53 protein-coding genes (2 of these 53 cut by a window edge) are annotated in these 55,620 nt (G+C 66.1%); 30 read left to right on the forward strand and 23 right to left on the reverse strand.

Going from position 1 to position 55,620, the window contains the following annotated elements:
* On the forward strand, positions 1-265 hold the 3' end of the coding sequence (locus LO55_RS08735) for a CatA-like O-acetyltransferase (protein WP_071361168.1). It extends 410 nt beyond the left edge of the window; only the last 265 of its 675 coding nucleotides appear in the window; its start codon lies beyond the left edge, outside the window; its stop codon occupies positions 263-265.
* Here LO55_RS08735 and LO55_RS08740 read toward each other — a convergent pair.
* From LO55_RS08740 to LO55_RS08755, 4 genes are all read right to left on the reverse strand, one after another.
* Positions 228-1,322, reverse strand: coding sequence for an alpha/beta fold hydrolase (locus LO55_RS08740; RefSeq protein ID WP_071361169.1), 1,095 nt, complete (start codon positions 1,320-1,322; stop codon positions 228-230). The genes LO55_RS08735 and LO55_RS08740 overlap by 38 nt on opposite strands.
* 161 nt (positions 1,323-1,483) lie before the next feature.
* Entirely contained in the window at positions 1,484-3,643 is a 2,160-nt protein-coding gene (locus LO55_RS08745; RefSeq protein WP_071361170.1) for a S46 family peptidase, read from the reverse strand.
* 294 nt (positions 3,644-3,937) lie between these two features.
* Entirely contained in the window at positions 3,938-5,203 is a 1,266-nt protein-coding gene (gene cls / locus LO55_RS08750; protein ID WP_083415260.1) for a cardiolipin synthase, read from the reverse strand.
* An 82-nt stretch (positions 5,204-5,285) separates the two neighbouring features.
* Positions 5,286-5,555 carry a GlsB/YeaQ/YmgE family stress response membrane protein gene (locus LO55_RS08755; protein ID WP_005664749.1) on the reverse strand — a complete coding sequence of 90 codons (270 nt, stop codon included), beginning with the start codon at positions 5,553-5,555 and terminating at the stop codon, positions 5,286-5,288.
* 301 nt (positions 5,556-5,856) lie between these two features.
* Here LO55_RS08755 and LO55_RS08760 point away from each other — a divergent pair, with 301 nt between their 5' ends.
* Positions 5,857-7,179: a hypothetical protein gene (locus LO55_RS08760; protein WP_071361171.1), complete on the forward strand. Its 1,323-nt coding sequence runs from the start codon at positions 5,857-5,859 to the stop codon at positions 7,177-7,179.
* A gap of 87 nt (positions 7,180-7,266) precedes the next feature.
* Here the strand turns inward: LO55_RS08760 and LO55_RS08765 are convergent, their stop codons facing one another.
* From LO55_RS08765 to LO55_RS08775, 3 genes are read right to left on the reverse strand one after another with little or no spacing between them, the layout of a single operon-like run.
* Entirely contained in the window at positions 7,267-7,836 is a 570-nt protein-coding gene (locus LO55_RS08765; protein WP_005664752.1) for a YceI family protein, read from the reverse strand.
* Between the two features lie 36 nt (positions 7,837-7,872).
* Positions 7,873-8,427: a YceI family protein gene (locus tag LO55_RS08770; RefSeq protein WP_071361172.1), complete on the reverse strand. Its 555-nt coding sequence runs from the start codon at positions 8,425-8,427 to the stop codon at positions 7,873-7,875.
* Positions 8,424-8,972 carry a cytochrome b gene (locus tag LO55_RS08775; protein ID WP_071361173.1) on the reverse strand — a complete coding sequence of 183 codons (549 nt, stop codon included), beginning with the start codon at positions 8,970-8,972 and terminating at the stop codon, positions 8,424-8,426. Before LO55_RS08775 ends, LO55_RS08770 begins: the two co-directional genes overlap by 4 nt.
* A gap of 188 nt (positions 8,973-9,160) precedes the next feature.
* On the opposite strand from LO55_RS08775, the gene LO55_RS08780 reads away from it, so the two are divergent.
* A complete protein-coding gene (locus tag LO55_RS08780) occupies positions 9,161-11,080 on the forward strand; it encodes a TOL_0244 family TonB-dependent receptor (RefSeq protein WP_370659603.1) in 1,920 nt (639 codons plus the stop codon).
* A gap of 38 nt (positions 11,081-11,118) precedes the next feature.
* On the opposite strand, the gene purB is transcribed toward LO55_RS08780, so the two are convergent.
* The gene (purB, locus tag LO55_RS08785) at positions 11,119-12,498 is read right to left on the reverse strand and encodes an adenylosuccinate lyase (RefSeq protein ID WP_071361175.1); all 1,380 of its coding nucleotides are present in this window, start codon (positions 12,496-12,498) and stop codon (positions 11,119-11,121) included.
* A gap of 157 nt (positions 12,499-12,655) precedes the next feature.
* On the opposite strand from purB, the gene LO55_RS08790 reads away from it, so the two are divergent.
* Together LO55_RS08790 and LO55_RS08795 are read left to right on the forward strand one after the other, a co-directional pair.
* Complete coding sequence (locus LO55_RS08790) at positions 12,656-13,270, forward strand: glutathione S-transferase C-terminal domain-containing protein (RefSeq protein WP_005664763.1); 615 nt, start codon at positions 12,656-12,658, stop codon at positions 13,268-13,270.
* Between the two features lie 14 nt (positions 13,271-13,284).
* Positions 13,285-14,211 carry a PfkB family carbohydrate kinase gene (locus tag LO55_RS08795; protein WP_229410112.1) on the forward strand — a complete coding sequence of 309 codons (927 nt, stop codon included), beginning with the start codon at positions 13,285-13,287 and terminating at the stop codon, positions 14,209-14,211.
* A 69-nt stretch (positions 14,212-14,280) separates the two neighbouring features.
* Here the strand turns inward: LO55_RS08795 and bfr are convergent, their stop codons facing one another.
* Entirely contained in the window at positions 14,281-14,751 is a 471-nt protein-coding gene (gene bfr / locus LO55_RS08800) for a bacterioferritin (protein ID WP_071361177.1), read from the reverse strand.
* A gap of 349 nt (positions 14,752-15,100) precedes the next feature.
* On the opposite strand from bfr, the gene LO55_RS08805 reads away from it, so the two are divergent.
* From LO55_RS08805 to LO55_RS08815, 3 genes are read left to right on the forward strand one after another with little or no spacing between them, the layout of a single operon-like run.
* A complete protein-coding gene (locus LO55_RS08805) occupies positions 15,101-16,252 on the forward strand; it encodes an efflux RND transporter periplasmic adaptor subunit (RefSeq protein ID WP_071363727.1) in 1,152 nt (383 codons plus the stop codon).
* Positions 16,249-19,311 (forward strand): efflux RND transporter permease subunit, encoded by a 3,063-nt coding sequence (locus tag LO55_RS08810; protein ID WP_071361178.1) that lies wholly within the window; start codon positions 16,249-16,251, stop codon positions 19,309-19,311. Before LO55_RS08805 ends, LO55_RS08810 begins: the two co-directional genes overlap by 4 nt.
* Before the next feature lie 33 nt (positions 19,312-19,344).
* On the forward strand, positions 19,345-20,133 hold the full coding sequence (locus tag LO55_RS08815) for a MipA/OmpV family protein (RefSeq protein ID WP_071361179.1): 789 nt from the start codon (positions 19,345-19,347) through the stop codon (positions 20,131-20,133).
* Here the strand turns inward: LO55_RS08815 and LO55_RS08820 are convergent.
* The 3 genes from LO55_RS08820 to LO55_RS08830 form a co-directional block, all read right to left on the reverse strand.
* Complete coding sequence (locus tag LO55_RS08820) at positions 20,105-21,475, reverse strand: ATP-binding protein (protein WP_071361180.1); 1,371 nt, start codon at positions 21,473-21,475, stop codon at positions 20,105-20,107. The two genes, LO55_RS08815 and LO55_RS08820, sit on opposite strands and share 29 nt — an antisense overlap.
* Positions 21,472-22,137 (reverse strand): response regulator, encoded by a 666-nt coding sequence (locus LO55_RS08825; RefSeq protein WP_071361181.1) that lies wholly within the window; start codon positions 22,135-22,137, stop codon positions 21,472-21,474. Before LO55_RS08825 ends, LO55_RS08820 begins: the two co-directional genes overlap by 4 nt.
* Before the next feature lie 131 nt (positions 22,138-22,268).
* The gene (locus LO55_RS08830) at positions 22,269-22,478 is read right to left on the reverse strand and encodes a (2Fe-2S)-binding protein (RefSeq protein WP_005664770.1); all 210 of its coding nucleotides are present in this window, start codon (positions 22,476-22,478) and stop codon (positions 22,269-22,271) included.
* Between the two features lie 235 nt (positions 22,479-22,713).
* On the opposite strand from LO55_RS08830, the gene LO55_RS08835 reads away from it, so the two are divergent.
* From LO55_RS08835 to LO55_RS08845, 3 genes are read left to right on the forward strand one after another with little or no spacing between them, the layout of a single operon-like run.
* Positions 22,714-22,977, forward strand: coding sequence for a FeoA family protein (locus tag LO55_RS08835; protein ID WP_083415582.1), 264 nt, complete (start codon positions 22,714-22,716; stop codon positions 22,975-22,977).
* A gap of 4 nt (positions 22,978-22,981) precedes the next feature.
* The gene (gene feoB / locus LO55_RS08840; RefSeq protein ID WP_071361182.1) at positions 22,982-24,862 is read left to right on the forward strand and encodes a ferrous iron transporter B; all 1,881 of its coding nucleotides are present in this window, start codon (positions 22,982-22,984) and stop codon (positions 24,860-24,862) included.
* A 1-nt stretch (position 24,863) separates the two neighbouring features.
* Entirely contained in the window at positions 24,864-25,118 is a 255-nt protein-coding gene (locus LO55_RS08845; RefSeq protein ID WP_005664775.1) for a DUF6587 family protein, read from the forward strand.
* 9 nt (positions 25,119-25,127) lie between these two features.
* On the opposite strand, the gene LO55_RS08850 is transcribed toward LO55_RS08845, so the two are convergent.
* Complete coding sequence (locus LO55_RS08850) at positions 25,128-26,000, reverse strand: DUF72 domain-containing protein (protein ID WP_040775090.1); 873 nt, start codon at positions 25,998-26,000, stop codon at positions 25,128-25,130.
* A gap of 142 nt (positions 26,001-26,142) precedes the next feature.
* On the opposite strand from LO55_RS08850, the gene LO55_RS08855 reads away from it, so the two are divergent.
* The 3 genes from LO55_RS08855 to LO55_RS08865 are packed head-to-tail and all read left to right on the forward strand — an operon-like array spanning position 26,143 to position 28,023.
* Entirely contained in the window at positions 26,143-26,817 is a 675-nt protein-coding gene (locus tag LO55_RS08855; protein ID WP_071361184.1) for a glutathione S-transferase, read from the forward strand.
* Positions 26,818-26,832: 15 nt separating this feature from the next.
* Entirely contained in the window at positions 26,833-27,609 is a 777-nt protein-coding gene (locus LO55_RS08860; RefSeq protein ID WP_071361185.1) for a 5'-3' exonuclease, read from the forward strand.
* Between the two features lie 15 nt (positions 27,610-27,624).
* Positions 27,625-28,023 (forward strand): response regulator, encoded by a 399-nt coding sequence (locus LO55_RS08865; RefSeq protein ID WP_005664781.1) that lies wholly within the window; start codon positions 27,625-27,627, stop codon positions 28,021-28,023.
* Between the two features lie 6 nt (positions 28,024-28,029).
* Here the strand turns inward: LO55_RS08865 and LO55_RS08870 are convergent, their stop codons facing one another.
* Positions 28,030-28,761 (reverse strand): GAF domain-containing protein, encoded by a 732-nt coding sequence (locus tag LO55_RS08870; RefSeq protein WP_071361186.1) that lies wholly within the window; start codon positions 28,759-28,761, stop codon positions 28,030-28,032.
* 171 nt (positions 28,762-28,932) lie between these two features.
* On the opposite strand from LO55_RS08870, the gene LO55_RS08875 reads away from it, so the two are divergent.
* Positions 28,933-30,711, forward strand: a complete 1,779-nt coding sequence (locus LO55_RS08875; RefSeq protein WP_071361187.1) for a putative bifunctional diguanylate cyclase/phosphodiesterase — start codon at positions 28,933-28,935, stop codon at positions 30,709-30,711.
* 3 nt (positions 30,712-30,714) lie between these two features.
* On the opposite strand, the gene mnmA is transcribed toward LO55_RS08875, so the two are convergent.
* On the reverse strand, positions 30,715-31,827 hold the full coding sequence (gene mnmA / locus LO55_RS08880) for a tRNA 2-thiouridine(34) synthase MnmA (protein ID WP_071361188.1): 1,113 nt from the start codon (positions 31,825-31,827) through the stop codon (positions 30,715-30,717).
* Between the two features lie 18 nt (positions 31,828-31,845).
* Positions 31,846-32,328 (reverse strand): NUDIX hydrolase, encoded by a 483-nt coding sequence (locus LO55_RS08885; RefSeq protein WP_005664785.1) that lies wholly within the window; start codon positions 32,326-32,328, stop codon positions 31,846-31,848.
* A 246-nt stretch (positions 32,329-32,574) separates the two neighbouring features.
* On the opposite strand from LO55_RS08885, the gene LO55_RS08890 reads away from it, so the two are divergent.
* From LO55_RS08890 to LO55_RS08910, 5 genes are all read left to right on the forward strand, one after another.
* Positions 32,575-33,687, forward strand: a complete 1,113-nt coding sequence (locus tag LO55_RS08890; protein WP_005664786.1) for a Re/Si-specific NAD(P)(+) transhydrogenase subunit alpha — start codon at positions 32,575-32,577, stop codon at positions 33,685-33,687.
* 40 nt (positions 33,688-33,727) lie between these two features.
* Positions 33,728-34,078, forward strand: a complete 351-nt coding sequence (locus tag LO55_RS08895; protein ID WP_005664787.1) for an NAD(P) transhydrogenase subunit alpha part 2 — start codon at positions 33,728-33,730, stop codon at positions 34,076-34,078.
* Positions 34,075-35,532, forward strand: a complete 1,458-nt coding sequence (locus LO55_RS08900) for an NAD(P)(+) transhydrogenase (Re/Si-specific) subunit beta (RefSeq protein ID WP_071361189.1) — start codon at positions 34,075-34,077, stop codon at positions 35,530-35,532. Before LO55_RS08895 ends, LO55_RS08900 begins: the two co-directional genes overlap by 4 nt.
* A gap of 213 nt (positions 35,533-35,745) precedes the next feature.
* Positions 35,746-36,351, forward strand: coding sequence for a TetR/AcrR family transcriptional regulator (locus LO55_RS08905; protein ID WP_071361190.1), 606 nt, complete (start codon positions 35,746-35,748; stop codon positions 36,349-36,351).
* Between the two features lie 90 nt (positions 36,352-36,441).
* Positions 36,442-37,119: a type 1 glutamine amidotransferase domain-containing protein gene (locus LO55_RS08910; RefSeq protein ID WP_071361191.1), complete on the forward strand. Its 678-nt coding sequence runs from the start codon at positions 36,442-36,444 to the stop codon at positions 37,117-37,119.
* A 154-nt stretch (positions 37,120-37,273) separates the two neighbouring features.
* Here the strand turns inward: LO55_RS08910 and LO55_RS08915 are convergent, their stop codons facing one another.
* From LO55_RS08915 to LO55_RS08930, 4 genes are read right to left on the reverse strand one after another with little or no spacing between them, the layout of a single operon-like run.
* Positions 37,274-38,422 carry an FAD-dependent monooxygenase gene (locus LO55_RS08915; protein WP_071361192.1) on the reverse strand — a complete coding sequence of 383 codons (1,149 nt, stop codon included), beginning with the start codon at positions 38,420-38,422 and terminating at the stop codon, positions 37,274-37,276.
* A gap of 13 nt (positions 38,423-38,435) precedes the next feature.
* Complete coding sequence (locus LO55_RS08920) at positions 38,436-39,779, reverse strand: aminopeptidase P N-terminal domain-containing protein (protein WP_071361193.1); 1,344 nt, start codon at positions 39,777-39,779, stop codon at positions 38,436-38,438.
* Positions 39,776-40,498 carry an N-acetylmuramate alpha-1-phosphate uridylyltransferase MurU gene (murU, locus tag LO55_RS08925; RefSeq protein ID WP_005664802.1) on the reverse strand — a complete coding sequence of 241 codons (723 nt, stop codon included), beginning with the start codon at positions 40,496-40,498 and terminating at the stop codon, positions 39,776-39,778. Before murU ends, LO55_RS08920 begins: the two co-directional genes overlap by 4 nt.
* An 8-nt stretch (positions 40,499-40,506) precedes the next feature.
* A complete protein-coding gene (locus tag LO55_RS08930) occupies positions 40,507-41,577 on the reverse strand; it encodes an aminoglycoside phosphotransferase family protein (protein ID WP_071361194.1) in 1,071 nt (356 codons plus the stop codon).
* A 114-nt stretch (positions 41,578-41,691) separates the two neighbouring features.
* Between LO55_RS08930 and LO55_RS08935 the strand changes: the two genes are divergently transcribed.
* The 5 genes from LO55_RS08935 to LO55_RS26645 all read left to right on the forward strand — a co-directional run bounded on the left by LO55_RS08935 (position 41,692) and on the right by LO55_RS26645 (position 47,715).
* The gene (locus LO55_RS08935; protein WP_071361195.1) at positions 41,692-43,944 is read left to right on the forward strand and encodes an LPS-assembly protein LptD; all 2,253 of its coding nucleotides are present in this window, start codon (positions 41,692-41,694) and stop codon (positions 43,942-43,944) included.
* A 69-nt stretch (positions 43,945-44,013) separates the two neighbouring features.
* Positions 44,014-45,408, forward strand: coding sequence for a peptidylprolyl isomerase (locus LO55_RS08940; RefSeq protein WP_005664809.1), 1,395 nt, complete (start codon positions 44,014-44,016; stop codon positions 45,406-45,408).
* A 4-nt stretch (positions 45,409-45,412) separates the two neighbouring features.
* Positions 45,413-46,510: a 4-hydroxythreonine-4-phosphate dehydrogenase PdxA gene (gene pdxA, locus LO55_RS08945; protein WP_071361196.1), complete on the forward strand. Its 1,098-nt coding sequence runs from the start codon at positions 45,413-45,415 to the stop codon at positions 46,508-46,510.
* Between the two features lie 14 nt (positions 46,511-46,524).
* On the forward strand, positions 46,525-47,298 hold the full coding sequence (gene rsmA / locus LO55_RS08950) for a 16S rRNA (adenine(1518)-N(6)/adenine(1519)-N(6))-dimethyltransferase RsmA (RefSeq protein ID WP_005664813.1): 774 nt from the start codon (positions 46,525-46,527) through the stop codon (positions 47,296-47,298).
* Positions 47,299-47,547: 249 nt separating this feature from the next.
* Positions 47,548-47,715, forward strand: coding sequence for a hypothetical protein (locus LO55_RS26645; protein WP_005664814.1), 168 nt, complete (start codon positions 47,548-47,550; stop codon positions 47,713-47,715).
* Positions 47,716-47,898: 183 nt separating this feature from the next.
* Here the strand turns inward: LO55_RS26645 and LO55_RS08955 are convergent, their stop codons facing one another.
* Positions 47,899-48,534, reverse strand: a complete 636-nt coding sequence (locus LO55_RS08955) for a hypothetical protein (protein WP_005664819.1) — start codon at positions 48,532-48,534, stop codon at positions 47,899-47,901.
* A gap of 20 nt (positions 48,535-48,554) precedes the next feature.
* Entirely contained in the window at positions 48,555-49,139 is a 585-nt protein-coding gene (locus LO55_RS08960; protein WP_071361197.1) for a hypothetical protein, read from the reverse strand.
* 240 nt (positions 49,140-49,379) lie between these two features.
* Between LO55_RS08960 and LO55_RS08965 the strand changes: the two genes are divergently transcribed.
* From LO55_RS08965 to LO55_RS08975, 3 genes are all read left to right on the forward strand, one after another.
* The gene (locus LO55_RS08965) at positions 49,380-50,081 is read left to right on the forward strand and encodes an HAD family hydrolase (RefSeq protein ID WP_071361198.1); all 702 of its coding nucleotides are present in this window, start codon (positions 49,380-49,382) and stop codon (positions 50,079-50,081) included.
* Between the two features lie 119 nt (positions 50,082-50,200).
* Positions 50,201-51,229, forward strand: a complete 1,029-nt coding sequence (hrcA, locus tag LO55_RS08970; protein ID WP_005664825.1) for a heat-inducible transcriptional repressor HrcA — start codon at positions 50,201-50,203, stop codon at positions 51,227-51,229.
* Positions 51,230-51,379: 150 nt separating this feature from the next.
* Positions 51,380-53,581 (forward strand): FepA family TonB-dependent siderophore receptor, encoded by a 2,202-nt coding sequence (locus LO55_RS08975; RefSeq protein ID WP_071361199.1) that lies wholly within the window; start codon positions 51,380-51,382, stop codon positions 53,579-53,581.
* A 98-nt stretch (positions 53,582-53,679) separates the two neighbouring features.
* On the opposite strand, the gene fur is transcribed toward LO55_RS08975, so the two are convergent.
* Entirely contained in the window at positions 53,680-54,111 is a 432-nt protein-coding gene (fur, locus tag LO55_RS08980) for a ferric iron uptake transcriptional regulator (RefSeq protein WP_005664829.1), read from the reverse strand.
* Between the two features lie 79 nt (positions 54,112-54,190).
* Between fur and LO55_RS08985 the strand changes: the two genes are divergently transcribed.
* Both LO55_RS08985 and dapB read left to right on the forward strand, forming a co-directional pair.
* The gene (locus LO55_RS08985) at positions 54,191-54,817 is read left to right on the forward strand and encodes an outer membrane protein assembly factor BamE (protein ID WP_005664831.1); all 627 of its coding nucleotides are present in this window, start codon (positions 54,191-54,193) and stop codon (positions 54,815-54,817) included.
* Positions 54,817-55,620: the 5' portion of a 4-hydroxy-tetrahydrodipicolinate reductase gene (gene dapB / locus LO55_RS08990; protein ID WP_071361200.1), read on the forward strand. Its footprint extends 9 nt past the window's final position; only the first 804 of its 813 coding nucleotides appear in the window; the start codon lies at positions 54,817-54,819; its stop codon lies off the right edge, out of view. The genes LO55_RS08985 and dapB overlap by 1 nt, the downstream gene beginning before the upstream one ends.

Raw genomic sequence — 55,620 nt, forward strand, 5'->3', positions numbered from 1 at the left:
GTTCGTCACCTGCATTCCATGGCTCGAGTTCACGGCGATCCAGCATCCGACCACGCGCGTCGGCCGCTCGGATATCCCTTCGCTGGCCTGGGGGCGCTTCCGCGATGGCGCCGACGGCAAGCTCGTGCTGCCGTTCTCGGTGCAGGCCCACCACGGCTTCGTCGACGGCTTCCATATCTACCAGCTGGGCCAGCAGGTAGCAAGCGAACTGGCCGCGATGATGCGTCCTACTTCACCAGTGGCCGCACGTACTCCAGCAGGCTGACCAGGGTCTTGCCCGGTTCTTCCCACGGCGCCATGTGGGCCGAACGCTCGAACCAGACCGCCCGCTTCGACGGCGCCTTGACTTGCGCCAGCCAGGCCTCCGTGGGCGCGGTCGGCGTCGTGTAGTCGTGGCGGCCCAGGAACATCACGACCGGCACCGGGAATTCCCTCACCTTCGAATAGTCGACCTCGACGAATTCCGGCAGCAGCCGGCCCAGCGTGAGCAGGCTGCCGGCGTCGATGGCCTTGACCTGCTCCATCGTGTAGTCGGGCGAGAGCAGCGGTCCCTTGAAGAAATAGGTCGATTCGCTGCGCCAGGCCGACAGGCCGCCGTAGTGCTGCGGCCACTTGCGCGCGGCGACGATGCGCTCGCGGGTGATCGGCTGCTTGCCGGGGTAGGGGGCGATCGCCTGCAGCTCCTTCAACGCCTGCTTGTCGTCGTGGATGCGCGCCTGCTCCAGCGCATATTCGAAGCTGATGCGTTCATTCTCGCGCACGCTGATCACCTGGCCGATGCCGACGTAGGCGTGGAACAGGTCGGGGCGCTTGAGCGCCGCCGCCATCGAGATCACGGTGCCCCAGCTGTGCGCCATCAGCACCAGCTTCTGCTGGCCGTAGCGCCCGCGCAGGTGTTCGGCCACCTCGATCAGGTCGTCGACGTAGCGCTCGATGCGGATCGTTTCGCCCACGATGGCGGGATCGGCCTCGCCATAGGTCTTGCCGGCGCCGCGCTGGTCGTAGTTGGCGACCGTGAAGAATTCCTCGATCGGGCGCTGGAACTGCCACATGGTCGGCGTGATGGGCGAAGCCGGGCCGCCGTGCACGAACAGGATCATCGGATTGGCACGGTCCTGCCCGCGCACATTGATCCATTGGTCGATGCCGCCGATGCGGGTTGTATAGGATTCCTGCACGCCGTGCGGCGCCACGATGCGCTGCAGGTCTTCGACCGCGGCGCGGGCCCCGGCCAGCCGCTTCGCGTCGCTACTGTCCTGTGCCGAGACGTTCGCGCACAGCATGCCCAGCGCGGCCAGGCAGCACACCAGGGTGTTCTTCATCTCGCTCTCCCGAAACTGTTTGAACCGAGTGTAGCGAGCGGCTTGCTGCGCGTCGCGGCGTGCGCGACAGGCGGGCGAAACGGCGGAATGGACTGCGCGAAACGCCATGAAAAAGGCCGCGCCCCTTGCGGTGACGCGGCCCTTGAAGGAAGAAAGAACGATTACAGCGCGTTCATCTCTTTCAGCAGATTATCCGCCTTGTCGACTTCCTTCATATTCCACAGCATGTAGCGGGTGTCGACCTGGATCGAGCGGGTCATGGCCTTGTTGAAGTCCCAGTCCGAGATGATCGAATCCAGGGTGCCGTCGAAGGCCAAACCGATCAGCTCGCCCTTGGCGTTCAGCGCGGCCGAACCCGAGTTGCCGCCGGTGATGTCCAGCGTCGCCAGGAAGTTGACCGGCAGGGTCTTGAGCTTCGGATCGGCATACTTGCCGAAGTTCTTCGCCTGGATCGCGGCCAGCTGGTTGTCCGGCGCATCGAACTCGCCTTCGCCGGTGTGCTTGGCGGTCACGCCGCTGACCGTGGTGAACGCGGTCCAGCCGGTGGTGCCGTCGGCGCCCACGTCGCGGCCGGCGATCTTGCCGAAGGTGACGCGCAGCGTGGAATTAGCGTCCGGGTAGACCGCCTGGCCGCGGCTGTTCATGTAGGCGATCTTGGCCTTCATGTAGTTGCCGTAGGCTTGCTGGATCTTGCCGGCGGCTTCCTCGCCTTTTTCCTCGTCCTTGATGTCGGCGTCGTACATCGCGACCGCGGCCTTGATGAAGCTGTCGTTCGAGGCCTTGAACTCGGCCGGCGATTTCTTGAGCCACGCGGTGCGCTCTTCCTTGCTGGCCAGCTTGGAACCGGCATAGATGCGGTCCAGTGCCGACTTCAGTTCGGCTTCGCTCATGCCCGGCTTGATGCCGAGCGCGGCGTCGAAGGCGGCGTCATGTTCGGCGGCCGGCTGCGCGTTGTACTGCTTCAGGAAGTTCAGCACCAGGGCCTTGTCGACTTTTTCGTCGTAGGTGCGGTCCTGGCCTTCGATGACCGAGGTCAGGCGCGGCAGGTCGCGGTCCTGGTAGCCGGTCTTGCGCTCGGTGTCCGGCTTGGCGCGCTCGTTGGCCAGGCGGTACAAGGTGCGCGCCGAGCTCAGGAACTTCGGCTGCGCGTAGGTCAGGAAGAAGCCCTTCTTGGTGCCGGCGTCGCGTTCGGCGATCAGCTTCTCGGCCGCTTCGATGTCGGCGCCGTATTGGGCCTTGCGCGACGCATCGGCGTTCACCCAGGCCTTGAGCGCATTGTGTTCGGCGGTCTTGCGCTGCAAGAAGTCGCTGTTCTGGTACGAGACCAGCATGCCCTTGCGGTTCTTGTAGTAGTTGTTCACGCCGGCGATCTGGCCGGCGTATTTCAGGCGCGCGGCCGGGTCGTTCTTGGTCTCGCGGTCGATGATGGCCAGGGTCTCGCTAGATGCTTGCACGAAGGCCGGATAGTTCCAGTCGAAGGTGAAGGCCACTTCGGACGGCAGGCGGTGGCGGTTGGTGCGGCCAGGGTAGCCCAGCACCATCACGAAGTCGCCTTCCTTGGCGTGGTCCTGCGCCAGCTTGATGACGTGCTTCGGCTTGTACGGCACGTTGTCCTTCGAGAACTCGGCCGATTTGCCGTCCTTGCTGACGTAGGCGCGGTAGAAGCCGTAGTCGCCGGTGTGGCGCGGCCACATCCAGTTGTCGGTGTCGCCGCCGAACTTGCCCACGCCATCGGCCGGCGCGTGCACCAGGCGCACGTCGCGGATCTCGAGCTGCTTCAGGCGGTAGAACTCCAGGCCGCCGTAGAAGCTGGCCACGGTGCAGCGGTAGCCGGCATCCTGTTCGCAGGCCGCCACCAGGGTCTTCTGGTTCTTCTCGATGGCGTCGATGCGGGCCTTGCCGGTCAGCTTGGCTACTTCCGGGGTGATGACCTGGTTGCTGACGTTGGTGACTTCGTCGGTGACGAAGATGCGGCTGCCTGGCGATGCCGGCAGTTCCTCGGCCATGGTCTTGGCCAGGAAGCCGTTCTTCAGCAGGTCGCGCTCCGGCGTCGAATTGACGGCGATGCTGTTGTAGACGCAGTGGTGGTTGGTGACCACCAGGCCTTGCGGCGACACGAAGGAAGCCGAGCAGCCGCCCAGGCTGACGATGGCGCCCATCGGGAACTCGGTCAGCTTGGTCAGGTTGGCTGGATCCAGCTTGAGGCCGGCGGCTTTCAGTTGCTTGGCCACTTGTGGCAGCTGTTGCGGCATCCACATGCCTTCGTCCGCGTGGGCGGCGAAGCTGCTCAGGATGGCGAGCGAGAGAAGAGTCTGTTTCATGCGCGTGTGATCTGGTTGGGAAGGGGAACTCATGAACTAAGAACCTGTCTCGGTAGGTAGGAGTCGCTGCTGGCGCGCCTGGCAAGCGTGGGCGGCGTTGCTCGTCGTTGCATGGCGCCGCCATGCGGCCTCCTCGCGCCTTGCCCACACTTGCCATGCATCGCCATCAGCTTCCCCCCACCTGCCGAAACAGGTTCTGGAGCGTCCATGAGTATGGTAATCCCATGCAGGATCGTCAACCGCTATTTCGGCCGCGCAAGCAAATTCCGTTTTAGCCTCGTTTCGCCGTGTTTACTACAGCTGCTTGTCGATCAGCGACACCGCCCAGGTGCTCATGCGCTGCCACCACGGGCGCTGCGCGAACTTGTGTTCGGTCACCGGCGTGGCGCGCGCCCAGTCCTGTTCGTAGATCTCGCTCATCTGCGCCGCGAAGCCTTCGTCCAGCACGTTCAGGTTGGCCTCGTCGTTGATGCTGAACGAGCGGTTGTCGAAGTTGGTCGACCCCACTGACACCAGCAGCTTGTCGACGATCAGCGTCTTGACGTGGTACATGGTCGGCTTGTATTCCGAGATCTGCACGCCGGCGTCGAGCAGCTCGGGCCAGCGGTCGCGCGAGGCGGCTTTCACCAGGTCGGAATCGATGATCGGGCCCGGCGTGATCAGGCGCACCCGCACGCCGCGCTTGGCGGCCGCGATCAGGGTGCGGATGGTCAGGTCGTCCGGCACGAAATAGGCCGCCGACAGGTCGATCGTCTCGCGCGCGGCGGTGATCGACATCAGGTACATCAGGTGCATGCTCTCGCTGCCGCCGGTCGGCGAGCTCGAGAACATCTGGGCCGGCATGGTGCCTTTCGGCTCCAGGGCCGGGAAGTAGTCGGGACCATCGAGCACCGTGCCGGTAGCCTTGGTCCAGTTGTCGTTGAACACCGCCTGGATCTGGCCGACCACCGGGCCTTCGATCCTGAAGTGGCTGTCGCGCCAGTGATTCTCGTCTTCGGCATTGCCGCGCCACTGGTCGGCGATGCCGACCCCGCCGGTAAAACCGATCTTGCCGTCGATGACCAGCAGCTTGCGGTGGGTGCGGTTGTTCATGCGCGCCAGCTTCCACCAGACCGGCTTGTGATAGCGCTGCACGCGCACGCCGGCCTTCTTCATGTCGTCCACCAGCGCATTGTCCATCTTCATGCTGCCCATGAAGTCGAGCATGACATGGACCTTCACGCCGGCGCGGGCGCGCTCGGACAGCGCCTCGGAAAATTCCTTGCCGATCGATTCCGACCAGTAGATATAGGTTTCCAGGTTGATCGACTTTTCCGCCTGGCGGATCGCGGCCAGCATGGCGGGGAAGATCTGGTCGCCATTGATCAAGGCCTCGACCTTGTTTCCTTCAAGTATAGGGGGACCGAGCAGCACACCCATCGAGCGGCGAAATTGCGGGTCGTGGGTGTCGTACTGCCGTGTCAGTTGCCGCTCGATTTGCTTTTCGCTCGGCATGAAATTCAGCGCCAGCACACCGAGCACCAGCGTGGCGGCGATCGTGATCAACACTGTCCAGAACATTTTTGGGCTCATCAATAAAACCACGAAGGAAAAAAAACCAACGCGCGTGGCGTTGGTTTTTAGGAGCGGTGTTTCGCAATCATTAACGAACGCGACCGCGACGCAGCAGATTCACGATGGCCAGCAGGATGACCGCGCCCAGGAACGAGACCAGGAGCGAAGCGACACTGAAGTCGTCCGAGTTGATGGTGCCGGTGCCGAACAGCGGCGACAGCAGCCAGCCGCCCAGGAAGGCGCCAACGATACCTACGACGACGTTAAGAATGATGCCTTGCTCTGCGTCGGTTTTCATGACCATGCTGGCAAGCCAGCCCAGGATGCCGCCGACGACGATCCAGATGATGAATAACATGGTTGCTTCCTCCTCAAGTAAAAAGACATACCCCCAGGCCCAACAATTGCCGTGACCATGGGAAAAAGTCTAGAGATGCTCCCCCATCAGGTCGGTGCGGCAACTCACGTTAGATAGCGTTTTTGCATCGCTGTTCATGCACCGGTCCGTTGCCGGCCGGGCTCCACCGGGGAATGCGGCGGGTCAGCGCCCAAGCGTGCGTGAACGAACAGAGCCATAAAGACGAGCGGCATAAGGTGGACGTCCCTGGCAGCGCCGCTTGACAGCGCCTGGCCACCCCAACTACCAGAAAGGATTCGTCATGAGCAGCTTCGACACCACTCGTCAGAACCAGAACCAGCGCATGGTCACCGGCCTGTTCCCGGATCGCGCCAGCGCCGAGCGCGCCTATGGCACCGTGTCCGATCGCGGCTATACCCGCGACGACGTCAACCTGATGATGTCCGACACCACCCGCCAGACCCACTTCGCCGATAAAGATACGGAACTGGGCAGCAAGGCGGCCGAAGGCGCCGGTATCGGCGCCGGCATCGGCGGCACCATCGGCGCCGTGCTGGCCGGTATCGCAGCGGTCGGCACCACCCTGGTGCTGCCGGGCCTGGGCGTGGTCGTCGCCGGCCCATTGGCGGCGGCCCTGGCCGGCGCCGGCGCGGGCGGCATCACGGGTGGCCTGATCGGCGCGCTGATCGGCGCCGGCATCCCCGAAGAACGCGCCAAGCACTATGAAGAAGGCATCAAGAACGGCGGCATCGTGATGGGCGTGCATACCCGCTCCGACGAAGACGCGGCCCACATCCAGGAATCGTGGACCAAGCAGGGCGGCTCGCACGTGATCGGCGCCGGCCTGGGCATCGCGGGCGGCGCGGCGCTGGGCGCCACGGTCGGCACCGTGGCCGGTCCGATCGGCACCGTGACCGGCGCCGTGGTCGGCGGCGTGGCGGGCGGCATCGCCGGCAAGGGCGTGGGCGAAGTGGTCAATCCGAAGGCCGGCGACGACCTGGCCGAACACCACCTGGCCAAGGGCGTGGGCGCCGGCACCGGTGCAGCCGCCGGTGCGGCGGTCGGCGCCGTGGGCGGCCCGATCGGGATGGCGGCGGGCGCCGTGGTCGGCGGCCTGGCTGGCGGCGCGGCCGGCCGTGGCGCCGGCGAGGTCGTCAATCCGAAGGCCACCGACGAACTGCATGACCACAACCTGGCGCAGGGCGTGGGCGCCGGTGGCGGCGCCACCGCGGGCGCGATCATCGGCGCCGCGGCCGGCCCGCTGGGCGTGGCGGCGGGCGCGGCGATCGGCGGCCTGGCGGGCGGCGCGGCCGGCAAGGGCGTCGGCCACATGGTCAATCCGCACGAGGAAAACGAGTACTGGCGCACCCAGTACCAGACCCAGCCTTATTACTCGCCGGGCTACACCTACGACGACTACGCGCCGGCCTATGCGCTGGGCTACAACAGCTATGGCAAGTACGATGGCGGCTATGACGCCAACGAAAGCCACCTGGCCGGCGAGTGGGAACGCTCGAAGGGCAACTCGCGCCTGAAGTGGGAGCAGGCCAAGTCGGCCACCCGCGCCGGCTGGCACCGCGTCGAGCGCGCGATTCCGGGCGATTTCGACCGCGACGGCCGCTGATCGCACGGCGTTGAAACGCACGTAAAAAAGCCCCGCCGGTTTGCGCCGGCGGGGCTTTTTACATGATTCGATCGATGGTGCGGTCGATCAGCGCTTGACGGCTTCGACCTGGATCGCCAGCTTCACTTCCGGCGAGAAGTTCGGCAGGCCGAAGCTGATGCCGAAGTCGTCGCGCTTGAAGGTGCCCACCACGTCGGCGCCGCAGGCTTCCTTCTTGAGCATCGGGTGCATGATGCACTTGAACTTGTTGATCTGCAGGGTCAGCGGCTTGGTCACGCCGTGCAGGGTCAGCTCGCCGTCGACCGAGGTCGGCACGTCGCCGGTGTACTTGATCGACTTCGACTTGAAGGTCGCGGTCGGGTACTTGGCGGCGTCGAAGATGTCCGGCTTCTTGGCGTGCTCGTTCATCTTTTCGTGGCCGAAGTCGATGCTGTTGATGTCGACGGTGATGTCCAGCGAGCCGGTCTTGGCTTCGCGGTCCAGGGTCACGCTGCCGCTCGACTTGTTGAACTTGCCGCGCCATACCGACAGGCCCATGTGGTCGGCTTCGAAGCTCGGATAGGTGTGGTTCGGTTCGATGTCATAGGTGACCGGTGCGGCGAAGGCGGTGCTGGCGGCGAGGGCGGCGGCGGCCGCGATCAGGTGCTTGATCTTCATGTGGTGATGTCCCTTTGATAGGTGTGGTGGTGAGGCTTAAGGCGCTGCGGTGACGCGGAACTTGATGACGACTTCATCGGCGACCATGCTCGTGTCCTTCCACTCGCCTTCGCCGATGTTGAAGGCCAGCCGCTTGATCGGCAGCTGCCCCTCGAATACCTGTTTGCCGCCTTCGGCCTTGACCGCCAGCGGGAAGGTGACGTCCGCGGTCTTGCCCTTCAGGGTCAGCTTGCCCGACACGTTCAGCTTGCCGGCGCTGCCAGGCACGATGCTGGTGGACACGAAGCTGGCCTTCGGGAATTGCGCCGAATTGAACCATTCCTTCTTGGCGACTTCCTTGTTGTACATCGGGTCGCCGATGTCGAAGCTGGCGGTATTGATCTCGACGTTCGCCTTCGAGGCGGCCGGCTTGGCCGCATCGTAGTCGATGGCGGCGCTGAAGCTGCGGAACGGCGCTTCCACCGGCACGTTCATCTGCTTGAACACGGCCGAGACGCTGCTCTTGGCCGGATCGGTCTTGAGCGGGACGGCGGCGGCGATCGCGCTGGCGCCGACCAGGGTCGCGACCAGCAAAGCCTTGAATGGTTTCATCGTTTTTCCTTCGGGGTAGGGATGGGGAGCATGCGCTGCATCACGCCGTCGCGGTCGACCAGCAGGTGCTTGAACGCGGCCAGCACGTGCAGGGCCACCAGGCCGGCCAGCAGCATATTGAGCCAGTAGTGCACGCCGCGCAGCACGGCGCGCAACTCGGGATCGGGCCCGATCAGCACCGGCAGCGGGATCTCGCCGAAATACACCACCGGGAAGCCGGCCGCCAGGCTGAAGAAATACCCCGACAGCGGCACCGCGAACATCAGCACGTACAGCAGGACGTGCAGGCCGTGCGCGGCGCCGCGCTGCCAGGCCGGCATGTCGTCGGCATACTGCGGCGGATGGTTGAACAGGCGCCACAGGAGGCGCAGCGCGGCCAGGCCGAGCACGGTGACGCCGGCCCATTTATGCCAGTTGGTGTAGCGGATCTTGGCCATGCTGATGCCCTGGATGTCGGTCATGACCAGGCCGAGCGTAAAGGTGCCGATGATGGCGACGGCGATCAGCCAGTGCAGCACGATTGCGGGCAGCGTATAGCGGCGCATGTTTGTATTCAGGTAACTAGTACGAGTTAGAACTAACCAACTATAGCAAAAAAGCGATCACCCGTGCTGCCGGGCTTGAATTTCTGTCGCAAACACTAGCACGGACTTGTAAATCATGCACCATTCAGCTCGACCGAATGTAAAATCTGGTCATGAGCGCGTTTATTACTTATTGCTGCCGGAACCTTGTGTTGGCCACGGGCACAGCCGCCTGCCTCGCATTGCCCGCCACGGCGGCGCCTGGCGGGCAGATGCAAGACCTGGCCGACCTGTCGATCGAGGAGCTGGCCAATATCCAGGTCACCTCGGTCTCGAAGCGGCCCGAGCGCCTGCAGGACGCGGCGGCGGCCGTGTTCGTGATCACGGCCGACGACATCCGCCGCTCCGGCGCCGATTCGCTGCCCGAGGCGCTGCGCCTGGCGCCCAACCTGCACGTGGCGCGCATCAACGGTTACGCCTATTCCATCAGCGCGCGCGGGCTCAATAGCGGCAGCGGCGCGCTCTCGAACAAGCTGCTGGTGCTGATCGACGGCCGTTCGGTGTACACGCCGCTGTTCTCGGGCGTGTTCTGGGATGCGCAGGACGTGCTGCTCGAAGACGTCGAGCGCATCGAGGTGGTCAGCGGGCCGGGCGGGGTGCTGTGGGGCCTGAACGCCGTCAACGGCGTCATCAACATCACCACCCGCTCCGCGCGCGATACGCAGGGCGCAATGGTGGCGGCGCACGGCGCCAACGACGGCGACGCCGGCGCCGCCTTTCGCCAGGGCGGCGCCAGCGCGGACGGCGTCGCCTGGCGCGCCTTCGGCAAGTTCACGCGCCGCGCCGACGGCGATGGCGTCGGCGGGAGCATCGACGATGGCTATCGCCGCGCCATGGCCGGCGTGCGCGCCGACTGGGAGCGGGGCGCCGACCGCTTCACGGTGCTGGGCAACGTCTACCAGGGCCGGCTCGACCAGCCGGCGCCGGGCGAGATCGCCACCCCGGGCGGACCGAACCGCTTCGGCCGGGTGCATTCGGATGGCGCCAACCTCACGGCGCGCTGGCAGCGGGTGCTGGACGATGGCGGCAGCGTCGACGTGCAGGCCTATCTCGACCACACGCAGCGCGAGGCGCCGCCCTTGTTCGCCGAGCGCCTCACCACCGCCGACCTGCAGTTCCAGCACACGCTGCCGGCGCACGGCCGCCATGGCGTCGTCTGGGGCGCCAACTACCGGCATTCGCGCGACCGGGTCGACAACAGCCCCTACGTCGCTTTCTTGCCGGCGCGCACCACCCAACGCTGGGGCAGCCTGTTCCTGCAGGACGAGATCACGCTGCGCGACGACTGGCGCCTGGTGCTGGGCGGGCGGGCCGAGTACAACCATTACACGGGCACCGAGTTCCTGCCCAGCGCGCGGCTGTCATGGCGGCTGTCGCCTCAGCATGCGCTGTGGGCGGCCCTGGCGCGCACGGTGCGCGCGCCGTCGCGCCTGGACGTCGATGCCTGGGTGCCCGGCCAGCCGCCCTACATCCTGCAGGGCGGGTCGCAGGTGCGCAGCGAAGTGGCGCGCGTCGTCGAGCTCGGCTACCGCGGCCAGCCGACGCCGGCGCTGTCATATTCCGTCACGCTGTTCCACCACGACTACGAGCATTTGCGCACGCAAGAATTCGACCCGACCCGCACTTACCTGGTGTTCGCCAGCCTGATGGAAGGCTATGGCACAGGCGTGGAAGCCTGGGGCAGCTGGCAGGCCATGCCGCGCTGGCGCCTGTCGGCCGGCTGGACGGCGCTGCACCAGCGCCTGTACACCAAGCCGGAAAGCAACGACATTGGCAGCGTGCTGGCGGCGCGGCGCGACCCCACGTACACCCTGCAACTGCGTTCGAGCTACAACATCGACGATGCGCGCGAGATCGACGTCAGCCTGCGCCGGGTGGCCGAGCTGGCGGCGGTCGGCGTGCCTGCGTATACGGCGCTGGACGCGCGCTTCGGCTGGCGCCTGCGGTCGGGCCTGGCGCTATCGGTGTATGGAGAAAACCTGAATGGCGGGCACACCGAGTTCGGCACGGCGATGTACCGCGCGCAGTTCGAGCGCCGGGTGGGGGTCAAGCTGAGGTGGGATTACTGAGGCGATGCCGCCGGAGCGGCGGCATCGCATGATACGGCTTAGATGTCGGCCGCCAGCTTCGCCGCCAGGCCGGTGTAGTTCGCCGGCGTCATCGCCAGCATCAGGTCCTTGGCTTCCTGCGGCACGGCCAGGGTCTCGATGAACTCGCGCAGCGCGTCGCGGGTGATGCCCTTGCCGCGGGTGAGTTCCTTCAGCTGCTCGTAGGGGTTGGCGATGCCGTAGCGGCGCATCACGGTCTGCACCGGCTCGGCCAGCACTTCCCAGTTCGCGTCCAGGTCCTGCTCCAGGCGGGCGGCGTTCACCTCCAGCTTGTTCAGGCCGCGCAGGCAGCTGTCATAGGCCAGCAGGGCGTAGCCGAAGCCGACGCCGATATTGCGCAGCACCGTCGAATCGGTCAGGTCGCGCTGCATGCGCGAGACCGGCAGCTTGTCGGCCATGTGGCGCAGCACCGAATTGGCCAGGCCCAGGTTGCCTTCCGAGTTTTCGAAGTCGATCGGGTTGACCTTGTGCGGCATGGTCGACGAACCGATCTCGCCGGCCTTCAGTTTCTGCTTGAAGTAACCCAGCGAGACATAGGTCCAGATGTCGCGGTTCAGGTCGAGCAGGATGGTGTTGGTGCGCGCGATGGCGTCGAACATCTCGGCCATGTAGTCGTGCGGCTCGATCTGGATGGTGTACGGATTGAAGGTCAGGCCCAGGCGCTGTTCGATCACGTTCTTCGAGAAGGTCGGCCAGTCGAATTCGGGATAGGCCGACAGGTGGGCGTTGTAGTTGCCGACCGCGCCATTCATCTTGCCCAGGATCTCGACGTCGGCGATGCGCTTGACCGCGCGCTGCAGGCGCGCGACCACGTTGGCGAATTCCTTGCCGAGCGTCGTCGGGCTGGCGGTCTGGCCGTGGGTGCGCGACAGCATCGGCAGCGCCGCGTTGGCGTGGGCGATCTCGGTCAGTTTCGCGATGATGGCCTGCAGGGCCGGCAGCAGCACGCCGTCGCGCGCGCTTTTCAGCATCATGCCGTGCGAGGTGTTGTTGATGTCTTCCGAGGTGCAGGCGAAGTGGATGAACTCGCTGGCCGCGACCAGTTCAGGCACGTCCTTGACCTGCTCCTTGAGCCAGTATTCGACCGCCTTGACGTCATGGTTGGTGACCGCCTCGATTTCCTTGATGCGCGCGGCATCCTTTTCGCCGAACTCGGCGGCCATCTTGTCGAGGTGAGCGATCGCTTCGCTTGAAAACGGCTTGATCTCGGCAAAGCCGGCCTGCGACAGCGCCTGCAGCCACGCGATCTCGACCTTCACGCGGTGGTGCATGAAACCCGTTTCCGACAGGATCGGGCGCAGCTTGTCGGTTTTCGAAGCGTAACGGCCGTCGAGCGGGGACAGGGCCGACAAGGTAGGGGACAGGGCGGTAGAGGTCATGGCAGCAGTGGCGGTCAAAAACGCGGATTTTACCACCGGACGGGCGGCGAACCCTTGCGCATGCCGCGGTGCGGGAGTGTGTTGGGGCGGCGACAGCGCAGGTTTTGCGGCAGGGCCCGATGCTATACTGGGCTTCGATTCCCAACTGCGACCTCCCATGAAACTCATCGGTTCTGTCACCAGCCCCTACGTCCGCAAGGTCCGTGTCGTGATGGCGGATAAAAAGCTCGACTATTCCTTCATCCAGGAGAACGTCTGGGCTGCCGACACCACCATCCAGCAGACGAATCCGCTGGGCAAGGTTCCATGCCTGGTGATGGAAGACGGCAGCACCCTGTACGACTCGCGCGTGATCGCCGAATACCTCGACACGCTCACCCCGGTCTGCAAGCTGCTGCCGCCGAACGGGCGCGACCGGGCCGAGGTCAAGGTCTGGGAAGCCCTGGCCGACGGCGTGCTCGATGCGGCCGTGCTGGTGCGCCTGGAAACCACCCTGCGCCCCGAGGCCCAGCAAAGCCCCGAATGGATAGCCCGCCAGTGGGGCAAGGTGCACGCCGGCCTGCGCGTGATGTCCGAGCGCCTCGGCGAGTCGGCTTTCAGCGCCGGCAACCACTATTCGCTGGCCGACGTCGCCGTCGGCTGCGCCCTGGGCTGGATCGCCTTCCGCTTCCCCGACATCGACTGGCGCGGCGACTACCCGAACCTGGCCCGCCTGTTCGACAAGCTGTCCGAGCGCCAGTCGTTCAAGGACACCGTCCCCTTCCTCGCATGAGCGGCGCGCCGGGCATGTCCACCGCCGTGGTGTTCGGCGAAGCGCTGGTCGACGATTTTCAGGCCGAGCAGGTCGTCGGCGGGGCGCCGTTCAACGTGGCGCGCCACTTGGCCGCCTTCATGGCGCCGGTGCTCAGCATCACCCGCATCGGCGACGACAAGAGCGGCCAGCTGGTGCGCGCCGAGTTCGAGCGCTTCGCCATGAGCGAGGCCGGGCTGCAGCTCGACCCGCTCGAGGAAACCGGCCGCGTGCTGGTCGAGCGCGGCCCGCGCGGCCACCGTTTCACGATCCTGCCCAACCAGGCCTACGACTTCATCGACCGCGCCGCTGCGGTGGCGAGCGTCGACAGCGTCACGCCGGGCATCGTCTATTTCGGCATGCTGGCCCAGCGCCATGAGGTGGCGCGCGGCGCTTTGAGCGCCGTACTGGATGGCGCCGCCGGCACGGCTGTGCGCTTCCTCGACCTGAACCTGCGCGACGGCCAGTACGACGAGCGCGGCGTCACCCGCTCGCTGCAGGCGGCGAACATCGTCAAGGTCAACGAAGAAGAGTTGCAGGCGCTGTTCGGCTGGTACTTCCAGATCAAGCCCGACGATCCGGCGCTGGCGGCCGACGAGGTGCATGCCTCGTGCCAGGCATTGCTCAAGATGTTCTCGCTCGACGCGCTGATCGTCACCCTGGGCCACCGCGGCTCGGTGTACTTCGACAGCGAGGGACGGGTCCTGACCCAGCGCGACCATCCCGCGCCGCCGTTCGTGATCGATACGGTGGGGGCGGGCGACGCCTTCGCGGCGATCTTTTTGCTGGGACGGATGCGCGGCTGGCCGCTGGAAACCGCCTTGTCGCGCGCGAACGAATTCGCCGGCGCGATCTGCGCGATTCCCGGCGCGGTGCCGAGGGATATGGGGTTCTACGACAAGTGGATGACGCGCTGGCGCTGAAGGGTAGGGTGGGCAACCCGCAATGCAAAAGGGCCGGCGCAAGCCGGCCCTTCTTCAATCACAATGTGATTACGAAGCGATCTGGCTTTGCAGGTAATTCTGGATGCCGACCTTGACGATCAGGTCGAGCTGGGTTTCCAGCCACTCGATGTGTTCTTCGGTGTCTTCCAGGATCATCAGGAACAGGTCGCGCGACACGTAGTCGGCGGCCGCTTCGCAGGCGGCGATGCCTTCCTTGACGGTCACTTGCGCGGCGCGTTCCAGCTTCAGGTCGCATTCCAGCATTTCCTGGGTCGACTCGCCGATCAGGAGCTTGTGCAGCGCCTGCAGGTTCGGCAGGCCGTCCAGCATCAGGATGCGGTCGATCAGCTTGTCGGCGTGCTTCATTTCGCCGATCGATTCTTCGTATTCTTTCTTGCCCAGTTTTTCCAGGCCCCAATGGCGGTACATGCGCGCATGCAGGAAATACTGATTAACTGCGGTGAGTTCGTTGGTCAGCTGTGCGTTCAGCAGACGGATGACGTTTTGATCGCCTTTCATTTGGAGTGCCCCTGATGATTTTGAATGGGCTCCATGATAGCAAACAAGCCGTCACGATATGCCCTCAAAAGAGAGAAATTTCGCGAAAAAAGCGCATTAAATCGAAGAAAAAGCCACGAAATACGGCGTAATAAAAACCGTTCTCACTCCATGTTGAAAACGCTTCTCGCTACCGCGAAAATGAAAATGAAAGCGCTTCTCATTTCACCGCGCACGCATGTTTTTACCATTCCTCATCCATTAAAAAACCATTAATCGTCGCTTGGCATGATTCGCCTTGCCGTGGTTCGCCGCGGTACGCCCGTCGATTGCGGCCGGCGTCATTCGTATTTCCGCGTTCATGTCGCCGATGCATCCACGTCCCAGGTTTCTCTTCCCTACGCCGACCCGGCGCCTCCTCGCCGTCGGCGCCGGCGCCGCGGCGGCGCTCGCCGCCGGCTGGCTGGCGCTCGCACGGCAACCGGCGGATGACGCGTCTCCGGCCCCCGTGCGCCCGGCGCTGACCGTGACCCTGGAGCAGCCGCGCCTGCTGCGCTGGGAACAGGCGATCGAGGCCCATGGCGCGATCGAGCCCTGGCAGGAGCTGGTGATCGGCGCCCGCACCAGCGGCCTGCCGCTGGCCGAGGTGCGGGTCGAGGTCGGCGACACGGTGCGCCGCGGCGCGCTGCTGGCGCGCTTCGACGCCGCCCTGCCGCGTCTTGATGCGGCCCAGCTCGAGGCGGCGCTGGCGCAGGCGCGCGCCAGCGCGCGCAATGCGGCGGCGGTGCGCGAGCGCATGCGCAAGCTCGCGGCCAGCGGCGCCGTCAGCCACCAGGACGTGCAGCTGGCCGAGACCGAGGCCGACACCAGCGCGGCGCAGGTGGCGCTGGCCCAGGCCCAGCTCGAGGCCAAGCGCCTGCTGCTGGCCTATGCCGAGGTGAGGGCGGACGACGATGGCGTGGTCAGCGCCCGCACGGCCACGCCAGGGGCCGTCGCCAATCCCGGCGACGAGCTGTTTCGCATCATCCGCCGCCACCGTCTCGAGTGGCGCGGCGAACTGGCCCCATCGCAGCTGCGCCAGGTGCGCGCCGGCCAGCGGGTCGTGCTCGCGCTGCCGGGTGGCGGCGTCGCCCCCGCCGTGGTGCGCCAGGAAGCGCCGCGCCTCGACCCGCGCACGCGCCTGGCGACGGTGTATGCCGACATCGGGGCCGGCAGCGCGGCGCGCGCCGGCATGTACGCCAGCGGGCGCATCGGGCTGGGCAGCAGCGCGGCGGTGACGGTCGGCGCGCACAGCGTGGTGGTGCGCGACGGCCGCAGCTGGATCTTCGTCGCCGACGCCGGCGTGGCGCGTGCGCTGGCGGTCACGGTCGGCAGGCGCCAGGGCGAGCGTAGCGAGATCCTGTCGCCGCTGCCGCCCGGCGCGCGCGTGGTCGGGCAGGGCGCCGCCTTCCTGAAGGACGGCGACCGGGTCCATATTGCGCCGGCACGGACCGCCGCCAGCGCGGGAGGGGCGCGCTCATGAACCTCGCCACCTGGTCCCTGCGGCGGCCGATCCCGGCGGTGCTGCTGTTCGTGCTGCTGTCGCTCGCCGGCCTGCTGAGCTTTCACCGGCTGCCGATCCAGAACATGCCGGACATCGAGCTGCCCGAGATCGACATCCTGCTGGCGCAGCCGGGCGCCGCGCCGGCGCAGCTGGAAACCGAGGTCGCGCGCAAGGTCGAGGACTCGCTGGCCAGCCTGGCCGGCCTGAAGCACACCACCACGACCATCGGCGACGGCATGGTGCATGTGCGCGCCGAGTTCGTGCTGGAAAAGCCGGTTTCGGAAGCGCTGATCGAGACCAAGGACGCGGTCGACCGGGTGCGCGCCGACCTGCCGCCAGACCTCGAGCCGCCGTCGGTGAGCGCGGCCAGCGCCAGCAGCGAACCGACCGTCACCTATGCGCTGGCGTCCAGCCGCATGGACGAGGAAGCGCTGTCCTGGTACGTCGACGACGGCGTGACGCGGGCGCTGCTGGCGGTGCCCGGCGTGGCCCGGGTGGCGCGCCTGGGCGGCGTGGAGCGCGAGGTGCGGGTGGAAGCCGATCCGGCGGCGATGGCGGCGCTGGGCGTGACCGTGAGCGACCTGTCGCGCGCCCTGGCCGCCGCATCGCGCGACGCCTCCGGCGGCATCGGCCGCCTGGGCGCCGGCGAACAGGCGGTGCGCACGGTCGCCACGGTGCGCCAGGCGCACGAGCTGGCGGCGCTGGCCATCCCGCTCGGCGGCGGCCGGCGCGTGCGTCTCGACCAGGTGGCGCGCGTGAGCGACGGCATCGCCGAGCGGCGCTCCGCCGCGCTGCTCGACGGGCGCCCGGTGACCGGCTTCGCCGTCTACCGCGCCCGCGGCGCCGACGAGGTGCGCATGGCCGAGGGCGTGGAGCGGGCGCTGGCCGCATTGGCCGCGGGCCGGCAAGGCCTGGCCTTCGACCTGGTCGCGGGCAACGTTGACTACACGATGGAACAGTACCGCGGCTCGATGCAGATGCTGTATGAGGGCGCGCTGCTGGCGGTGCTGGTGGTGTGGTGGTTCCTGCGCGACTGGCGCGCCACGCTGGTCGCCGCCGCGGCCCTGCCGCTGTCGATCCTGCCGACCTTCCTGCTGATGGACTGGCTGGGCTACACGCTCAATACATTGACCCTGCTGGCGATGGCGGTGGTGGTCGGGATCCTGGTCGACGACGCGATCGTCGAAGTCGAGAACATCGCGCGCCACCGCCAGATGGGCAAGACGGTGGAACGCGCCACCCTGGACGCGGTGCAGGAAATCGCGCTGGCGGTGATCGCCACCACGGCGACCCTGGTGGTGGTGTTCGTCCCGACCGCGATGATGAGCGGCGTGCCGGGCCTGTTCTTCCGCCAGTTCGGCTGGAGCACGGTGGTCGCGGTGCTGGCCTCGCTGCTGGTGGCGCGCCTCCTGACGCCGGTGATGGCGGCGCGCTTCATGCGCGGATCGCTCGCGCACGAGGAGCGCGAAGGCCCTCTGATGCGCGCCTACCTGGGCGCGGTGCGCTGGTGCCTGGCGCGCCGCGGCGCCACGCTCACAGCCAGCGTGCTGCTGTTCGCCGGCTCGGTCGCGCTGATCCCCTTCATCGACACCGGCCTGATGCCGGCCGCCGATCGTGGCCAGGTCAATGTCGACGTCGAGCTGCCGCCCGGCAGCGCCTTGCAGGACACCCAACTGTCCGCCGAGCGCGCGCGCCTGGCGCTGGCCGGCATCGATGGCGTGGCGTCGGTGTTCGCCAGCATCGGCGGCGCCGGCAGCGACCTCGACGATCCGGTCGGCGGTGGCGTGGGCAAGGCCACGCTCACCCTGGGCCTGGACCCGCGCGGCGAGCGGCAGGCGCAGGCGGCGATCGAGGCGGCGGTGCGCCGCGCGCTGCAGGAGGTGCCCGGCGCCCGCTACGGCGTCGGCGGCGCCATGGGCGAGCAGATCGAACTGATCCTGGCCAGCGCCGACGTGCCGGCCCTGCAGACCACGGCCGCCGAACTCGAACGCCAGCTGCGCGCCGTGCCGGGCCTGTCGAACGTGCGCTCCAGCGCCAGCGTCGAGCGCCCCGAGCTGGTGCTGCGGCCCGATGCCGCGCGCGCCGCCGAACGCGGCGTGCGCACCCCCGACATCCACGAGACGATCCGGATCGCCACCGCCGGCGACACCGATGCGCGCCTGCCGAAGCTGAACCTGGACGCGCGCCAGGTACCGGTGCGGGTGCAGATGCCGGTCGCGCTGGGCGCCGACCTGGAAGCGCTCGGCAACCTGCGCGTGCCGGCCGAGGGCGCCCTGGTGCCGCTGGCCAGCGTCGCCGCGCTGGCGGTCGAGAACGGCCCCGCGCGGATCGACCGCTACGACCGCCAGCGCCATGTGACGCTGCGGGCCGACCTGGGCAGCGTCTCGCTGGGCCAGGCCCAGGCCGCCGCCATGGCGCTGCCGGCGGCCCAGGCCCTGCCGGCCGGCGTGCAGCTGCTCGAAGGCGGCGACGCCGAGATCGCGGGCGAGCTGATGTCGGGCTTCGGCGCCGCCCTGGTCATCGGCGTGATCTGCATGTTTTGCGTGCTGGTGCTGCTGTTCGGCGACTTCCTGCAGCCCTTCACCATCCTGTCGGCCCTGCCGCTGTCGCTGTGCGGCGCCTTCGTCATGCTGCTCGCCACCGGCAGCGAACTCGATGTGCCCTCGATGATCGGCCTGGTGATGCTGATGGGGATCGTCGCCAAGAATTCGATCCTGCTGGTCGAATACGCGGTGCTCGGCATGCGCGCGCACGGCGCGCGCGCCGAGCAGGCGGTGCTGGCCGCCTGCCGCCAGCGCGCGCGTCCGATCCTGATGACCAGCCTGGCGATGATCGCCGGGATGCTGCCGATCGCGCTCGGCCTGGGCGCCGACGCCAGCTTCCGCCAGCCGATGGCGATCGCCGTGATCGGCGGCCTGCTGTCTTCCACTTTACTCAGCCTGCTCGTGGTGCCGGCGGTCTTCGTGACCGTGGACGGCCTGCGCATGCGCCGACGACCGTCGGTGACCGTGGACGCCCTCGGCCACGAGATGTTTTGACCACCCAGTTTGACCCACCGTTAAAGGAAATCGATGAAACAAGCACTTCACCCCATTCGCATGCTGGCCGCGGCGGCCGCACTGGCCTGCGCCGCATCGGCGCAGGCCCAGGTCGTGGCGCCCGAGCAGCTCGCCGCCGAAGCCTCGCCCAAGACCTCCCAGTGGGGCCTCGGCTTCGGCGTCGGCTTCGATAAAAGCCCGCTGCGAGACTTCGACGACGAGGTCGACCCATTGCCGCTGGTGCTGTACGAGAGCAAGCACCTGAGCGTGTTCGGCGCGCGCATCGACTACAAGCTGCCCTCGTATGGCCCGCTGCAGTTGCGCCTGCGCGCGCGCTATTCGGGCGACGGCTACGAGGCCAAGGATTCGCCTTACCTCGCCGGCATGGAAGAGCGCAAAGGCGGCGTGTGGCTGGGCGGCGCCGCCACCTGGCGCAACGGCGCCACGAGCCTGGCCGGCGAATTCACCGCCGCCACCGGCGACGCCGAAGGCAAGCGCTTCAAGCTCGAACTGAACCGCGAATTCCGCAGCGGCGCCGTCACCATCACGCCGCGCATCGGGGCCGAGTGGTACGACAAGGACTACGTCGACTATTACTATGGCGTGCGCGCCGGCGAAGCCAGGCCTGGCCGCAGCGCCTACAGCGGCGACTCGTCGCAGGCGATCGAGGCCGGCGTGCGCTTCGGCTACGCCTACCAGCGCCACCACAACTTCTTCGTCGACGTCAGCGCCAAGTCGCTCGGCAGCGAGATCAAGGACAGCCCGCTGGTGGAACGCTCCACCGAGAGCAGCGTCAAACTGGGCTATCTGTACGCCTTCTGAAGGCGACCCGCACCGCGAAGCCCCGGCCGGCCAGGCCGCCGCCGGTCGTGATGCGCGCATCGTGCAGGCGGGCGATGGCGGCTACCAGCGACAGGCCGATGCCGCTGCCGCGGCCCTGGTTGCCGGGCAGGCGGTAGAAACGCTGGAAGATGGCCGTGCGCTCGGCTTCCGGCACGCCGGGACCGTCGTCGGCCACGCTCAGCCACGGGCCATCGGGCCCCACGCCGCAGGCCGCCTCGACCCATCCACCGTCGCGCGCGAAGCGCACCGCGTTGTCCAGCAGGTTGCGCAGCAGGGTCGCCAGCTCGTCGAGATTGCCGTCGACGCGGGCCGGCGCCGTGCTGGCCTCGAGCCTGCAGCCGAGGCTTTGCGCGTGATAGGCATACTCGTGCATCACGTGCTCGACCAGCCGTTCCAGGTCCAGCGTCTCGGTGCGCATCGAGGACGACATCGAGGACGACATCGCATCCAGCCGCGCCATGTCGAGCAGCTGCTCGGCCATGCGCGCGCTGCGCCGCACGCCCTGCTGCAGCATCGCCAGCGCGTCCTGGCGTTCGGCGTCGGTGCGTGCATGCAGGGCGACGTCGACGTGGGCCTGCAGCACCGACAGCGGCGTGCGCAGCTCGTGGGCGGCGTCGCCCAGGAAGCGGCGTTCGTTGGCGACCGCCTTGTCCAGTTGTTCCAGCAGGTGGTTGAACGAGGTCACCAGGGGCCGCAGCTCGACCGGCAGCGCATCGACCGGCAGCGGCGTCAGGTCGAAGTCGGCGCGCCGCAGCAGCGCGCGTTCGATCACGGACAGGGGACGCAGCGAGCGGTTCAGCGCATGCAGCAGCAGCAGCGCCACCAGCACCAGCACCGCCGTCATCATGGCCAGGGCCGCCAGCGTCTCGCCATACATCTCGCGGTCGATCGCGCTTTGCAAGTTGGCGACCTGCACCGAGACCAGGCTGTGGCGGTCCGAGATCGTGTACACGCGCCAGGTCTGGCCGCCCGCCTCCAGGGTGGCGAAGCCGTTGCGAAAGCCCGGCTGGAACGGCGTCGCCGGCGCGGCCGGCGAGCGGATCACCAGCCGGCGGTCGTTGCTCCAGACCTGGATCGCGAAATTCTCGGGGTCGCGCTGCATCGCCGGCGGCAGCTCCAGGCCTGGCCCGAACGGGCCGTCGTTGATTTCCTCGGCCGGCAGCGACAGCAGCAGGCGGGTGCCGAAGGCCTGCAGCTTGCCGTCCCACAGGCTGTGCTCGTTGCTGGCGGTGTAGACGGCGACCACGCCGACGCCGCAGATCCAGCAAAAGGCCAGCGCCAGGGCGAACACCCGCCGCACGCGGGCGCGGATCGAATTCATGCCAGGTCCTTGCCGAGGCGGTAGCCCTGGCCGTGCACGGTCTCGACGATGTCCTCGCCCAGCTTGCGCCGCAACTGGTGGATGAAGACGGCGATCGTATTGCTCTCGACGTCTCCATCGCTGCCGTAGATCAGCGCCTGCAGGTGGCTGCGCGCGATGATGTGGCCGGGCCGCTCCATGAAGGCGAGCAGGGTGCGGTATTCATAGGCGCTGAGCGTCACCAGCTGGCCGTCGCAGGTGACCGCCTGGCGCGCCACGTCCAGCACCACGTTGCGGCAGGTGAGCGTCGGCACCGTCTTGCCTTCGCTGCGCCGGGTCACGGCGCGCATGCGCGCCCACAGCTCGCTGAACTCGAAGGGTTTCACCAGGTAGTCGTCGGCGCCGGCGTCCAGGCCGGCGATGCGTTCGGACATCTGGGCGCGCGCGGTGAGGATGATCACGGGCGTCGCGTTATAGGCCGCGCGCAGGCCGCGCAGCAGGGAAAGCCCCGATTCGCCGGGCAGGCCGAGGTCGAGCAGGATCACCGAATAGGCATTGTCGAGCAGCAGCAGGCGCGCGCCGTCGGCGTCGCCCGCATGGTCGAGGGCCAGGCCCTCCTGGCGCGCGCGTTCGCGGATGGCGGCGGCCAGCATGGCGTCGTCCTCGACGAGCAGGATGTTCATGGAGCGTACCCGGAAGTCGTTGACCGACCAGTATAGCCGGCCGCGATGAACGACTTTTTAAGCGCAGGCCGCGGGCGAAAAAATGCCCCGCGATATGGCGGGGCGGGGCGGGAGCGACGATATCCGGGACTTCAGGCCGCTTGCGGGATGCGGCGCACTTCGGTGATCGTGGTCTTGCTGTCGATGTGCTCGTGCAGGACTTCACGCGCATAGCTGACGCACTTGCCGCACATGGTGCCGACGCCCAGTTCCTTGCGCAGTTCTGCGATGGAGGAGATGCCCAGGTCGGCCGCCTGGCGGATTTCACGGTCGGAGATGTTGTTGCAGACACAGACGATCATCGAAACTACCCTTGCTGTTTATGCTACAAAAATGCGAATCATTCTCATTTGCGTTGCTATTTTCTGTAAACTTGGCCGCGAAATCAAGCGAATTCTGCGAGTTATGTGCACTATTTTTGAGCTTTTCGATCTGGCAATGACAAGCTGCAAATAGAAATAATTCGCATTTAGCGCTATGATGTCGGCATTATTCCTGTCGCTGTCTCATAAGCGCAACAACCATCTGGAAGCTGCCATGACCCTAGCCCCCACCCTGCCCACCCTCGACTCGCTGAAAGCGGGCCAGAGTGCCACCGTAGTCCAGCTGGCGCCGCATGCGCAGGGCGGCGTCGACGTCCAGCGCCGTCTGATGGAGCTGGGCTTCGTGCCGGGCGAGCGGATCCGCGTGCTCAAGCGGGTGCTGGGCGGTCCGCTGGCGGTCAAGGTCGGCGAGTCGACCTTCGCGCTGCGCCGCTTCGAAGCGGCGCTCGTCTCGATCAATTCGATCAAGGCGGACTGAGCGCATGGGAGTGATGGAACAACAAGTGGCGGCCCGCACCCCGCTGGTCGCACTGCTCGGCAACCCCAATTGCGGCAAGACCGCGCTCTTCAACCGTCTCACCGGCTCGCGCCAGAAGGTCGCGAACTACGCCGGCGTCACCATCGAGCGCAAGGAAGGCAGCTTCAAGTCGCCGGCCGGACGGGCGTTCCGCGTGCTCGACCTGCCGGGCGCCTACAGCCTGAATGCGCAGACGCCGGACGAAGGCATCACGCGTGACGTGGTGGCCGGCCTGCGCGCGGGAGAACAGCCGCCGGACGCGGTGCTGTGCGTGGTCAACGCGACCAATCTGCGCCTGAACCTGCGCCTGGTGCTGGAACTCAAGCGTCTCGGCCTGCCGATGGTGCTGACCCTGAACATGGTCGACGTCGCCAGGAAGCGGGGCATCGAGATCGACACCGCGAAGCTGTCGCAGGAACTGGGCATGCCGGTGGTGGAGACCGTCGCCATCCAGTCGGGCGGCGAACAGGCCCTGCTGGCCGAGCTGGATCGCATGCGCTTCGACGCGCCGGTCAAGGCCAATCCGCTGTCGGCGATCGACGCGGTGCCGGTCGAGGAGACCCAGCGCGAGGTGCGCCGCATCTTGGCCGCCGCCGTCTCCACCGCCAAGGACACCGGCAACCTGACCGAGAAGATCGACAACGTCGTGATGCATCCGATCGCGGGCCCGGTCATCCTGGCCGCGCTGATGTTCCTGATCTTCCAGGCCGTGTTCAGCTGGGCCGGCACGCCGATGGACATGATCGAGGCCGGCGTCGGCGCCCTGGGCGGATTCGTCGGCGACCTGCTCGGCGAAGGCATCCTGCACAGCCTGATCGTGGACGGCATCATCGCCGGCGTCGGCAGCGTGCTGGTGTTCCTGCCGCAGATCCTGATCCTGTTCTTCTTCATCCTGCTGCTCGAAGACGTGGGCTACCTGCCGCGCGCGGCCTTCCTGCTGGACCGCATCATGGGCAGCGTCGGCCTGTCGGGCCGCGCCTTCCTGCCGCTGCTGTCCTCGTTCGCCTGCGCGATCCCCGGCGTGATGGCCGCGCGCACGATCCAGAATCCGCGCGACCGCCTGGTGACGATCATGATCGCGCCCCTGATGACATGCTCGGCGCGCCTGCCGGTGTATGCGCTGCTGATCGCGGCCTTCATCCCCGACCAGACCGTGGCCGGCATCCTCAACCTGCAGGGCCTGGTGCTGTTCATCCTGTACATGGCCGGCATCCTGTCGGCGATGGGCGTGGCCTGGTTCATGAAGCGCCGCAGCACCTACAAGCAGCACGCGCTGATGCTCGAACTGCCGGCCTACCACTGGCCGCAGCTGAGCGCCCTGGCTTCGGGCCTGTGGGAACGCACCAAGATCTTCCTGATGCGGGTCGGCACGCTGATCCTGACCATGATGGTCCTGCTCTGGCTGCTGTCGAGCTTCCCGGGCGCGCCGGAAGGCGCGACCGAGCCGCCGATCTACTACAGCGTGGCCGGCATGATCGGCCGCGCGCTGGAAGTGATCCTGGCGCCGATCGGCTTCAACTGGCAGATCGCGATCGCGCTGGTGCCGGGCATGGCCGCGCGCGAAGTGGCGGTCGGCGCGCTGGGCACCGTGTACGCGCTGTCGGGCGGCGACGAAGTCGGCGACACGCTGGCGCCGCTGATCGCGCAATCGTGGTCGCTGGCCACCGGCCTGGCGCTGCTTGCCTGGTACGTCTACGCGCCGCACTGCCTGCCGACCCTGGCCACCGTGGCCCGCGAAACCGGCAGCCGCAAGTACGCCTGGATCATGGCCGGCTACATGTTCGGCCTGGCCTACGTGGCGGCCTTCATCGTCTACCGCGTCACCCTCGCCATCACTGGAGCCTGATATGCAGGAATTGGCCGTCATCGTTATCGTGCTTGCCTCCGCGCTGTACCTGGGCGCGAAATACATGTCGGCCGGCCTGCGCGCGCGCCTGGTCATGCACCTGACCCGGGGCGGTCGCAAGTCCGTCCTGGCGCGCTGGCTGGACAAGTCGGGCGGCGGCGGTTGCGGCGGCGGCAGCTGCGGCAGCGGTTGCACACCCAAGCAACCGGATCCGCCCGGCAAGCACCGCGTGATCAGGCTGCACCAGAAGCACTGAGTTTTCTCTTCAATCCCGCAGCGCCGCGATCAGGCGCTGCGCGTCGAACGGCGCATGCACCTTGATGTCGTTGTCGAAGTAGCAGTAGACGTCGCGCTTGCCGCGCTTGCGCGGCGCCTTGCTCGATGCCAGGCAGGCATCCTGCGGTTGTCCCCCATCGCGCCAGGCGCGGATCTTCCTTGCCCAGTTCTCGATCGCATCGTCGTCATACCCGCTCGCATACAGTTCCTTGTCGCCATGCAGGCGCACGTACACGAAGTCGGCCGTCACGTCCTCGATCTGCGGCCAGCGCCCGGCGGTGTCGGCCACCACCAGCGCCACCTTGTGCTTGCGCAGCAGGGCGATGAAGGCGGGGTCGCGAAAGCTCTCGTGGCGGATCTCGACCGCGTGCCGCATCGCTCTCCTTGGTCCGGGATCGAGCGTGACCCTGCCTTCCATGCGCGCCTCATGACCCTTGGCCAGTTCGGCCGCGGCATGGGTATCATGCGGCAGCAAGGAGAGAAACGTCTCGAAGCGTTCCGGCTCGAAGGCGAAGTTGGGCGGGAACTGCCACAGCATGGGGCCGAGCTTCTCGCGCAGCTCGAACATGCCCGAGGCCAGCACATTGGCCAGCGGCTTGGCGACGTCGCGCAGGCGCAGCATATGGGTGATGAAGCGGTTGCCCTTGACCGCGAACACGAAGCCGGGCGGCGTGGCAGCGTACCAGGCGGCATAGCTCGCGGGCCGCTGCAGCGAGTAGAACGCGCCGTTGATCTCGATGCTGGGCAGCTGGGTCGCGGCGTATTCGAGCTCGCGGTGCTGGGCCAGCCCCGGCGGATAGAACTTGCCGCGCCACGGCACGTAGCGCCAGCCCGAGATGCCGATGTAGGTCGATCCGCTCATGCCTGCCACGATACACGGCCCGCGCGCACGCGGTCGTGCGCTGGCGCACCCAGCCGGAGCCCATGCCACCGGACCAGCGACGCCCTTTTGGCAAAGGCGCAACAGTGCTAAGCTAGCGCCCATCGTCACTCCCAGAGCCGCCATGATCGTCGTCCATCACCTGAACAATTCGCGCTCGCAGCGCATCCTGTGGCTGCTGGAAGAGCTGGGCCTGGAGTACGAGATCAAGCGCTACCAGCGCGACCCCAGGACCATGCTGGCCCCGCCCGAGCTGAAGGCGGTGCACCCGCTGGGCAAGTCGCCGGTGATTACCGACGGCGACCTGGTCGTGGCCGAGTCGGGCGCCATCGCCGAGTACCTGGTCGAGCGCCATGGCGAGGGCCGGCTGCGGCCCGCGGCCGGCACCCCGGCGCGCCTGCGCTACGCCCACTTCCTGCACTATGCCGAGGGGTCGGCGATGCCGCCGCTGCTGCTCAAGCTGGTGTTCGACAAGGTCGAGAACAGTCCGATGCCGTTCTTCGTCAAGCCGATCGCGCGCGGCATCGCGCAAAAGGTCAAGGGCAGCTTCGTGCTGCCGCAGATCGCGCTGCACCTGGGCTACCTGGAAGCGGAACTGGGCAAGCATCCCTGGTTCACCGGCGAGGAGTTCACGGCGGCCGACATCCAGCTCAGCTTCCCGCTGGAGGCGGCGGCCTCGCGCGGCGGACTCGATGGCAAGTACCCGAAGCTGAGCGATTTCCTCGAGCGCATCCACGTGCGGCCGGCCTACCGGCGCGCGCTCGAGCGCGGCGGCAAGTACGAGATTGGGAAAGCGTAAGAGGAGCCAACCAGCATGGCCAAGCTGCTCGCCATCGACGGCCTGAACATCGTGCGCCGGGTGTACGAGGCCAGTCCCGAGCCCGATTCAAGCCTGAAGGCCAGCATCGCGCTGCGCCACGCCTTCTCGTCGTTTCGCAACGTGCTCGAGACGCATGCGCCGACCCACGTGCTGGCGGCCTTCGACCATGGCGGCGAGAACTGGCGCCATGCGCTGTATCCGCGCTACCGCGAGGGCAGGGCGGCGATGCCCCATGAATTGCGCGCGGCGCTGCCCGAATTTCACGAGCGCCTGCGCGCAGCGGGCCTGCACGTGGTGTCGATTCCCGAGGTCGAGGCCGATGACGTGATCGCCACCGGCGTGATGCGCTGGCTGTCGGAAGGACGCGGCGAAGCCATCGTCGCCACCACCGACAAGGACCTGCACCCCCTGATCGCGCATGGTGCGCTGGTGTGGGACCATTTCAAGAACGAATGGCACGACGACGCCTGGGTGCGCCAGCGCTTCGGCGTCGCGCCCGAGCTGCTGCACGACCTGCTGGCGCTGATGGGCGATCCGACCGACGGCGTGCCGGGCGTGTCCAAGATCGGCATGAAGACCGCCGCGCGCCTGCTCAATGCCTATGGCAGCCTCGACGCCATCATTGCCGGCGCCGGCATCCTCAAGACGCCGCTGGGCGAAAGGCTGCGCGCCGAGCGTGAGATACTCGAGATCTCGCGTTGCCTGGTGTCGCTCAAGCTCGACGTGCGCCTGGGCGTGACCTGGAACATGCTGGCCTATGAATCGAATTAGAAGGGAAACGACGCGATGCTCAAGGCGGTAATCGTGGATGGAAACGCGGTGTCGCGTTCGATGCTGGGCACCGTGCTGGCCGACGGCAGCTACGAGGTGGTGGGCGCGACCCATACCAGCGCGCTCGGCTACGGCCTGGCGATCAAGCACCGTCCGCACGTGATCTGCATCGCGCGCGAGCAGGTCGAGGACGGCAACAACGTGGTCGAGCAGCTGCGCGCCGAGCTGCCCAAGACCCTGATCTTCCTGGTCTCGGGCACGCTCGACGCGCAGGCCGTGCAGTCGGCGGCGGCGCGCGGCGTGCACGGCTTCATCGTCAAGCCGTTCAAGGCCGACACCGTGCTCAAGACCATCCGCAATACCGTGATCGCCTTCGTCAAGAAGCAGCAGGCTTCCGCCGCCAAGCCCGATTGACGGTTCCTAGCCGCGGCGCCCGATTTCGTCGGACGCGATCGCGGCCAGTTCGCGCAGCGCGCGCAATTCGCGCTCGCGCAGGCGGCGCGGCTCGCGGTCCAGCACGCACAGCGAGCCGAGCGCCATGCCGCGCGCGTCCAGCACCGGATAGCCGGCATAGAAGCGGATGTGCGGTTCGCCCGTCACCAGCGGATTGGCGGAGAAACGCGGATCGGCGCCCGCATCCTCCACCACGAAGGCGCCGTCCTGCATGATCGTGTGGCTGCAGAAGGCCACCTCGCGCGGCGTCTCGCCTTGCGCCAGGCCGATGCGCGACTTGAACCATTGACGCTGGCTCGAGAGAAGCGTGAGCAGGGCCATCGGACAATCGGTCACATGGCTAGCCAGCCAGGTCAGGCGGTCGAATACTTCTTCCTGGGGCGAGCCCATCAGCTTGGTCGCGGCGAGCGCCGCCAGGCGCTGCGCCTCGTTGCGCGGCGCCGGATAGGCGGGGGCGCGAGCGGGGAGAAATTCACCGGTCGGCGGGGAACCGTCCACGGCAGCGGCATCCGCTTCGCGCTGGCGCAGGAAGCGGTGCACCTCGCTCAGACGCACGCGGCGATGGCCGCCCGGCGTTTTCCAGGTCGGCAGCGCGCCGCCCTCCATCCACACCTGGGCAGTGCTCACCGCCACGCCGAGCAGGCGCGCCGCGTCGCGCGTGGTCAGGATCGGATCGTCGTTCTCGGTTTTCATCGTCATGCGGGCTGTATTGCTCTGATGGTCCAATTTTACACGAAGCAACTTAAAATGACGAATATGACGATATGTCGCCGATAATTGTTGACTTGTGGAATTTTTTTCGCAACAATAGCTTCAATTTCGTCAATTTCGTCAATTTCTTTGCGCGTGTGCGCATCAGTCAGGGCCCCCATGAATTCACCCATCGAACCGGCACTATTTGCTTGTTCCGCTCAAGAAGCGGCACGTCTCGAGGCCCTGCATCGCCTGGAACTGCTGGACACGCCGCCCAGCGAGGCCTTCGACCGCATCACGCGCATGGCCGCCCAGCTGTTCAACCTGCCGATCGCGGCGGTGTCGCTGACCGACAGCGACCGCCAGTGGTTCAAGTCGAAGGTCGGCGTGGAGCATGATTCGATCCCGCGCCTGCGCGCGCCGTGCGCGGAGGTGGCCGATACCGCCCACCTGCTGATCGTGCCCGACCTGCTCGAAAACGCTTGTTTTCGCGACAGCAAGCTGGCCGCCGACGGCATCCGTTTTTATGCCGGCGCGCCGCTCGTGACCAGCGACGGGTTTGCGCTGGGCGCGATGTGCGTGCTGGGCACCGAGCCGCGCCAGGTGACGGCGGCCGAGAGCCAGGCGCTGGAAGACCTGGCGACGATGGTGATGGCGCAGATCGAGCTGCAGCACGCTCTGGGCCGGATCGACCCGATCAGCGGCCTGCCCAACCGCAACCAGTTCATCAGCGATTTCACCGACCTCGAGCTGGCCGGGCCGGCCGGCGACATGCGGCTGGCGGCCCTGGTCAGCCTGGCCAGTCCGCAGGAACTGAGCGACGCCCAGCGCGTGATGGGTTCCGGCTATCTCGACGAGATGGTGCGCGACGTGGTGCCGCTGCTGCGCCTGGGTGGCGCCGGCAAGATCTACCACGTCGCCAGCACCCAGTTCGCCTTCTTCGCGCCACCCGGCGTCTCGCTCGAGACCTTCCGCGCCCAGCTGCAGTCGTGGCTCGACGCCCGTTCCGGCCATGGACAGGCGCGCTTCATCACCACGACCACGGTCGGCATCGCCCCGTTCACGGTCGGCCAGACCGAGGGCCTGGACCTGCTGCGCAATATGCACAGCGCCGCCCACGACGGCCTGGCCGCCGAGCGCTGCGTGCGCGTGTTCTCGTCCGAGCACGACGCCATCCTGCAGCGCCGCTTCTGGCTGGTGAACGCCTTCCGCGCCGCGCTCGAGAGCCGCAGCCAGCTGCACCTGGTGTACCAGCCCAAGGTCGTCCTGAAGGGCGGGGCCTGCGCCGGCGTCGAGGCGCTGCTGCGCTGGACTCATCCCGAGAAAGGCGCCATCTCGCCGGGCGAATTCATCCCGGTGATCGAAGGCACCTCGCTGGCGCGCGCCACCACCGAATGGGTGCTGGCCGCCGCGATGCGCCAGGTGGCCGCCTGGCGCCAGGACGGCGTCGCCCTGCAGGTGGCGGTCAACGTGTCGGCGGTGAACCTGGAAGAACCGGATTTCTGCGACCGCGTGCTGAAGCTGCTGGCGCGCCACCGCGTGCCGGCGTCCAGCCTGGCGATCGAACTCACCGAAAGCGCGCTGATGCGTAATCCGAAGGTGGCGCAGGTCACGCTGGAACGCCTGGCGCGCGCCGGCGTGCAGCTGGCGATCGACGACTTCGGCACCGGCTACAGCAGCCTGGCCTACCTGCAAAGCCTGCCGGCGAACGTGGTCAAGATCGACCAGAGCTTCATGCGCAACCTGGCCCACGACGAACGCCGGCGCGCGCTGGTGGGGACGATGATCAAGCTGTCGCACGACCTGGGCCACAAGGTGGTGGCCGAAGGCGTGGAGACGGTGGAGGTGGAAGACTTCCTGCGCGCGGCGGGCTGCGACGAGGTGCAGGGCTACCTGCATGCGCGCCCGCTGGCGCCGAGCGCGCTGGCCGAATGGCTGGCCGGGCGCGCGCGCTGAGGATTACGCGACGCCCGAGCGGGCGTCGATGATGCCGCCGCCCAGGCAGACGTCGCCGTCGTACAGCACGGCCGACTGGCCGGGCGTGACTGCCCATTGCGGATCGCTGAAATCGAGGACGAATCTACTGTCGCCTTCGGCCAGCACGCGGCAGGCCACGTCGGCCTGGCGATAGCGGGTCTTGGCCGACAGCTCGCGCGGATCGGGGGCTTCGCCCGCGATCCAGCTGGCCTGGCCCGCTTCAAGGCGGTTCGACAGCAGCCATGGGTGGTCATGGCCCTGCACGATGTACAGGGTGTTGGCCTCGATGTCCTTGCGCGCCACGAACCATGGCTCGCTGGTGCCGTCCGCGTTCTTGCGCGACTTCAGGCCGCCGATGCCGATGCCCTTGCGCTGGCCCAGCGTGTAGAACGACAGGCCGACGTGCTCGCCGACCTTGGTGCCGTCGTCGAGCCTGATCGGGCCCGGCTTGTACGACAGGTAGCGGTTCAGGAAGTCGCGGAACGGGCGCTCGCCGATGAAGCAGATGCCGGTCGAATCCTTCTTGGCGGCGTTCGGCAATTTCAGCTTTTCGGCGATCTTGCGCACTTCGGTCTTGGGGATCTCGCCCAGCGGGAACAGCGACTTCGAGAGCTGCGCCTGGTTCAGGCGATGCAAGAAGTAGCTCTGGTCCTTGGTGGCGTCGAACGCCTTGAGCAGCTCGAACTTGCCGCTGCCGGTGTTCTGGCGCACGCGCGCGTAGTGGCCGGTCGCGATCAGGTCGGCGCCCAGCTTCATCGCATGGTCGAGGAAGGCCTTGAACTTGATTTCGGCGTTGCACAGCACGTCCGGGTTGGGCGTGCGGCCGGCCTGGTATTCGCGCAGGAACTCCGCGAACACGCGGTCCTTGTATTCGGAGGCGAAGTTGACCGCCTCGATGTCGACCCCGACCACGTCGGCCACGCTGGCCGCGTCGATCCAGTCCTGGCGCGTCGAGCAGTATTCGGAGTCGTCGTCGTCTTCCCAGTTCTTCATGAACAGGCCGACCACGTCGTAGCCTTGTTCTTTCAGCATCCACGCCGCGACCGAGGAGTCGACTCCGCCCGACATCCCGATCACGACTTTTTTCTTGCTCATGTTACGTCCGTATTGAATTCAGATCCCGCCCTCGAACACCGAGGAATGGGTGTATAGCAGGGACAGCGGCGTGCTTCGTCCGGCCAGATAGTCGTCCACGCACTGGAGCACGATCGGGCTGCGGTGGCGGTCGGCGGTGGCGGCGATCTCGTCGCGCGTCATCCACAGGGTGCGCAGGATGCCTTCGTCGAGCGGCTGGTCGAACTTGCGGCCGACCGTGCCGGCGAAGGTGAAGCGCAGGTAGGTGACGTCGGCATTGCGCGACTTCGAGTGGTAGCGCGACATGTACATGCCCACCAGCGTGCGCGGGATGAACTCGTGGGCGGTTTCCTCGAGCGCTTCGCGCACGACCGCCTGCTCCAGCGATTCGTGCGGGTCGAGATGGCCGGCGGGCTGGTTCAGCTTGACGCCCTCGCTCGTCTCTTCCTCGATCAGCAGGAAACGGCCCTCGTGCTCGATGATCGCAGCCACGGTAACCGATGGTTTGAAGATGTCGCTCATGCCTGTCCTTGAAAATGAGCCGGTATTCTACCTCGGGCCGGGCCTGCTCTGCTCAGCCTTGCCCCTCCTGCGGTGCTTGCCTGTCGTTAATTGGGCTTGATCTGTCGCAAAAATGCGCGCAAATACACTGCTTAGCTTGTGTTTGCTCAGCACAACAGCATTATCACCAAAAGAAATTTATATTTGGGCAATTGTTGTAAAGACGTGATAGATTGGGAGCCGGCGCATCCACGTACGGAGGAATCCATGAGGATAGGCATACCGGCCGAGACAAGGCCGGGCGAGACACGTGTTGCAGCAACACCTGAAACCGTCAAGAAGCTGGCCGCGAAACACCAGGTCCTGGTGCAGTCCGGCGCCGGCCTGCATGCCGCGGCGCCCGACAGCGCCTATGAAGCGGCCGGGGCCAGCATCGTCGACGGCGCCGCCGCCTTCGGCGCGGACATCGTCCTGAAGGTGCGCAGCCCGGATGCCGCGGAACGCGGCCTGATGCGGCGCGACGCGGTGCTGGTCGGGATGCTCGATCCCTTCGACGCCGACAATCTCGCCGCGCTGGCCGCGAGCGGCCTCACCGCCTTCGCGCTGGAAGCGGCGCCGCGCATCACGCGCGCGCAGTCGCTCGACGTGCTCTCTTCGCAGGCGAATATCGCCGGCTACAAGGCCATCCTGCTGGCCGCCAACACCTACGGACGCTTCATGCCGATGCTGATGACGGCGGCCGGCACGGTCAAGGCGGCGCGCGTGCTGATCATGGGCGTGGGCGTGGCCGGGCTGCAGGCGATCGCCACCGCCAAGCGCCTGGGCGCCGTGATCGAGGCGTCCGACGTGAGGCCTCCGGTCAAGGAGCAGGTGGAGTCGCTCGGCGCCAAATTCATCGACGTGCCGTATCTCACCAGTGAAGAACGCGAGATCGCCCAGGGTAGCGGCGGCTATGCGCGGCCGATGCCGGCCGACTGGATGCGGCGCCAGGCCGAGCTGGTGCACGAGCGCGCGAAACTGGCCGACATCGTCGTCACCACCGCCCTGATCCCGGGCCGCAAGGCGCCCACCCTGATCGGCGAGGAGACGGTGCGCGCCATGAAGCCGGGCTCCGTGATCGTCGACATGGCCATCGCCCAGGGCGGCAACTGCCCGCTGACGGAGCTGGGCAAGACAGTCATCAGGCACGGGGTGCACATCATCGGCGAGCCGAACCTGGCGGCGCTGGTGCCGGCCGATGCGTCGGCCCTGTATGCGCGCAACGTGCTGGACTTCCTCAAGCTCGTGATCGACAAGGACGACCGCTTCTTCATCGACCGCGAGGACGAGATCGTGACCGCGACGCTGGTGTGCGCGGGCGGGGACGTGTTGCGCAAGTAGATTCAGTCGGGCCAGAACAGAACAGGACAGGAGACTAGGCATGGACATCAGCCACACCATCATCAACCTGATCATCTTCGTGCTGGCGATCTACGTCGGCTACCACGTGGTCTGGACCGTCACCCCCGCGCTGCACACGCCGCTGATGGCGGTCACCAATGCGATTTCGGCGATCGTGATCGTCGGCGCCATGCTGGCCGCGGGCCTGACCGAGGGCCTGACCGGGCGCGTGGCCGGCACGGTCGCGGTGGCGCTGGCGGCGGTGAACGTGTTCGGCGGCTTCCTGGTCACCCAGCGCATGCTGGAGATGTTCAAGAAGAAGGAGCCGAAGGCCGCGAAGGCGCCGGTCGAGGGCAAGGTCGAGGAGAAGATCGAGGAGAAGCAGGCATGAACGCCATCAGCATGAACGTCGTCACCCTGTTCTACCTGGTCGCCTCGGTATGCTTCATCCAGGCGCTCAAGGGCCTGTCCTCGCCCTCGACCGCGCGCATCGGCAACGCCTTCGGCATGGCCGGCATGGCGATCGCCGTGGTCACCACGGTGGCGCTGATGCTCAAGCTGCAGGACAGCCTGGGGCAGGGCGGCGGCTCGGGCTTCGGCCTGGTGCTGCTGGGCGTCGTGGTCGGCGGCGCGATCGGGGCGTACGCCGCGAAGAAGGTCGAGATGACCAAGATGCCCGAGCTGGTGGCGGCCATGCACTCGCTGATCGGCCTGGCGGCGGTGTGCATCGCGATCGCCGCCGTGTCCGAACCCTGGGCCTTCAATATCGCCACCCGTGAGACGCCGCTCCCGTTCGGCAACCGGCTGGAGCTGTTCATCGGCACCTTCGTCGGCGCGGTGACCTTTTCGGGTTCGGTGATCGCCTTCGGCAAGCTGTCGGGAAAATACAAGTTTCGCCTGTTCCAGGGGGCGCCGGTGCGCTTCGCCGGACAGCACATCCTGAACCTGACGCTGGCGATCGCGATCATCGTGCTGGGATTGCTGTTCTGCTTCGCCGACGGCGTGGCGCCAAGCTGGACGCCGTTCATCGTGATGGCGGCGCTGGCCTTCGTGCTGGGCGTGTTGATCATCATCCCGATCGGCGGGGCCGACATGCCGGTGGTGGTGTCGATGCTGAACTCGTATTCCGGCTGGGCGGCGGCCGGCATCGGCTTCTCGCTGAACAACTCGATGCTGATCATCGCCGGCTCGCTGGTCGGCTCGAGCGGCGCGATCCTCTCGTACATCATGTGCAAGGCGATGAACCGTTCCTTCTTCAATGTGATCCTGGGCGGCTTCGGCGGCGAAGCCGCCGCGGACGACGGCGGCGCGAAAGAGCAGCGTCCGGTGAAATCGGGTTCGGCCGAGGACGCCGCCTTCATCCTGCAGAACGCCGAGTCGGTGATCATCGTCCCCGGCTACGGCCTGGCGGTGGCGCGCGCCCAGCATACGGTGAAGGAGCTGGTCGACAAGCTGACCGAACACGGCGTGACGGTGCGCTATGCGATCCACCCGGTGGCCGGCCGCATGCCGGGCCACATGAACGTGCTGCTGGCCGAAGCCGAAGTCCCCTACGACCAGGTGGCCGAGATGGAAGACATCAACGGCGAGTTCGGCCAGACCGACGTGGTGCTGGTGCTGGGCGCCAACGACGTGGTGAACCCGGCCGCGAAGGACCCGAAATCGCCGATCGCCGGCATGCCGATCCTGGAGGCCTACCGCGCCAAGAGCATCATCGTCAACAAGCGCTCGATGGCCTCCGGCTACGCCGGCCTGGACAACGACCTGTTCTACCAGCCCAACACGATGATGGTGTTCGGCGACGCCAAGAAGGTGATCGAGTCGATGGTCAAGGCCGTCGAATAACCGCAATCAATAACTCAACAATGAGGGTCAGAGTAGAATTATTGGCCAATAGCCACCCGGATAATTAGGGTCGGAGTCGAATTAAATGACAACATCGAGCCAGGAAATTGCTCAATAATTCGACTCTGACCCTCATTCAGGAACATTAGACAGCGCGAAAAATAATCCCCGAAATTTATAGACGACCGGTCTAATTATGGCTAAAGTGTCGTCATGGCGAAAACAAGCACACACCTGTCTTCCGACGTGCGTGACAATATTGTCGCGGTGGGACAGCGCATCATGGCCGGCAAGGGCTTTTCGGCGGTAGGACTGAACGAGATTCTGGTCACGGCGGGCGTCCCGAAGGGGTCGTTCTACCATTACTTCGGGTCGAAAGACGCCTTCGGCGAAGCGCTGCTGGCCAAGTATTTCGAGGACTACCTGGCCGACATGGATCGCTTATTCCAGGAGCCGGGAAAGACGATGGCGCAGCGGCTGGTGGACTACTTCGCCGCATGGCGCTCCAACCAGTCGTTTGAAGATTGTCAGGGTAAATGTCTTGCGGTCAAGTTGGGAGCCGAAGTAGCGGATCTGTCCGAGCCGATGCGCCTGACCTTGAAGCAGGGCGCCGCCGACATCGTGGCCCGCCTGGCGTATGCGATCGAGCGTGGTGCAGCCGATGGCTCGCTCAAGCCGCAGGGAGATCCCGCGCAGTTGGCCGAAAGCCTGTACCAGCTCTGGCTCGGCGCCAGTGTCATGGTCAAGATCGTGCGCAACGCATCGCCGTTCGATGCGGCAATGAATACGACGCGAAGCCTGCTGAACCTGGCCCGCTGATCGCGGGTCGAACCGGACGCTTTTGATCGAGCGTCTTTTTTTGAACCGTCATCTAGACGACTGGTCTACTATATTTGAAGGAGCCATATCATGAATATTTTGATCGTACTCACCTCGCACGACACCCTCGGCAGCACCGGCCGCAAGACCGGCTTCTGGCTGGAAGAGCTGGCCGCGCCCTATTATGCGCTCAAGGAGGCTGGCGCCCGTCTGGTGCTGGCCTCGCCGCAAGGTGGCCAGCCACCGCTCGATCCGAAGAGCAATGAGCCGGCCTTCCAGACCGCGCACACCCGCCGCTTCGAAGCCGATGCCGCCGCAACCGCCGAACTCGCCAATACCGTGCGCCTCGACAGCGTTTCCCACGACGATTTCGACGCCGTGTTCTACCCTGGTGGCCACGGCCCGCTGTGGGACCTGGCAGAAGATGCACACTCGATCGCGCTGATCGAATCCTTCGTCGCGGCCGGCAAGCCGGTGGCTCTGGTATGCCACGCGCCGGGCGTCCTGCGCCATGTGAAGAATGCGGACGGCACGCCGCTGGTCCAGGGGCGCAAGGTCACCGGATTCGCCAACTCCGAGGAAGCCGCGGTCGAACTGACCGACATCGTGCCTTTCCTGGTGGAGGACGAACTGAAGGCGAAAGGCGCCATGTATTCGCGTGGCGACGACTGGGCCCCGTATGTGGTGGTCGACGGCCTTTTGATCACAGGCCAGAATCCCGCGTCATCGGAAGCGGCCGCAAACGCCTTGCTGACGCGCCTGGCATGAGCGGCATCCAGGAGTGCCAGGCGGTGCCCCGACCTCATGACGTAGCATTGTTTCCCCCACTCTAAATGAGGGTCAGAGTCGAATTAATTTCCAATTGATTTACTGAAGTTGTCAAACAATTCGACTCTGACCCTCATTGTCGGGGTGGCAGAAGTCAGCGGCGGCCGAACATCATCAGGTCGGCGAGGAGCGTGCGCGCCGGGCGCGCCAGGTCGAGGGCGGCGAGGCCCAGGCCCAGCAGTGGCTGCAGCGGCTTGCTGCCGGTGAAGGCGCGGGCCATGGTGTCGGTCAGGCCGATCGTCAGCTTGCGGTCTTGCGCGCGTTCTTCCAGGAAGCGGCCGAGCGCGGCCGAGTTGGCGCCGCGCGCCAGCTGGCGCGCCAGGACGGCGGCGTCGCGCAGGCCCAGGTTCAGGCCCTGGCCGGCGACCGGATGCAGGGTTTGCGCGGCGTTGCCGATGGCGACCGTGCGCGCCGTGGCGCGCGCTTCGGCGTTCAGGCCGAGGGGGAAGGCGACGCGCGGGGAGACTTTCGTGAACGTGCCGAGGCGCGTGCCGAAGGCGTCGCCGAGTTGTTGCAGGAATCGGGCGTCGTCCAGGTCGAGGATCGTGCCGGCGCGCTCGGGACGCACGCACCACACCAGCGCATACTGGTGGCCATCGGGACCGTCTTCCGGCAGCAGCGCCAGCGGGCCTTCGTCGGTGAAGCGCTCGAAGGCGCGGTGCGCGATCGGCGCGTCGCTGGTCACGCGCGCGATCACGGCGCTCTGTTCGTAGTCGCGGCTCCTGGCGCGACCGTCTTGCTGGCCGAAGATGCCGCCTTCGGCCTGGACCGCCACCTGGGCGCGCACCGTGCGGCCATCGTCCAGCGCCAGCAGCGCACCGTCGGCGGTTTCGTCCAGCGCCTGCACGCGCGCCGGACGCAGCATGACGACGCCGGCCGCCTCGCAGCGCCGCGCCAGGGCGTCGACCACGGCGCCGTAGCGCGTGACGTAGCCCAGCGCCTCGACGTCGTGGTCGCGCCGGTCCATCAGGCTGCGGCCCAGCTGGCCACGGCGCGAGACGTGGATCTGGTGGATCGCCGTGGCCGGCAGCGGCCAGGCGCCAACTTCGTCCAGCAGTTGCACGCTGCCCCAGGACAGCGCGATCGAACGCGGGTCCGAGATCGCCTGGCCCAGCGACTTGCCGTCGACCAGGGCGATACGCGCACCCGGCACCCCGCGCCGCGCCAGGAAGGCGGCCAGCGCCAGGCCCACCGGGCCGGCGCCGCAGATCGCCACGTCGAAATCCAGAGTTTGTTCCGTCATCGTGTTTCCCGCATCAGTGCTTCCGCATCAAAGCTTCAATCTCCGCCACTTCCTTCGGCGCGCCGGCGCTCAGGATGCGGCAGCCGGCGTCGGTCACGACCACGTCGTCCTCGATCCGGATGCCGATGTTCCAGAATCGTTCCGGCACGCCCTCGCCGGGCCGCACATAGATGCCCGGCTCCACCGTCAGCGCCATCCCCGGCAGCAGGGGACGCGACGGCTTGTCGGGCAAGGTGACGTCGCGGTAGGCGCCGACGTCGTGCACGTCCATGCCCAGCCAGTGGCCGGTGCCGTGCATATAGAACTGCGTGTAGGCGCGCGTGTCGATCGCCTCGTCGAGCGTGCCCACCTTGCTCCGGTCGAGCAGGCCGAGGTCGAGCATGCCTTCGGTGAGCACCCGCACCGCCGCATCGTGGATCGCGCTGTACGGCCGGCCTGGATGGATGGCCGCGAGCGCCCCGGCCTGGGCGCGCAGCACCAGTTCGTACAGCGTGCGCTGGGCGTCGCTGAAGCGGCCATTGGCGGGATATGTGCGCGTGATGTCGCTGGCGTAGCCGTCCAACTCGCAGCCGGCGTCGATCAGCACCAGGTCGCCATCGGCGATACGGCGGTCGTTGGCGTTGTAGTGCAGCACGCAGGCTTGCGGGCCGGAGGCGACGATCGAGGGATAGGCCGGGAATTGCGCCCCGTTGCGGCGGAACTCGTGCAGCAGCTCGGCCTCGATCTCGTACTCGAACATGCCGGGCCGGGTGGCGCGCATCGCGCGCGCATGGGCCTGGGCCGAGATCACGCCGGCGCGCGCCATCAGGGCGATTTCGTGCTCGTCCTTCAAGAGCCGCATCTCGTCCAGCATGGCCAGCAGGTGGTGCATCGTCTGCGGGGCCGTCACGCCCGTGCGCCCGCGTGCGCGCACCGCCTTGAGCCAGCCGGCCACCCGGGCGTCGAGTTCGGCGCCGTGGCCCAGCGCGTAATACAGCGCCGGCGCGTCGGCCAGGATGTCGGCCATGCGCGCATCGAGTTCATCGATCGGCCAGGCGTCGTCGAAGCCGAAGGCATCGCGCGCCGCTGCGGGACCGAAGCGAAAACCCTCCCAGATCTCGCGCTCGACATTCTTCTCGCGGCAGAACAGGATCGTGCGCGCCGGCCGTTCGCCCCGGGCCGCGACCAGCGCCACGAAGCTTTCCGGTTCGGCGAACCCGCTCAGGTAATAGAAATGGCTGTCGTGGCGGTAGGGATAGTCGCTGTCGCCGTTGCGCGGCACTTCCGATGCGGTGCCGAGCACGGCGACCGCGCCCGGCTGCATTCGCCCAAGCAGCTGCGCGCGCCGGGCGGCATGCGCAGCGCAATGCGGCATCATGACGCCGTCTTGGCCGCCCGCAGCGGCGCGTTCAGTTCTTCCAGCTGTCCCACGGTGCCGACGTTGACCCACTGGCCCTGGTAGATCTCGCCGCCGACGCGGCCCTGTTCGATGAACTTGCGCATCAGGGGCCCGAACTTGAGGAATTCGCCGGCCTTGATCCCGTCGAACATCTCGGCGCGATACACGCCGATGCCGGCGAAGTTCCACTTGGTGGCGCCGTCGTTCTTGAGCGTGTACATGTCGAGCGCGAAGTCGCCCTCCGGGTTGTGCCACGGGTTCGGCGTCAGCCACAGCCAGGCGATGTCGCGCTGGTCGACCGGGTAGGGAACACCCACCGCGTCTTCATCCTTCAGCGCGTCCAGCGCCAGCGAAAAATCGAAGTAGGGCGCATAGATGTCGCCCGACACCGCCAGGAACGGTTCGTCGCCCAGCAGGTGCAGCGCATTGGCGATGCCGCCCGCCGTCTCGAGCGGCGTCGGCTCGTGCGAGTACACGATGCGCGCGCCATAGCGGCTGCCGTCGCCCAGTTCTTCCTCGATCATGTGGCCGAGGTGGGAGTGGTTGATGACAATCTCGGTGATCCCGGCGCGCACCAGGTTCAGCACGTGCCAGGTGATCAGGGGCCGCCCGCGCACTTTCAACAAAGGCTTCGGTAGCAGGTCGGTCAGGGGCCGCATGCGCTCGCCGCGGCCGGCGGCGAAAATCATCGCTTTCATGCGCGACCTCAGAAGGTGTAGCCGACTTGCGGCGCCTTGTTTTCCACCGCGTCGAGCAGGCGCAGCAGCGGCTTGAGTTCGGTGTAGCGGTTCGCGGTCTTGCGCACGTAGTCGATCACCGTCGGCAGGTCGCCCATGTAGTGCGATTTGTTGTCGCGGTAGTTCAGGCGGCAGAAGATGCCGAGGATCTTCAGGTGGCGCTGCATGGCCATGAATTCGAAGTCGCGGTAGAAGGCGTCGATGTCCGGGTTGACCGGCAGGCCGGCCTGCTTGGCGCTCTGCCAGTAGCGCACCACCCAGTCCAGCACGATCTCTTCGTCCCACTGGATGTAGGCGTCGCGCAGCAGCGAAGCCAGGTCGTAGGTGACGGGGCCGTACACGGCATCCTGGAAATCGAGCACGCCGGGGTTGCCCTGGTCGAGGAACATCAGGTTACGCGAATGGAAATCGCGGTGCATGAACACCTGCTGCTGCGCCAGCACGTTCGAGGCGATCGCCTCGAATACCTTGTCGAGTTGCGCCTGCTGCTTGTCGTCGAGCGTGACGCCCAGGTGGCGGTTCAGGTACCACTCGGGGAAGATGTTCAGCTCGCGCAGGATGAAGGCGCGGTCGAACTCGGGCAGCACACCCGGCTGGCTGGCCATCTGGAACTTGAGCAGGGCGTCGACCGCATCCGAATACATGAAGGCGGCGTTGTCGCTGGACAGGCGCGCCAGGTAGGTGGTGGTCCCCAGGTCGCCCAGCAGCAGGAAGCCCTGCTCGACGTTGCGCGCGGCGATCGCCGGCACGGTCACGCCGGCGTCGAACAGCAGGCCCTGCACGTGGATGAAGGCCGGCACGTTCTCGCGTTCCGGCGGCGCGTCCATGGCGACCAGGGTCGCGCCCAGCTTGTCCTGCATGGCGGGCACGACGTCGTAGCGGAAGTAGCGGCGAAAGCTCGCATCGACGGAGGCAGGGCGGCCGGTTCCGACTTCCACCAGGCCGGTCGAGGCCAGCCAGTCGTTCAGCTGTGCCAGGCGCGGATCGGTAGCAAGCGCGGCGCTGACAGAAGTGGAAGAATTTTGATACAAAGATGACATGAAGCGGCCTGACGAATCCGGTTGGTTGAGCTAATTCCCATATAATAAGGGATTCATTCTAAAAAAACCGCCCTTTATGGTGCACGTCCGATTTTCCATGAGCTGCGATTTTCCATGAGCTGGTCGTCAAGCCAACCTTTCCCACCGCGGCCGGTCCTCGCGCTCTATGCATTGGTTTCCGCAACCGCGGTTCCGGCATTCGCCCAGAGTGTTCCCCCTGCGCCACAAGCTGAAGACGAACTTCCCGTCGTTATCCAGGCCGAGGAGATCGGCGGCCGTCCCGACCGCCGGCTGGACCTCAACCGCAACGTCGAGATCACGCGCGGCCAGAGCGGCATCACCGCCGATACCGCCTGCTACCTGCGGGTCGAGGACGAAGTCACGGCCACCGGCAACGTGAACATGTGGCGCTTCGGCGACCGCTACAAGGGCGACGAGCTGCAACTGAACCTCGAGACCGGCAAGGGCTACCTGCTCAATCCGACCTATTTCCTGGCCGACAGCAATGGCCAGGGACAGGCGGACCGCATCGACTTCCTGGGCGAGCAGCAGGCCCTGGTGCGCAACGGCACGTACAGCACCTGCGAAGGCCCCGATCCCGACTGGTATCTCAAGTCGAGCACCCTGCGCCTGGACAACGGCCGCGACGTCGGCACCGCCGGCAAGACCATCATCTATTTCAAGGACGTGCCGATCATCGGCACCCCGGCGATGTCGTTCTCGCTGTCGGGCCAGCGCCGCTCCGGCTGGCTGCCGCCCACGGTGGGCTTCGGCTCCCAGGGCAAGGCCGAGGTGATGGTGCCGTATTACGTCAACATCGCCCCGAACCGCGACCTGACGCTGTATCCGCGCATGATGTTCGACCGCGGCTTCCAGATGGGCGCCACCGGCCGCTACCTGGGCAGCACCTACCAGGGCGAGACCCACGTCGAGGTCTTGCCGGACGATCGCGAGACCAATACCACGCGCTGGCGCGTCGACTCGCTGCACAGCCAGTCGATCAAGCCGAACTGGTCGTACGGCTGGAACCTGCACGGCGCCTCGGACGACGAATACCCGTCCGACTTCTCGCGCACCGTCGCCGCCAGCGCCGAGCGCCAGCTGCTGCGCGAGGTGCGCACCGATTACTATGGCCAGTTCTGGAGCCTGACCGCGCGCGCCCAGAACTACCAGGTGCTGCAGGACCCGGCCGCCGCGACCAATCCGAGCCTGACGGTGCCGCGTCCCTACGACCGCCTGCCGCAGATTAACTTCCGCGCCGCGCGCTACGACGTGGCCGGTTTCGACTGGTCGATCGACGCCGAGGCGACCCGCTTCGATCACCCGACTCTGGTCACCGGCAACCGCGCCGTGGTGCAGGGCCAGGTGAGCTATCCGATCGTGCGTCCGGGCTGGTTCGTCACGCCCAAGCTGATGTACAACGCGGCCAAGTACGACATCCAGGACCATATCGACCGGGCCGGCCTGGACACCAAGCTGACGCGCACGATCCCGACCTTCTCGTTCGACAGCGGCATGGTGTTCGAGCGCCAGACCACGCTGTTCGGCGGCGCCGCCACCCAGACCCTCGAGCCGCGCCTGTTCTATGTGTACACGCCGTACGAGAACCAGGACGACGTGCCGCTGTTCGACACCGGTCGCGCCGGCTTCAACTACGCCCAGCTGTTCTCCGAGAACCGCTACGTGGGCCTGGACCGCGTGTCCGACGCCAACCAGGTCACGGCGGCCCTGGTGTCGCGCTTCATCCAGGAAGACGGCGCCGAGCGCCTGCGCCTGGCCTTCGGCCAGCGCCTGTATCTCGAAGAGCCGCGCGTGCGCATCCCTGGCGAAGAACAACACAAGAGCCGTTCCGACCTGCTGCTGGCCGCCGCCGGCACCATTTCCGAGTCCTGGACCTTCGATAGCGGCGTACAATACGATGCGAACGGAAGCAGTTTGTACAGCTCGAATGTGGGTGTACAGTGGCGTCCGGGGCCGATGAAGGTGTTGAACGCCGAATACCGTTATCAGCGTGACAGCTTCCGCAATATCGACCTGTCGGCGCAGTGGCCGATCGGCCGCCGCTGGTATGGCGTGGGCCGGGTCAGCTACGCGCTGCGTTCGTATGGGGTGGGGCAGGAGGTCAATCCGGCCACCGGCGGCAAGCTGATCGAGAGCCTGATCGGTCTCGAATACAAGGCCGATTGCTGGGTGTTCCGGATGGGCGCGCAGCGTTTCGTGACCGCGGCGCAAGAGACCTCGACGCCGATCTTCTTCCAGCTCGAGCTCAATGGCTTGTCGCGCCTGGGCCTGGGTAATCCGCTCGAGTCGTTCAACAAGAGCATCCCGGGCTATACGCGACTGAATACCGGAATTGGACGTCCATAAGCAAGCGTTCAGACTAGCAGTCCATAATTCGTCCTTGATGTGAACTATCCTGAAATGAGTGCTTTCCAGATGATGCGTACTACCCGTTTGCAGTCCCTCCAGATGGCGGCAGCACTGCTGTGCGCGCTGTCCGCCGGCCAGGCGCTGGCCCAGGCCGCCACCACGCCAGCCGCCAAGGCGGAAACGCCGGCGTCCACCGGCGGCGGCTTCCTGCCGCCGGCATCGGCCAATGCCAAGGTGATCGATTCGATCCAGGTCGTCGTCAATGACGAAGTGATCACCCGCAACGAAGTGGCCGGCCGCGTGGCCCAGGTCAGCCAGAACATGAAGGCGCGTAACGCCCAGATGCCCGACCCGGCCACCATGGAGCGCCAGGTGCTCGAGGCGATGATCGTCGAACGCGCCCAGCTGCAGCTGGCCAAAGAAATGGGCGTCAAGGTCGACGACCGCACCCTGGACGCCACCATCGGCCGCATCGCCGAAAATCAAAAGATGTCGGTGCAGGACATGCGCAACCAGATGGAAAAAGAGGGCATGCCGTTCGCCCAGTTCCGCGAAGACATCCGCAACGAGATCATGATGCAGCGCCTGCGCGAGCACGAGGTCGACAGCAAGATCCAGGTGTCCGAGGCCGAGATCGACACCTATATGGCGGCCGCCAAGGCTGCCGAGGCCGACCGCATCGAGGTCGACATCTCGCAGATCCTGGTGCGCGTGCCAGAGAACGCCTCGCCCGAGCAGATCGCCGCGCGCGCCGCGCGCGCCGAGGAAGTGATGCGCCAGCTGCGCACCGGCGCCGACTTCGCGCGCATGGCCTCGACCTATTCCGACGCGCCCGACGCGCTCAAGGGTGGCGAGATCGGCTGGCGCGACGCCGACCGCCTGCCGCCGATGTTCTCGACCGAGCTGCGCAAGCTCGAAGCGGGCCAGGTCACGCCGATCCTCAAGACCAACGTCGGTTTCCACATCCTCAAGCTGGCGGGCAAGCGCTCGCTGGGCGGCGAGACCGAGAAGTCGGTGGTCGAGCAGACCCACGCGCGCCACATCCTGATCAAGGTCACCCCGACCATGACCGAGGGCGAGGTCAAGCGCAAGCTGCTCGAGCTGAAAGAGAAAATGGACAACAATGCCGGCACCTTCGAAGACCTGGCGCGCCTGCACTCGCAGGACGGCTCGGCCTCGAAGGGCGGCGACCTGGGCTGGTTGTACCCGGGCGACACGGTGCCGGAATTCGAGACCGCGATGAATGCGCTCAAGCCAGGCGAGGTGTCGGACGTGATCCAGTCGCCGTTCGGCTTCCACCTGATCCAGGTCATCGGACGCAAGAGCGAAGACGTGACCCAGCAGAAGGAGCGTAACGTGGCGCGCCAGGTGCTGCGCGACCGCAAGATGCAGGAAGCGATGGAAGACTGGATGCGCCAGGTGCGCGACCGCGCCTACGTCGAGTTCCGCGAGGAGCAGTAACACCATGGTTGCGCCACAGGCGCCCGGGCGCCCGTTGGCGCCGCAGCCGGCATCGCGGCCCGCCTCTCGCCCCATCTTGGCCATCACGGTCGGCGAGCCGGCCGGCATCGGTCCTGAGATCGCAATCCGCGCCGCCTGGGCCCTGCGCGAGCAGGCCAATTGCGTGCTGGTCGGCGACGCCGCCTTCCTGGCGATGACGGCCAGCTATATCGATCCAGCTATCCGCCTGTCGGCGCTGTCGACCCAGGCCTTGCGCAACGGCGGCCTGCCGCACTTCGGCGCCGACCGCCTGGCGGTGGTCGACGTGCCGCTGGCGGCGCACGTGGTGCCGGGCCGGCTCGATCCCGAGAATGGTCTTGCCGTGCTGGCCACGCTGGACCTGGCCATCGAAGGCTGTGGCTGTGGGTGGTTCGACGCCATCGTCACCGCGCCGCTGCAAAAAAGCACGATCAACGACGCCGGCATCGCGTTTTCGGGACACACCGAATACCTGGCCGAGAAGACCGGCACGCCCAAGGTGGTCATGATGCTGGCCGGCGCGCCGGCACATGACCAGCCCTACCTGCGTGTCGCCCTGGCCACCACCCACTTGCCGCTGAAGGATGTGCCGGGCGCGCTCACGCGCGACAACCTGACCCAGGTGCTGGACATCCTGCACGCCGACCTGCGCGACAAATTCGGCATCGCGGCGCCCGTGATCCTGGTCACCGGCCTGAATCCGCACGCCGGAGAAAACGGCTATCTCGGCCGCGAAGAGATCGACGTCATCACGCCGGTGCTCGAGGCCGCCCGCAGCCGCGGCATCGATGCGCGCGGCCCGTATCCGGCCGACACCCTGTTCCAGCCCAAATACCTGAAAGATGCGGATTGCGTGCTGGCGATGTACCACGACCAGGGCTTGCCGGTGCTGAAGCACGCGACCTTCGGGCGCGGCATCAACGTCACCCTGGGCCTGCCCCTGATCCGCACCTCGGTCGACCACGGCACCGCCCTCGACCTGGCGGCCGAGGGCCTCGGCCTGGCCGACTGCGGCAGCATGGAAGAGGCGATCCGCGCCGCCATGCACATGGTGGCTGCGCGCCGCCAGGCCACTTCCGAATAACCAAGAAAGCAAGCATGAAACACGTCGCACGCAAGCGCTTCGGCCAGAACTTCCTGACCGATGACCATGTCCTGAACAATATCATCGACGCCATCGCGCCGCGACGCGGTGAAACGATGGTCGAGATCGGCCCGGGCCTGGCGGCGATGACGGCGCTGCTGCTCAAGTCGCTCGACCATATGCACGTCGTCGAGCTCGACCGCGACCTGGTGGCGCGCCTGGAAAAAGCCTACCCGCGCGAGCGCCTCAGCGTGCATTCGGGCGACGCGCTCAAATTCGATTTCGGTTCGATCCCGGTGCTGGAGGGACAAAAACTGCGCGTGGTCGGCAACCTCCCGTACAACATTTCAAGCCCGCTGCTGTTCCACCTGGCCGAGTTCGCCCATCTGGTCGAGGACCAGCACTTCATGCTCCAAAAGGAAGTGGTCGAGCGCATGGTGGCCGAGCCGGGCACCAAGGCCTACAGCCGCCTGTCGGTGATGCTGCAATGGCGCTACGACATGGCCATGCTGTTCATCGTGCCGCCGACCGCCTTCGATCCGCCGCCGCAGGTCGACTCGGCCATCGTGCGCATGGTGCCGACCCGGCGCCAGTTGCCGTGCGACGGCAAGCGCCTGGAGGCGGTGGTGGCCAAGGCCTTCTCGCAGCGGCGCAAGGTCATTCGCAACTGCGTGGCCGGCATGTTCACCGAAGCGCAGCTGGTCGAGGCGGGCATCGATCCGGGCGTGCGTCCGGAAGCGGTCAGCCTGGAACAATACGTGGCGCTGGCCAACCTCCCCGTCTCCTGACCCAGGGTGGTCGGCTACGCCAACCACGCGTTCAGCATCATCTGCCCCCATCAGCGCCGCCCGTCGGCGCTTTTTTGCGTCCAAACACGTCCTGCTGCGCCGCAGCATACGGGTTATCACGTATTTTCGGGCGCCTGGTCGCCGTTTTACGCAGTCTGTCGCATCCCGCTGGAGAGGTGCGGCCCCATTTTCTATAGTGCTCACATGGACAGCCGATCCGGCGCCTCAACCGACCCACAGGAGCAAGAAATGAACGTCCTCAAGCACATGGAAGCCATCTTCATCGCCGCCGCCATCCTCGCCGGCTTCAGCAGCTACGCCGTTGCCGCCAATGCGCGATCGAGCGAGGCTTACCAGTCGCAGGTGTCGGTGGGCATGGAAAAGATCGCCGTGGTGAAGGTCAGCGCCGCCCGCTGAGCAGCGCCGGCACACCGTACCGATGCGGCGGGCAAAAAAAAGCCCGCTCAAGGAGCGGGCTGAAATCCAATTCTTTTCTGAGGAGAGTTGGAGGAGACAGGAGTTAGTATGCTGCACGACAGCATATAAGTCCAATTTTCCTTTCAAATACTCGACATAAGAATTGTGTATATCTGGTCAGGCTTACGCCGCGACGCAGTTGACCTGGATATTGGTCACTTCTGCATCAGGCATGACGCCAGTGCCGTTGACCACGGTGCACACCTGGCCAGTCGGGTTGGCAATCACCACCACGCCATAGGTCGTGCCATAGCTGACATTCGGCAGCTGGAAGTCGATCGGCGTCGTGACGCCGGCGGCCGGCTTCGTTACCGTACCCGCGCCGCCGGTGCTGCCGTTGGCCAGCACCAGGCCGTCGGCGGTCAGGCCATTGACTTTGCCGCTCAGCGGATAGTTGTTCACGATGCAGACGTAGGTGACGTTGATCTCCGCCAGCCGGCCCGCCGTATCGTTGAAGTTCGGGATCGTATTGTCCGGCGTAACGCATTGGCGCTGGAATTGCGGCGTCGACTTGAAGACGACGTTGTACACGTCACCATACTCGAGCTTGTTCGGGAACTCGAAGTTGACCGGGTCGCCCGGCTTGGCAGGCGGGTCGATCGGCAAGTCCATGCCATTGGTGGTCAGGACGGCGCCCGGATAGACGATGCCGGAGATCGTGCCTTTCACGGCGAACTCGGCTTTGTCGCTGCCGCCACAGCCGGCCAGGCCCGCGGCCAGCGCCAGCGCGAGGGCCGGACGGATCAGGGAAGACTTCATGCGTAACGCTCCAGGAAAAATTAAGGGGTGCAGGTGACGGCCACGTTGGTGACGTCGGCAGGTCCCACGGTGCCGCTGCCATTGTTGACAGTGCAAGTCTGATTGGCAGGCTGTTGCAGGATAGTGACACCGTAAGGCGAATCTTCGGCGACATCGGCCATCTTGAACGAGGTGGCGCCGGCCTGGAGTGCCACACGGTCGGAACCGTTGACCAGCACCAGCTCACCTTTCAGGTTGCTGACGCTGCCAGAGAGAGCGTGGCGCTTGAGCGTACACGTGATGTAGACGGTGTAGACGTGATAGCCCGCGCGGCCACTCGCATTCTGGATATCGCAGCGCTCGACGTTCGATGGCGTGGATTTGATTTCGACGGAATAGCGGTCGTCGGTCGAGATCAGGTTGTCAAACGCCCATCGCCCCGCACCGGAGCCATCGGCCGGCGGCGTGATCGCCTTTTCCTGGCCGTCGTTGGTCAGTACCAAGCCGGTCTTGGTCACACCGGAAAAACTACCGCCCAGCTCCAGCTGGCCATCGCTGCCGCCGCAGGCAGACAGTGCGACCGCGCAGGCCAGCGCCGCGCCGGCACGCAGGTAGGAACTCTTCATAACATCTCCAAAAAATCTAGCGGGAAAGCGCAGCTGCGCGGTGAGAATAGAAAAATCGCTCAACATTTTAGTCCATTTGGCAAGCAGCTGGTCCATTTCGGGCGTATATGGTTTTGTATCTTGGTGTAACCATAATTCAACAAAGGCAACATTCCAGGGTGCAAACGGCGTGCGCATTGCGTTCGGCGTAGCGCGTCGCTATGCTTGGGGCGCACCTTTTCTCCCTTAGTCTGGAAGCCGATGACCCGCCAACCCTGGCCGAAAGCCGTCCTGTTCGACCTCGACGATACCCTGTGGCCGATCGCGCCCGTGATCCTGGAAGCCGAAAAACTGTTGTATGCCTGGCTCGGCGAGCACGCGCCGCGGGTGGTCGAACGCTTCACGATCGACAGCCTGCGCGCCGCGCGCCTGGAATTGCTGGCCGCACGCCCCGAATTCGGGATCGACCTGGGCGCGCTGCGCCATGCCGGCCTGGTCGCCGCCTTCGAACAGGTGGGTGAGGATCCCGGCAAGGTCGAGCTGGCGATGACCGTATTCTTTGCCGCCCGCAATGCCGTGACGCCCTACGAGGATGTCGTGCCCGGGCTCGAGCGCCTGAAGCGACGTGCCCTGGTCGGCTCGGTCACCAATGGCGTGGCCGACCTGCAGACCATCGGCCTGGCCCACCACTTCCAGGCTTCGGTGGCGGCGCGGCAGTATGGCCGCGCCAAGCCCGATCCCGGCATCTTCCTCGCCGGCTGCGCCGCGCTCGGCGTCCTGCCTGGCGAGACCCTGTACGTGGGCGACGACCTGTTGCTGGACGTGCAGGGCGCCCAGCGCGCCGGCCTGCGCGCGGCCTGGATGAACCGGACCGGCAAGGTCAACGAACTCGCCCATGAAGTCCAGCCTGACGTCGAAGTGGCCAGTCTCGACGCGCTGCTCGACTGGCTTGAATCCCTGTAAAAGCGCGAGCAAGAGCGTTGGACATGCGTCACAGCAAGCCTTGCGCTGCCCGTGCCATGCCCCAACCTGCCTATAATGCACACGTTAAATACGCGCGCCATTAAACGTTTCCCGGAATCATGCAACTCGACCAACGTGCCCACACCCTGCTCAAAGCCCTCGTCGAGCGTTATATCGCCGACGGCCAGCCGGTAGGCTCGCGCGCGCTGTCCAAGCTGTCGGGCCTGGAATTGTCGCCAGCCACGATCCGCAACGTCATGGCCGACCTCGAGGAGATGGGCTTCGTCGCCAGTCCGCACACCTCGGCCGGCCGCATCCCGACGCCGCGCGGCTACCGCGTGTTCGTCGACACCCTGCTGACGGTGGGGCCGATCGACGACAAGGCGGTCGATGCCGAGCGCATGCGTTTGCCGCAGCCCTTGTCCAACCTGCAACCGCAGAAACTGATCGCCAACGCGGCGCAGATGCTGTCCTCGCTGTCGCAATTCGCCGGCGTGGTGCAGAGCCCGCGCCGCGAATCGGTCTTCCAGCAGATCGAATTCCTGCGCCTGGGCGAAAAGCGCATCCTGCTGGTGATCGTCGATCCGCGCGGCGACGTCCAGAACCGGCTGCTGCTGCTCGATAAGGATTATTCCCCGGCGCAACTGACCCAGTCGGCCAATTACCTGAACCAGAACTTCGCCGGGCTGTCCTTCGACGAGGTGCGCAAGCGCTTGAGCGGAGAGCTGCAGCAATTGCGCGACGATATGGGCCGCCTGATGCAGGCGGCGGTCGAGGCTGGCAGCGAAGCGATGGCCGAGGGCGACGACATGGTCATCGCCGGCGAGCGCAACCTGCTGTCGGTGTCCGACCTGTCGTCCAATATGAGCTCGCTGCGCCAGATGTTCGAGATGTTCGAGCAAAAAACCGGCTTGATGCAATTGCTCGACGTATCGAGCAAGGCTGGCGGCGTGCAGATCTTCATCGGCGGCGAATCGAAGCTGGTGCCGATGGACGAGATGAGCGTGGTGACCGCGCCGTATGCGGTCGACGGCCGCATCGTCGGCACCCTGGGCGTGATCGGCCCGACGCGGATGGCCTATGAACGAGTGATCCCGATCGTCGACATCACGGCCAAGCTGCTGTCGAACGCCCTCAGCCACTCCTGAATCGCTAAAAACTTAAGCCAGTGCAAGGCTGGCAACCTTCTTGCCACAATTTGACAAAGTTTTGGAAATGCAAATGAGTATGATTCTCAATTGCATTGAGCCGGAGCGCTCCGGCTTGTCCAGAACAATCAAATAACAGGAACAAGAGGGATGAAACTGACAGCAAACCGCATGACGCCGCTCGCCGCGGCCGTCGGACTGGCGCTCCTTGGCTTGCCGGCCATGGCCCAGCAATCCAACCAGCCGATGCACCAGGTGCACATCGTCGGCACCGCCGAGGAAGAACTCAAGCAGGCGATCGGCGTCTCGGTCATCACCTCGGAAGACATCGAAGCCCGTCCGCCGGCGAATGATCTGGCCGAGCTGATCCGCACCATGCCGGGCGTGAACCTGACCGGCAACAGCGCCAGCGGCCAATACGGCAACCACCGCCAGATCGACCTGCGCGGCATGGGCCCGGAAAACACCCTGATCCTGGTCGACGGCAAGCCGGTCAGCTCGCGCAACTCGGTGCGCATGGGCCGCAGCGGCGAGCGCAACACGCGCGGCGACACCAACTGGGTGCCGGCCGAAGCGGTCGAGCGCATCGAAGTGCTGCGCGGCCCGGCGGCGGCGCGCTACGGGTCCGGCGCCGCCGGCGGCGTGATCAACATCATCACCAAGGCGCCGGGCGACTATCTGACCGGTTCGGTCACCGCCTATGCGCTGGCGCCGGAGCACGGCGAGGAGGGCAACAGCAAGCGGCTCGGCTTCAACCTGTCCGGTCCGCTGGCCGGCAAGCTCTCGTTCCGCGTATTCGGCAACGTCAACAAGACCGACGCCGACGAGCTGGCGCTGAACGCCACGCCGGACAATACCGCCAACGGCGCGATCCCGCCGGCCGGCCGCGAGGGCGTGCGCAACCGCGACATCGGCGGCTTGCTGCGCTGGGACTTCATGCCCGACCAGGTGCTCGAATTCGAATCCAACTTCAGCCGCCAGGGCAATATCTACGCCGGCGACCGGGCCGTGAATGCGGCCGGCTTCCCGATCCTGGGCGAGCTGGCCAATGCGGCCGCCGAAACCAACGTCATGCTGCGCCGCACCGCCGCGCTGACCCACCGCGGCAAGTGGGGCGCCACCACATCGCGCCTGTGGCTGACCTATGAAGGCACCGACAACACCCGCATGAACGAAGGCCTGGCGGGTGGGCCGGAAGGCAGCATCAGCGACCCAACGAAGAAATCGACGTCGGAACTCGAAACCTATGGCGCCAACGGCGAAATCAGCACGCCATTCAATGTCGGCGGGGTGGCGCAGATGCTCACCGCCGGCTTCGAGGCGCGCAAGGAAAAGCTCAACGATCCGTATTCGATGACGCAGGCCGCCACCGCGATTCCCGGCATGCCGGAAGGCAACCGTGATGGCCGTTCGAGCGCCGAAACCTATGCCGTCTACGTCGAAGACAATATCGGCGTGAACACCGCATTCACCCTGACCCCGGGCCTGCGCTTCGACAAGCACAGCCAGTTCGGCACCAACTGGAGCCCGAGCCTGAACGCCTCGTATGCCTTGAGTCCGACCCTGACCTTGCGCGGCGGCGTGGCGCGCGCGTTCAAGGCGCCGAACCTGTACCAGTCGAATCCGAACTACCTGTACTACACGCGCGGCAACGGCTGTCCGGTCAACAACCCGAACCTGGGCGGCGGCTGCTATGTGCGCGGCAACGAGAACCTGGCGCCGGAAACCTCGGTCAACAAGGAAATCGGCATCGGCTGGAAGGACCGTGGATACGAGGCCAGCCTGGCCTATTTCCACAACGACTACAAGAACAAGATCACCGGCGGCATGGATCGCCTGCTCGGCAACACCTCGGCCAATGGCCGGTTGTTCCAGTGGGAGAATTCGCCGGAGGCGGTGGTGCAGGGCGTCGAAGGCAACCTGACGATCCCGTTCGGTCCGCGCCTGAAGCTGACCAACAACCTGACCTATATGATCGAGAACGAGAACAAGACCAATGGCGAGCCGCTGTCGGTGATTCCCGAATACACGCTGAACTCGACCCTGGACTGGAAGGTCAATGCCAGGTTGACGACGCTGTTGACGGTCTCCTATTACGGCAAGCAGGAACCGCGGCGCCTGACCGGCACCGGGGTCCAGGCCAGCGGCGAGGCGCTCAACACGCTGGCGCCATATGCCGTGGTGGGCGCCAACGTCGGCTACGCCTTCACGCCGAAGCTGTACCTGCGCACCGGCATCAACAACCTGTTCGACGAACGCCTGTTCCGGCGCAGCACCAACGGCAGCACCGGCGCCGAGTCGTACAATGAACCGGGCCGCTCGCTGTTCGTGAACTTGACGGCATCGTTCTGACGACGCCTGGATAGAGAAAGGGCGCATGGGATGACTCCCATGCGCCCTTTACTTACTTTTACACTGTTACTTTTACACCGGCCGTGCCGGCCGCAGGATTACTCCGGCTTGGCGATGCCCCGGCACTCCGGGCAGCTGCCATAGATCGCCAGCGCATGCTCGACGATCGTGAAGCCGTGTTGCTCTGCAATCATCTGCTGGCGCTTCTCGATCTCGTCGTCGTAGAACTCTTCGACGCGGCCGCAGGTGACGCACACCAGGTGGTCATGGTGGGAACCGGCGTTGAGCTCATAGATGGCCTTGCCGGTCTCGAAATGGTTGCGGTTGAGCAGGCCGGCCTGCTCGAACTGGGTCAATACGCGGTAGACGGTCGCGAGGCCCACGTCCATATTGTCAGCAAGAAGGATCTTGTAGACGTCTTCCGCCGTCAGATGCCGTACGGAGCTGTTCTGGAAGATTTCCAGGATTTTCAGTCGTGGCAGCGTGGCCTTGAGGCCGCTCGCCTTCAGGTCGGTCGGGTTGTTACTCATGTTTGTCACTCGAATATTGGCGGAGTGCTTTATGATATAGCGTTTTGAAAGCTCCCGCTCGAACGTATTGAGGTTAACTATGCCTGTCAAACAAGCCGTATTCCATCGATTCTCCGCCAAGGCGGCGCTGGCGGCGGGCCTCGCCTGCACCTTGACGCTGTCCGGCTGCGCCTCCTGGCGCAACCAGACGCGTCCGGCGCCGCCGGTGGCGACGGATGCGGCCGCCAGTGCGTCCGACGCGGAAAAGTCGGCCGCCATCGCCAATGCCGGCGCCCAGACCGTCCAGGCGACGCGCCTGCAGCGCTTCCTGTGGATCTTCTCGCCTTATCGTCCAGACATTCAGCAGGGCAACTTCGTCTCGCAAGAGATGCTGGACCAGCTCAAGGCCGGCCAGACCCGCGACCAGGTGCGCTTCCTGCTCGGTTCGCCGCTGCTGATGGATGCCTTCCACGCCGACCGCTGGGATTACCCGTTCTACCTGGCGCGCGGCAATGGCGAGCTGACCACCAGCCGCGTGACCGTGTTCTTCAAGAACGACGTGGTCGAGCGTTTCGAGGGCGGCAACCTGCCGAGCGAGCGCGAGTACATCGACCGCATCGCCGGTCCAGCCAAGAAGAAGTCGGAGCAACTGCCTCCAAAACCGGCCGATGCGCCGGCTGTACAAATTAATGCGGGCAACACCGAACGTCGCCCAGGAACGCCATAATGACCATGTTGAATATCGCCGTTGCCGGCGCCAGCGGCCGCATGGGCCGCATGCTGATCGAAGCCATCCAGGAAGCGCCCGACATGCGCCTGGCCGGCGCCCTCGACGTCCCGGGTTCGCCCTTCATCGGCCAGGACGTGGGCGCCTTCGCCGGCATCCTGACCGGCGTGGTCATCGAAGACAGCATCAAGCACGGCCTGCACAATGCCGACCTGCTGATCGACTTCACCCGCCCCGAGGGCACCCTGCAGCACCTCGAATACTGCGCCGCCAACGGCAAGCAGATGGTGATCGGCACCACCGGCTTCGACGACGCCGGCAAGGCCGCGATCCGCGCCGCCGGTGAAAAAATCGGCATCGTGTTCGCCCCCAACATGAGCGTGGGCGTGAACGTGACGCTCAAGCTGCTCGAAATGGCCGCCAAGAGTTTTTCGGAAGGCTATGACATCGAGATCGTCGAGGCGCACCACCGCCACAAGGTCGATGCGCCGTCCGGCACCGCGCTCAGGATGGGCGAAGTGATTGCCGACGCCATCGGCCGCGACCTGAAGGAATGCGCCGTCTATGGCCGCGAAGGCGTCACCGGCGAACGCGATCCGTCGACCATCGGTTTCGCCACCGTGCGCGGCGGCGACGTGGTGGGCGACCATACCGTGATGTTCCTCGGCACCGGCGAGCGCATCGAGGTCAGCCACAAGTCGAGCAGCCGCGTGACCTATGCCCACGGCTCGCTGCGTGCCGCGCGCTTCCTGGCGGACAAGGCCAACGGCCTGTTCGACATGCAGGACGTGCTGGGCCTGAAG

Origin of the sequence: Massilia timonae (genome assembly GCF_001866515.1) — a bacterium.
Taxonomy (GTDB): domain Bacteria; phylum Pseudomonadota; class Gammaproteobacteria; order Burkholderiales; family Burkholderiaceae_D; genus Telluria; species Telluria timonae.

Coding starts and splice junctions, on each gene's coding strand:
- LO55_RS08855 (WP_071361184.1), top strand. CDS start 26,143: ATGATCGTCGTCCATCACCTGAACAATTCGCGCTCGCAGCGCATCCTG.
- LO55_RS08985 (WP_005664831.1), top strand. CDS start 54,191: ATGCCTGTCAAACAAGCCGTATTCCATCGATTCTCCGCCAAGGCGGCG.
- fur (WP_005664829.1), bottom strand. CDS start 54,111: ATGAGTAACAACCCGACCGACCTGAAGGCGAGCGGCCTCAAGGCCACG.
- LO55_RS08875 (WP_071361187.1), top strand. CDS start 28,933: ATGAATTCACCCATCGAACCGGCACTATTTGCTTGTTCCGCTCAAGAA.
- LO55_RS08955 (WP_005664819.1), bottom strand. CDS start 48,534: ATGAAGTCTTCCCTGATCCGTCCGGCCCTCGCGCTGGCGCTGGCCGCG.
- LO55_RS08895 (WP_005664787.1), top strand. CDS start 33,728: ATGGACATCAGCCACACCATCATCAACCTGATCATCTTCGTGCTGGCG.
- LO55_RS08900 (WP_071361189.1), top strand. CDS start 34,075: ATGAACGCCATCAGCATGAACGTCGTCACCCTGTTCTACCTGGTCGCC.
- LO55_RS08790 (WP_005664763.1), top strand. CDS start 12,656: ATGAAACTCATCGGTTCTGTCACCAGCCCCTACGTCCGCAAGGTCCGT.
- LO55_RS08860 (WP_071361185.1), top strand. CDS start 26,833: ATGGCCAAGCTGCTCGCCATCGACGGCCTGAACATCGTGCGCCGGGTG.
- LO55_RS08905 (WP_071361190.1), top strand. CDS start 35,746: ATGGCGAAAACAAGCACACACCTGTCTTCCGACGTGCGTGACAATATT.
- LO55_RS08755 (WP_005664749.1), bottom strand. CDS start 5,555: ATGTTATTCATCATCTGGATCGTCGTCGGCGGCATCCTGGGCTGGCTT.
- LO55_RS08805 (WP_071363727.1), top strand. CDS start 15,101: ATGCATCCACGTCCCAGGTTTCTCTTCCCTACGCCGACCCGGCGCCTC.
- LO55_RS08760 (WP_071361171.1), top strand. CDS start 5,857: ATGAGCAGCTTCGACACCACTCGTCAGAACCAGAACCAGCGCATGGTC.
- LO55_RS08940 (WP_005664809.1), top strand. CDS start 44,014: ATGATGCGTACTACCCGTTTGCAGTCCCTCCAGATGGCGGCAGCACTG.
- LO55_RS08960 (WP_071361197.1), bottom strand. CDS start 49,139: ATGAAGAGTTCCTACCTGCGTGCCGGCGCGGCGCTGGCCTGCGCGGTC.
- LO55_RS08870 (WP_071361186.1), bottom strand. CDS start 28,761: ATGACGATGAAAACCGAGAACGACGATCCGATCCTGACCACGCGCGAC.
- LO55_RS08965 (WP_071361198.1), top strand. CDS start 49,380: ATGACCCGCCAACCCTGGCCGAAAGCCGTCCTGTTCGACCTCGACGAT.
- LO55_RS08745 (WP_071361170.1), bottom strand. CDS start 3,643: ATGAAACAGACTCTTCTCTCGCTCGCCATCCTGAGCAGCTTCGCCGCC.
- LO55_RS08890 (WP_005664786.1), top strand. CDS start 32,575: ATGAGGATAGGCATACCGGCCGAGACAAGGCCGGGCGAGACACGTGTT.
- LO55_RS08975 (WP_071361199.1), top strand. CDS start 51,380: ATGAAACTGACAGCAAACCGCATGACGCCGCTCGCCGCGGCCGTCGGA.
- LO55_RS08865 (WP_005664781.1), top strand. CDS start 27,625: ATGCTCAAGGCGGTAATCGTGGATGGAAACGCGGTGTCGCGTTCGATG.
- mnmA (WP_071361188.1), bottom strand. CDS start 31,827: ATGAGCAAGAAAAAAGTCGTGATCGGGATGTCGGGCGGAGTCGACTCC.
- LO55_RS08850 (WP_040775090.1), bottom strand. CDS start 26,000: ATGAGCGGATCGACCTACATCGGCATCTCGGGCTGGCGCTACGTGCCG.
- bfr (WP_071361177.1), bottom strand. CDS start 14,751: ATGAAAGGCGATCAAAACGTCATCCGTCTGCTGAACGCACAGCTGACC.
- LO55_RS08935 (WP_071361195.1), top strand. CDS start 41,692: ATGAGCTGGTCGTCAAGCCAACCTTTCCCACCGCGGCCGGTCCTCGCG.
- pdxA (WP_071361196.1), top strand. CDS start 45,413: ATGGTTGCGCCACAGGCGCCCGGGCGCCCGTTGGCGCCGCAGCCGGCA.
- murU (WP_005664802.1), bottom strand. CDS start 40,498: ATGAAAGCGATGATTTTCGCCGCCGGCCGCGGCGAGCGCATGCGGCCC.
- rsmA (WP_005664813.1), top strand. CDS start 46,525: ATGAAACACGTCGCACGCAAGCGCTTCGGCCAGAACTTCCTGACCGAT.
- LO55_RS08910 (WP_071361191.1), top strand. CDS start 36,442: ATGAATATTTTGATCGTACTCACCTCGCACGACACCCTCGGCAGCACC.
- LO55_RS08825 (WP_071361181.1), bottom strand. CDS start 22,137: ATGAACATCCTGCTCGTCGAGGACGACGCCATGCTGGCCGCCGCCATC.
- LO55_RS08915 (WP_071361192.1), bottom strand. CDS start 38,422: ATGACGGAACAAACTCTGGATTTCGACGTGGCGATCTGCGGCGCCGGC.
- LO55_RS08815 (WP_071361179.1), top strand. CDS start 19,345: ATGAAACAAGCACTTCACCCCATTCGCATGCTGGCCGCGGCGGCCGCA.
- LO55_RS08795 (WP_229410112.1), top strand. CDS start 13,285: ATGTCCACCGCCGTGGTGTTCGGCGAAGCGCTGGTCGACGATTTTCAG.
- LO55_RS08930 (WP_071361194.1), bottom strand. CDS start 41,577: ATGTCATCTTTGTATCAAAATTCTTCCACTTCTGTCAGCGCCGCGCTT.
- hrcA (WP_005664825.1), top strand. CDS start 50,201: ATGCAACTCGACCAACGTGCCCACACCCTGCTCAAAGCCCTCGTCGAG.
- LO55_RS08775 (WP_071361173.1), bottom strand. CDS start 8,972: ATGCGCCGCTATACGCTGCCCGCAATCGTGCTGCACTGGCTGATCGCC.
- purB (WP_071361175.1), bottom strand. CDS start 12,498: ATGACCTCTACCGCCCTGTCCCCTACCTTGTCGGCCCTGTCCCCGCTC.
- LO55_RS08820 (WP_071361180.1), bottom strand. CDS start 21,475: ATGAATTCGATCCGCGCCCGCGTGCGGCGGGTGTTCGCCCTGGCGCTG.
- LO55_RS08835 (WP_083415582.1), top strand. CDS start 22,714: ATGACCCTAGCCCCCACCCTGCCCACCCTCGACTCGCTGAAAGCGGGC.
- LO55_RS08920 (WP_071361193.1), bottom strand. CDS start 39,779: ATGATGCCGCATTGCGCTGCGCATGCCGCCCGGCGCGCGCAGCTGCTT.
- LO55_RS26645 (WP_005664814.1), top strand. CDS start 47,548: ATGAACGTCCTCAAGCACATGGAAGCCATCTTCATCGCCGCCGCCATC.
- LO55_RS08885 (WP_005664785.1), bottom strand. CDS start 32,328: ATGAGCGACATCTTCAAACCATCGGTTACCGTGGCTGCGATCATCGAG.
- feoB (WP_071361182.1), top strand. CDS start 22,982: ATGGGAGTGATGGAACAACAAGTGGCGGCCCGCACCCCGCTGGTCGCA.
- LO55_RS08770 (WP_071361172.1), bottom strand. CDS start 8,427: ATGAAACCATTCAAGGCTTTGCTGGTCGCGACCCTGGTCGGCGCCAGC.
- LO55_RS08810 (WP_071361178.1), top strand. CDS start 16,249: ATGAACCTCGCCACCTGGTCCCTGCGGCGGCCGATCCCGGCGGTGCTG.
- LO55_RS08765 (WP_005664752.1), bottom strand. CDS start 7,836: ATGAAGATCAAGCACCTGATCGCGGCCGCCGCCGCCCTCGCCGCCAGC.
- LO55_RS08845 (WP_005664775.1), top strand. CDS start 24,864: ATGCAGGAATTGGCCGTCATCGTTATCGTGCTTGCCTCCGCGCTGTAC.
- LO55_RS08830 (WP_005664770.1), bottom strand. CDS start 22,478: ATGATCGTCTGTGTCTGCAACAACATCTCCGACCGTGAAATCCGCCAG.
- cls (WP_083415260.1), bottom strand. CDS start 5,203: ATGTTCTGGACAGTGTTGATCACGATCGCCGCCACGCTGGTGCTCGGT.
- LO55_RS08740 (WP_071361169.1), bottom strand. CDS start 1,322: ATGAAGAACACCCTGGTGTGCTGCCTGGCCGCGCTGGGCATGCTGTGC.